Consider the following 57,671-nt stretch of genomic DNA (forward strand, 5'->3'; position numbering starts at 1 on the left):
AGTGAATGTTAAACTCAAGGACATTGATACTTGGGCTGCCAAGAACATGTCCACAAACTGGGTTACAGAACGAACCAAAATATTCAGAAAAACTATCTGAATTTGGAACCGTTAACTGGACACCCTATTTAACAAACAAAACAAGTCTTACAATATATATGGAGCATCTGATAAATGTCGGCGTGTGATAATGTTCATAAAACCGTTCCATCTTCATGGCATTGCCAAGCATATCAAAGGCAAAGCGATGATGGTTGTATTTGGCCGAATCAGAGTTATAGAGATTGCCGGTAGAACCAGACATACCATCTATTAATGGGACATGAAGAAATGGAACAAAAACAAATTTCTTACGCAATATAATGGTATCATATAAGAGATGCTCAAAAAAATATCCTTGAGTATCGTTGACGGAATTCTTTTTTGCAAGGAAATCGTTAATACAAAATAACTTCGGAAGAATGACAAGGCGACTGTCTATCATTTTGTCGTGAGGATAGAATGTCTGGATGGTATTGGTAATCATTCTTTGATTGTCCTTGATGAGTTGAGAGATGTTTTTTACTATCAATCGTCCCGTTATCTTCACTACGAAATCACATTGTCCAAGCAACTTGGAAAGACGAAAAGCCTCTTCCATAATGAGAGCCTCTCCATATCCCTTGCCCTTTGATTTGTCGAAATTATTGCCGTCGAAGGTTATGTATTCCAATCTTCCTGAGGCGATGTACTCTTTGTAGTCTTCGCTAAAATCACATAAAGTGTTTTCACAGAACACAATCGGCTGTGTTGTCTCACGAAGATAGAAATCAAGAGCCTCACGATACTGACGCAAGCGTTCGGATGTATTATTCAAGACAGTAAATGGCATACCACCAGGATTAACACATGCCGTGAGCAATATGACATATCTTCGCTTCATAACACTTACTTCATTATCTCATCAAACCCTATTAATCCGTTGTCGTTCAGATTCATTGCAGAACCAAAGCCCGACTGGAAGCCCTGTGTCTCAAGTACTGCACACTCTGGTGCCTTCAACTGATACTCTACCATAGGATGATGCATCATGAGGTCAACATGCAGATAGCCACGAGTGAGAATCTTTGGCAGTTCTATTGTCTTTCGGATAGTAAAATCTCCTGCCGGCAATTTCATCAGATTTCCATAATAATGCCCAGGGGCAAATGTGGCAAGCGGCATACCTTCCTTGTTATTGAAAACAAGCATCACGTCGGTTGTCAATGGCTCTGACGAACTACCCTTTATGCAGACTTCCATACTGCGCTGCTCTGACTGGATAACGCTCTCAGCCTTATCACTACCATTGATTGTGATGTCATCAATGCGCATCGTAGGTTTTACCCATTTCACACGGTCTATGATTTTCTTTTCCGTTGACTGGTTGTCGTTCTTGAGATAATGAGCTACGCTCGACTCTATATCTCCGGTATATTCAATACCGCCGTTCTTCATCACCACCCCCTTCTTGCAAAGACTCTTCACTGCTGCCATGTTATGACTCACGAATAGCACTGTCCTGCCCTCTCCGTTTGCCACATCGTGCATCTTGCCGATAGCCTTCTTCTGGAACTCTGCATCGCCTACTGCCAATACCTCATCCACAACGAGGATTTCGGGATCCAAGTGGGCGGCAATGGCAAAGCCAAGGCGGACAATCATTCCTGAAGAATAACGCTTCACGGGAGTGTCGAGATATTTTTCGACTCCAGCGAAATCAACAATCTCGTCGAGTTTGCGGGTTATTTCGGCCTTTGTCATGCCCATAATAGAGCCATTCATATAGATGTTTTCACGACCTGTCATTTCAGGATGAAAACCAGTGCCTACCTCAAGCAGAGAGGCAATGCGGCCTTTCACCTTTATTGAACCAACAGTAGGAGAGGTGACACGAGACAATATCTTCAATAGCGTGGATTTACCGGCACCATTCTTGCCGATGATTCCGACAACATCTCCTTGCTCGACACTGAAGCTTATATCTTTCAACGCCCATACAAAACGGCTGTCGCCCTTCTTTGTGCGGTCGTTCACCTCACCAATCTTCAGGTAAGGGTCTTCCTTGCCGCGGACACGTGCCCACCAGCGGTTGAGGTCCTGGCTCAGTGTACCAGTGCCAAACGTGCCAAGCACATACTGCTTGCCCACTCTATCGAATTCTATTACTTTTCTGCTCATAACTGTTCATTTTAATTACAAAAAATTCCAATCGTCTATCGTTCCTTTCTCCGACGAGAAGTTGATGCCGAGACAGATCACCTTGCGGCTATCGGTCATATAGGGTTTGGCATAGCCTTTGTCTTCTATCTGCTTCAAGGCGGATGACGCACTGCCGTTGAGCTTAAACTCAAGGATATATACGTAATCCGGACATTCAAGCACGCAATCTATTCTGCCCTCGCTCGTCTCCTTCTCAACTAAAGTGTTATATCTACCGAGCATCTGCATGATGAGATAGAACGTGTATTGGAAATAGCGCTCACACTCAAACGCATCTTGTTTGCGCTGGAAACGATAGGTGACAGAGAATAGCAAGGCCGTCATCTGCTTCATGAACATTTCAACATTGCCAGCCTCAAGGGCGTCTGTTACGTCCTCAAGCCATGTGGATGGTCGTGTGCGGCCTTCCTTGAAATAGTCACCGGCAAGAACGGATATAAATCCAGAACGTACCTCCTCGTTGGGAAAATCGAGCAGGTATGTCTGCCTACGTGAGTTGAAAGCCTTGATGGTGAGATAACCGCTTTGGTATATCATCGGAAGAGGTTGTTCAACGTCAGCCTTATAATCGATGAACATCTCTGCTGAATAATACTTGCCAATGAGTTCGTTGATGTTCTCATTGCTATGAGCGAGGAGGCGGACGAGGTAGCCGGGAGTGCCTGAGGCAAACCAATAATTGCTCATTTCGTTCTTGTAAAAGCAGTTAAGTATGCTGAACGGATTGAAAATGCCTGTCATCTTGATACTGAAATGATAGCCGTCGTATTTTTTCGTCAAATCAGACACCATCTCATCGTAATCCTTGCCATTGGCAGAAGCAAGAGAGCGGATTGGCTCGTCGAATACAGTCAGCAACTCGTCTTTTGTAATACCGCAAAGTGACTCATAATGAGCGTCCATACTGATGTCATTTGGTTGATTGAATCCGCTGAACACGCTTACTTGAGAGAACTTCGTCACTCCCGTGAGCATCACAAATTGCAAGTCCTCGTCGGCATCCTTGAAAACGCCATAGAATCCTTTGAGTATATCCCGATTGTGTGTCTCGTATGTAACCTTCTCACCGTTATCATTTTGATAATACAGTGTTTTGTTGTCCATCACGTCAAGCAATGGTTTGTCGTATTCGTCAACCAATACAACCGCTCTTTGTCCTCTCTTTTCATGTGCTGCCTTGATGACATGCTTGAATCTTATGGCACAATCGTCCGAATTTGTCGTTCTGCCATATACTTTTTCAAAGCTCTCAATATAATCGAGGATAACAGCCTCCAAAGTGCCGAGTTTTGTGAAGTTGGAAGTGCCGAAAGACAGATGGAATACAGGATATACATTCCACTCCTTCTCAAGCGAGTCAATCTTCAGGCCTCGGAACAGTTCCTTCTTACCAAGAAAATAGCTCTTCAGGGTGGAAATAAGCAAGCTCTTGCCAAACCGACGTGGACGGCTCAGGAAGAATATTTTCCCGCTATTAGCCAAGCTATATACCATATCCGTCTTATCGACATAGACGTATCCGTCCTGGATTATGTTGCTGAATGTCTGTATTCCTACTGGATATTTCATAATTCCAAATTATATTTGTTCAATATTTATTTTCTCGGCTGCCAATCGTCTATCGTTCCTTTCTCCGACGAGAAGTTGATGCCGAGGCAGATCACCTTGCGGCTGTCGGCCATATAGGGTTTGGCATAGCCCTTGTCTTCTATCTGCTTCAAAGCGGATGACGCACTGCCATTGAGTTTGAACTCAAGGATATACACGTAATCCGGACATTCAAGCACGCAATCTATTCTGCCCTCGCTCGTCTCCTTCTCAACTAAAGTGTTATATCTACCGAGCATCTGCATGATGAGATAGAACGTGTATTGGAAATATCGCTCACACTCAAACGCGTCTTGCTTGCGCTGGAAACGATAGGTGACAGAGGATAGCAAGGCGGTCATCTGCTTCATGAACATTTCGACATTGCCTGCCTGAAGGGCGTCTGTCACATCTTCAAGCCATATTGTCGGTTGAATTCTGCCCTCCTTGAAATAATCGCCGGCAAGCACGGATATAAAGCCTGAACGAACCTCCTCGTTGGGAAAATCGAGCAAGTAGGTCTGCCTACGAGGATTGCAAGCCTTGATGGTGAGATAGCCGCTCTGATATATCATCGGAAGTGGTTGCTCAACATCGGCCTTATAGTCAATAAACATCTCAGCGGGATAGTATTTGCCAACGAGTTCGTTGATATTCTCATTGCTGTGGGCAAGAAGGCGGACGAGATAGCCGGGAGTGCCCGAGGCAAACCAGTAGTTGCGCATGTCGTTCTTGCTAAAGCAATTGAGTATGCTAAAGGGATTGAAGATTCCTGTCATCTTGCTGCTGAAATGATAGCCGTCATATTTTTCAGTCAGCATTGCCACCATATCCTCATAATTCTTGTCTTTTGTAGATGCAAGCGAACGGATTGACTCGTCAAAAACAGCCAAGAGTTCCTCTTTAGTTATGCCACATAGTGATTCATATTGCGTGTCCATACTGATGTCGTTTGGTTGATTGAAACCGCTGAACACGCTCACCTGTGAGAACTTCGTGACTCCAGTAAGCAAAACAAATTGCAGATCTTCATCAGCATCCTTGAAGACACCGTAAAAACCCTTCAACACTTCTCGGTTGTAGTTCTCCAGTTTTCTTCTGTTTCCGCTTTCGTCTTCGACAAATATCTCCTGGTCCATCACGTCAAGCAATGGTTTGTCGTATTCATCGATAAGTACAACTGCTCTCCTTCCCGTTTTTTTGTGAGCAGCTTTTATCACTGTGGCAAAACGCTCGCTTATAGTAGTGGCTAGTTCGTCTTTGCCATACTCCCGTTCGGCCATTGCCACGAATGTCTCAAGATTCTTGTCAAGTTCGTAAGGCATTGAAAAAATCCCTTTGCCAAACGACAGATGGAATACAGGATATACATTCCACTCCTTCTCAAGAGCATCAATCTTCAAGCCCTTGAACAGTTCCTTCTGTCCGAGAAAATAGCTCTTCAGGGTGGATAACAGCAAACTCTTGCCAAACCGGCGAGGACGGCTCAGAAAAAATATTTTTCCGCTGTTTACCAGGCTATATACCAAATCCGTCTTATCGACATAGACGTATCCGTCCTGGATTATGTTGCTGAATGTCTGTATTCCTATTGGGTATTTCATAATTCAAATCATGTTGAAATTAAATATGAAACCAAATCAAAATCCGTTAGCCATAAAACTTAGGTTTTAATTTTTGCTGCAAAGATACGAATTAAAATTATTACGACCAAACTTTTCATAGATATTTTTTCAGTATATCTCGCAACATCACCATTTCGTATCGCATTGTTTAGCTCTTTTATTGTGATTTCAATGCCCCAATCCATTGTTTCAGGATGCTGTCAACCATGAAAAGAGATGACGTGCTAAGGGCATTGTGCGACATCTCGCCCCATTCGGCAGATGAAGCCATTCTGTTGAGTGCCATTGCCATATCATCGATGTCGCCACATTTGAAGAATGTTCCGCAATGATGCCCTTCGAGCAATTCCATTGCCACAGGCAAGTCGGATGAGACAATGGGCAACCCATGAGCCATAGCCTCAACAAGGACCAAAGGCTGACCTTCCCACCTGGAGCTCAACACATACACGCTTGCTCCTGCATAATGGCGCTGGATGTCGTTTGTAAACGGACATATCTTCACTCTCTGCTCAAGCCGATGCTCAGCGATCAACTGTCTGTAGATGATTTCTTCGTCGCCCTCGCCTACAATCTCGAGCGTCCAGTCGTTGTTAGTGTCTGCAAATTTGGCGAAAGCCTTAATAAGAAGGTCAAAACCTTTGTGCTTCGGTGAAAACCGACCTATAGCAAGAAATTTCTTATATTCTACAGATGCACGTCCGCTTGGAGTCAAGGTAAGAGGATTATATATAGTTACACTCTCCAAACCGAGGTTATCACGGAATAATCTTTCGTCCGACTTCGACAATACCACTATACCTTCAAGCCTCCTCATCTCGACAGCAAAGAAAGATTTTAGACCTGGAAGATAAGGATTTTCTTTGTCAAACAAAGCATTGTAACTATTATGCATCCAAGCAGTTACGTTGTTTACATTCAAGCGATTCCTTATAGATGCAAGATGAAGCGACAAGAAGGCATGCACACCTACTACAGTATCATAACAACCTCCATTAATTTTCGAGACAAGTTGTTTTTTATATGAAGGCCGAAAGAAACTATAGGAGTAAAGGCGGGCGGTAAACTTGTTTTTGGGTAATACTCTTTTATACAGATAGCTAATAGTCTTGCAAATGAAATATTCAACATTTTTCTTTCCGTTATATGCAATATAATCAAAGCTGATGCGCGACTGGTCATAACCATACATCGACAAGTTTTCGTCGGTATCTGTAGAAAGGATGGTCACGTCATTGTCATCAGAGAGAGCCTTGGCAATAACAGCCAGAACCCTCTGCACTCCACCAAATCCGAAAACCGTATCTGCATAGAAAAGTATTTTCATAATTATGATTATTTACAATATCCAAAAAAAAAAAAAAAAAAAAATTAAAAAAAACATTTAAAAAAAAAAAATTTTTTATTTAATTTATAAAAAATATTTTAATAAATAAGGTGTGAATGGATGATTTTTCGTAAATTTGCCCAAAATATGACAAAAAGATGAGAAAGATACTCTATCTTGTGTGTTCCATGCTTGTCATGATGGCATGTTCCAAAGAAAACAAGGATTTAAAGGTGGTGGTGTGCGTCCCCGTTTACGGCCAAAGCTTGGCTTTGGGTGAGGAGGCGGTACTGCTCACCGACATTTGGTGTCTGTATGATGACAGCAATGGCAGAATTTTGTCGGAGGGACTTGGGAGCAGCTTCGGATATTATGAAGACCAAGGCATTAAACAAATGGTGAAACGCTTGATAAAATACTCCAACCGACTTAACGAAAACTCATCATACGCCATGGCAAAAGCTCTAACAGAGCAGCTTGGCAAAGACACTGCAGTGTGCATCTTTGCCGGAGGACGTGGGGGAACGGATATTTCTCGATTAGTGAAAGGTTCTAATCCATACAACATATTTCTCGGAAACATCAGAAAGTCGTATGAAAAAGCACAGGAAAGAGGTATAAAGTTTTATGTGCCTGCCATCTGCTGGATGCAAGGCGAAAGCGACATGTTTGACTATACGCACGTGGACTACAAAAAACTGCTGAAACAGTTCGCCATTGACATTAACAATGACATAAAGGCCATTACAAGACAAAAAGAGGAAGTAAAAATAGTAACATACCAGTCATGCTGCCTCACAAGATGTTGGAAATTTGACCCGCTTCAATACAACTGCTATGAGGCGACAATACCTCAGGCTCAAATGGAACTGGCGAGAGAAAAGGGGCTGTTTGCCGCAGGAACACCTGTTTACCCCTTCTCGTTTGTTGACGAACGCATACATCTCGACGGCAAAAGCCAGCAGGAGACAGGCAGAAGACATGCCTTTGTGGTGCTCGACATAATACGCAAGGGAAACTCTTCGGCAGGCCTCTACCCTACTCACATTGCTGCACACGACAGCATCATTACAGTGAAGTTTAACAGGGGATTGCTTGCCATAGATACCACAACCGTCAATACAGCCAAAAACCTTGGCTTTTCTGTGATTACTCCCGACGGACGCGACATTACAAACAAAGTGTACGTCACTCCCGACTCCATCGTCATCACCTGCAACGCCCCGACAAAGGCATGCAGCATTCGCTACGGCATAAACGGCACAAAGCAAAAGACAGGAGGCAAAGCCGGACCGAGAGGTAACATAAAGGCTGCTGACGGCAAGCGCGACTACTGGTGCTTCATGTTTGCGGAAAAGGTGGAATAGAAGGACATAATTGAATACTATTAAACAACAAATTGACAATAAACAAATTACCTTATGAATAACAACAGACACGCATACCTCATAATGGCGCATAATGAATGGGAACTGCTCAACACGCTACTCTCACTCATCGACGACTCGCGCAACGACATCTTCCTGCATATCGACAAGAAGGTGAAGAAGATGCCGGAAATTTATCAACCCAAATACTCAAAACTGTATTTCACTCCAAAGCGATACGACGTGAGATGGGGAGACGTGGGACAGGTGCACTCGGAGATGCACCTCTTTAGGACTGCCTACGAGCATGGGCCATATCAATATTATCATAAGCTGTCTGGAGTGGATCTGCCAATCAAGACCCAGGACTATATCCACGACTTTTTCGACAAGCACGAGGGCAAGGAGTTTATCGGATTTTTCACTCTCACCGACTTTATCAAGGGCGACATCGAGCGTAAGAGAAGACGATATTATTTCCTTATGCGCTGGAACTACCGCACTCCTTTCGTACCGAAATGGAAGGTTACGCTTGCGAAGATTGTGCGCCATGCGGCACTGAAGATACAAGACATTCTGCATGTTGACAGAGGCAACGAACTCACCTTTAGGACAGGCCACAACTGGGTGTCGCTCACGGGAGATGCCGTGAAGTATCTGCTCGACCAAGAAGACTTCATCAACCGACGTTTCGCTCACACGACATGTGGCGACGAGATGTACAAGCACTCCATACTTATCTCCAATCCCGAAATCCGCGAGCGCATCTTCGACCTAGAGGATGGCATCCACAGCTGCATGCGATTCATCGATTTCAACCGTGCCTCAGCCGAGCAGAAGCGCAGAGGCGAGCCATATACCTGGCAGGACGGGGATGCCGAGGAACTCCTCAAGTCGGAATATCTCTTTGCAAGGAAGTTCTCAAGCAAGTATCCGGGTGTGATTAGGGAGATTACCGAACAGATAAGGAAACTGCAAGAAAATTAATACTTTCTTGAAGCCAAAAGATTTCTCACAATAATATACATTCTAGGGCAAAGTCTGAATAATTTAAGATTTCCTGGGATGTATGTTCTATCCACTTGTTGTAGAAGTTGCAGAAGAGCCTTGATAATCTCTTTTTTTCTATTGAAGATGCTGCGGTAATGGATGGTAAACCATAAGACGATATTTATATTTACACAGACATTATCAGAGAGCTTTTTCCTTACATCTCCAGATGTGTCTTTAGTAAGAATGGCTACGATATCTATCGCTTGGCACCCAAGCAACATTTTCTCTGTTGTGACATTAGCCATGCAAGATGAAGAGTTGCGCCTATAGAGATACAACAAGACATCAGCATTGACAAAAGTCCTGCTTTTGAGTATTGCTTGGGTTATGAAAGCCCAATCCTCCATAAATGCCACTTTTGGAGGAAATTTCAGATTATTATCTGTTATTAGTTTTCGGGAGATTAGATATCCCCAGCAATATCCCTCCTTCATGCGAGTGACATTTACGATAGCCTCTTCACCTGTCATCACCTGAATGGAACCGTTGTCATGATTACTTGAAAAATCCTCACACACAGCATCTTCAGGGACTTCTTTGTGTGCAGCCTTAACGATATCGGCCTTATTATCAACGGCAATCTTTATAAGTTTCCCAAGACTACCAAAGACCAACATATCGTCTGCATCAACAAACGTGACATAATCTCCTGTTGCTTTCTCCAAGGCATTATTTCGCGCACAAGCCACTCCCTGGTTTTCTTGTTTGACAACAAGGATATTTTGGTGTCTCTTGGCATATTCAGACGCCAATGAGTAGCCGTTGTCCTTGCTTCCGTCATCAATGACGATCACCTCAAATTCAGATTCATTCATTTCTTGTCTGAATATCGTGTCAAGGCATTGCTTGATATATTTCTCGCAGTTATATAGCGGAATTATTATTGAAAGAATAGGATGATTATTCATAATGCATTTATATTTCTGTTATAACTTTTTCCATTTGATATTTCCAAGAAAGATGCTCCACGGTCGTTCTGATTTCAGCTGGATTGAAGTCGTGACTATCTATATAGTTTATTATCTCTCCAACATTGATTGGCGATTCATCTGCCGGTGCCTTGATTATATATGGTTTATCATCAAAGTCACTATCATTTTCTGAATAAATGAATGATATTCCTCTTGCGGCATATTCACGATTTTTCAATGTTTTTATCTCAGTTATGCCGCTTCTGTGACGACCAAGACTGCCAATGGCAAACACGCATTGGTTGAACACCTCGTCGAGCTTATCGCCAAAAAGTTTTCCGTGATTTATGATATATTTCTCTATGCCATATTTTCTTGCCATCTGCTCGACCGTAAGATAACCATTACTTGTGGTTCCACGGTCGTCTTCCCAACCGACAACATGAAAATATACTTTTCTGCCATTCGGATTGCTCTTGTAATACTCTCCAAGGCCCGCAACAAGTCGGTCAAAGCCATGCCAATAATGAATTTCCGCTACGGCAATAAGGTGAATGTCCTGCTGCTTCTTGGGATTATGAAGAGGTATGCTGTCCAAGTCGATGCCATTACTTATGCAGATGGTGCGTTTGCCAAAAATACTCTCCTTATTTGAAAACGTCACGATAGCCTCCATCTTGGCGGATAGCGCCCTTCTGAACATCATATCGAAATAAAGTGGAATCTTGTATTTCAGAGGATAACCCTTAAACTCATGGTCGTAGGGATAAGTTGGAATCTCTGTGACGCATTTTATTCCGGTCTTTTTAAGTCTTGCGAAAAGCCTTACAAGCATGGGACTTGCATTCATAAAACTGCGGGCATAAACCATTTCGATACCGTTATCCACACAATATCCGCAGATGCACCCGAGGTCAATCCTTGAACGCAAGGCAGCCATTGCTCCCAAACCATAGTCGGCGATAACCTTGTCGTCAACATATCTGCAACGATGTCCGCGAGAGTCAAAGTCGTAGTAGCAGAGATGAACCTCATGTCCATTCTGCCTTAACCCCTTCACCTGATAGTGGATTTTCTTGCTTATGCCGCTCTCGTCGGAGAAGCCGTGATATACAAGGAATAGTATTATCATCTTGAAATAAAAGATATAACTTTATCAACTACTAAAGCCGGTTTCCAAAACAAAGCTACAAATACGTTGTAATGACGTCTATACAACTTCATAAACCGCAAATTTACCAAAGGATAGAACGAGAACAGAACCATCAGCGAAAGAAACAGTCTTTTCTTTCTTAGCAGAATATGCAGAAATTGTTTTCTTACAGACTTTAATTCTCTTTCAAAATGTGTGGTTCTATCCATATTATTTCTATTCTTTTCTACATAGTCTATTGTATTTATTAGCATATTGAAAGCCATTACACTTCTCCCGACAAGAGCTGGATAGTCGAGGTTTTTCATGAAGTTTTGAAGTATCGAAATATAGTCGTTACAGCATTTTTCCACTTTCTCTTTTCTTGCACACAGCATTATTCCTCCTTCATTCTTGCGATAGAAATATGTGACTTCCGATATGATGCTTACATTTGAGGCATTGGGCAGAAGATTGTAATTCCAAAGGTTGTCTTCGAAATAAATCCCTGGCATAAACCTTATACCAGTCCTGTCGATTAATTCTTTCTTAATCAAACTATTCCACGCTGTTATGACCCAAGTAGTTCCTAAAAACAAGTAATTCATATTGACAAAACATTCCATTCTGTCTAATTTGAATAGATTGTAATTATGTAATTCGTCAAATGCATTACCTATGATTATTTCAGCATTAGGATATTCTGTATGGACTTTCATAAGTGTCTCTATGGCATTATCATATAAATAGTCATCTGAATCAAGAAAAAAGATATATTCTCCTGATGAAATATCTAATCCCGTGTTTCTAGATGCCGACAACCCTTTGTTTTTCTCATGACGACAAAGTCTGATACTCATACTGCCTTTGTATTGCCCTATTATATCGTTAACTATGTCCATAGACTTATCGGGTGAGCAATCATCGACTATTATACACTCTATCTTCGAATGGTCATAGGTTTGGCTTATGACAGAGTTCAGACATTCCGCCACAAATTTCTCTACGTTGTAGATAGGTATTATAATCGATATTTCTTTCATATTTATATTTCAAAAATTGACTTGTCTGGCAATAGCGAATCCAATGCTTCATTTATACGAGGCTTAATCTCCATGAAGTCGGTATTCGAAAGCAAAGGATCGTCATTAATTGATATTATATCATATTTCTGCTGGATAATTGAGGTTATTATCTCATCACAGTTGCTTAATGAAGGAGAAAACATTTTTCGTTGTTTCATCTTATTATATGGAGCGAACTTGTTTTCTGCCAACTGCCAATAGCGTACAAGCCATTGGTTGACATCTGTGTTTTGTCTAAATTTGTTTTTACAATGTTCATGAAGATAATCGGGATAGTTTTGCCACACTGTATTGAAAGTGCTTTTGAGAAAAGACTGTGCAGAGTGAACAATATAGAACCCTGTAAAGAAGCGCTGGTTGGCTTTCATAATTGCTTGCATCATACCATGAATTCCTAAGTAAGGACCATACCATCGATACAGGTTTCCTCTTGTAACATTTCGTTTCCTGAAATGAGCATTAATAAGGCCTAACTGTGTAAAATCAATATATTGGATCGCTGTGTCATTAGGAACATAAATACTTAGAAGATTTTGCTGGAGCGAAGAATCACAAGGAAGGCCATGACGGAAAAAGTCTGTAGGCTTTAATGGACGAATAGGGAAAATGTCATCATTCAAATAAATGAAATGCTCGCCAAGTTCTTCTATCCTATGCAAATTGAGTTCTATTGTATTACTATTAAACGTAGGGAGGTATTCCTTGGGTATATAGTCGGAATGGTTGACAAGCCTTAGCTTTTCACAATTCACATTGAGCCATTGAGGCTTTTGTCCACAGGTGATGAGAAAAACACGATTCACCCAAGGCCAGAATTTCTCTATGCCACGGAAGAGGTATTGCAGGTTGTCCCAATCACGATAGCGTGAATCAGATTTGTCGGCAGACTTCACTTCACTATACTGGTCTTTCAACTTCTGCCATTCAGGGTCGTTGCCGTCAACCCAAGGTATTACTACATCTATTTTATAGTTATTCATAACTTCTGTCTTATAAGTTGTTTAAGTTTATCTCTCAAATCCACACTTGACATTTATTCGAAAAAACTCTCCCATCCCTCAATATACGTCTTGTTTTCCCAAGCCTTTTTCTTAATTTGTGGGATTAATGTATAGAAAATTCTCTTAAATACATGTTTTTGAATGGTAAAATGCCGCCACCCGGATGCTTTTTGATATTTCATAAAGAGTTTTTTGCCTGGAAGATAGCATCCCAATGACCACGGTTTTGTAGGACCTAAGTAATGGAATATTATAGGGTCGAGTCTTGACTCTTGTATCTCCCCTTGCATTTCTTTGGGATAGTTATCAAGATTTTTATGGTAATGATATGGCGTGACATTATACTTGACTGGTAATTGTCTTCGCTCATCTTGAAGGATTGCGTTCAGGGCATCCTGATCGTTATATATCAATTCATTTCCTAAGTCAACAATATACGATAACAGTCTATTCTGAACATCGTGTTTCCTCCAGTAATCAAGATTCATGACAATGACGCCAGAATTGAGATAATAATTGTTAATACCTAATCTGCTCAACGTCCCCTTATCTTGATACCATAGGTCAGGCACCATAGCCACCGCCACGTCGTTGACATCTGTTTCCCACAACGATTTCAAATCCTTGCATACTACAAGGTCACAGTCAAGATATATCACCTTGTCCAAATTGGGTAACATTGAGGGCAGAAGGATACGGGCGTACATCATAATATTGCCATAATGAATTTTGTCATCCACAGGACAATCTTTCAGTATTCCCAAGTCAATTTCCAAAAACCTTAATTCTACATGATATCTGTCGGCAATCTTTTTCAATCTCTTGACCGTGCTGTCTTTCAGGCCGTTATGCAATAAATACATCATAACATCATCGGAAGTGACGTTGATTCCGATGGATGTCACGACAACACCAAACATTGGTGCCAATTTCTCGTTTGAACAGCATGCAATGTGAATCATTGTATTGTCCTCAATTTAAATTTCCAATATTTTCTCCACTATCGGAGCCATGTCGTAATACTTGTATTCCGCAAGGCGGCCTCCGAAGATAACGTCTGGCTCTTGGTCTGCCAATGCCTTATAACTGGCATAGAGTTGCATGTTCTTATCGTCGTTCACAGGATAGTATGGCTCCAGTCCTTCATGCCATTCCTGTGGATATTCCTTTGTGACCACGGTCTTGGGGATGTCGTACACCTTGTCGCCAAACAATTCGAAATGCTTGTGTTCGATGGTGCGGGTGTAAGCCACTTCCTTGTCGGTATAGTTAACCACTGCATTGCCTTGGTAGTTAGGGCAGTCGAGTGTCTCGTGTTCGAAGCGTAAGCTGCGGTAGTCGAGTTGACCGTAGCGATAGTCGTAGAATTGGTCTATCTTTGCCGTAAAGACGAGTTGGTCGGCTATTTCTTTCCATCTGTGTATGTTTGCTTCAGGACAGAGGTCGTTAGTATTAAAGAAATCGATGTCGGTTAGTATGTCGCATTCTTTTAGCAGTCCGTCTATCAGTTTGTTATAACCACCTATGGGAATACCCTGATATGTGTCGTTGAAGTAATTGTTATCATATACGAATCTCACGGGGAGTCGTTTTATGATAAACGCAGGCAGTTCTGTGCAGGGTCGCCCCCATTGCTTCTCGGTATATTCTTTTATGAGTACTTCGTAGATATCCTTTCCCACGAGCATGAGAGCCTGCTCCTCAAGGTTTTGCGGTTGTCGACCGTTGAGTTTTGCCTTCATCTCCTGCTTTTGCTCCTCGATGATACATCGCGCCTCTTCTGGAGTTGTGATGTTCCACATTCTTGAGAAAGTGTTCATATTAAAGGGCAGATTGTATAGCCGCCCGTGGTATTTGGCGAGGGGTGAGTTAGTGTATCTGTTGAACGGCACTATGGAGTTGACGAAGTCCCACACCTTCTTGTTTGAGGTGTGGAATATATGTGCGCCATATTTATGAACGTTGATGCCTTCTGTGTTTTCGCAATAGATATTGCCGCCGGTATGCGACCTGCGGTCGATGACGAGGCATTTCTTGCCTTTATCATTCAATCGCCAAGCCATCATTGCTCCATAGAGTCCTGCTCCAACTATTAGGTAGTCATATCGTTTCTTCATATTTCGTTTATCAGTTAGGTGATTGCTTTATGAGATTGTCTTCCGAATCTTCGTATTTCTCCTTTTTGAAGAATATGCGTGTTATACCTTTTAATTGTACTCTTGCACGATATAAAAGGCTACTGAAAAGGGAACCTGTGCCAAGCGTGCCGTAGCCTGTGACGGGACGTGCCTTGCGGTTATAGACGAAAGCTATTCGGCCATATTTCTTCAGAGAGAGAGCGAGTGAGCCGTCTTCGCCACGACGGATGTCGGTACGTATTTTTTCCTTACGAGCATATTCGGCATTGAAAGCAAATGTCATTCCGCGGATACATAGTTCTGGACGCTTGAAATGCTGAATGTATAAGAAGGTGTCGCGGATAAACTCGAATATCCATAGGCCAAAGGCGGAATGGTTATTATCGGGATAGTAACTCCAAAAGCCTCCCACGCATGATATGCCTGGTTTTTCGAGCGTTTGCATCATGATGTCAACATAATGCGGTGGATAGAAAGTGTCGGCATCGATAAAGAAATGGTATTTCCCCCTTGAATGGTCCAATCCGCATTGACGTGCGAAACCAGGACTCTTCTTTGTCTCATTGAAATATCTCACTCCCAAGGCCTTATATACTTCTTCTGTATCATCCTTGGAATTATTGTTCACTCCCAAGATTTCTATTGGATATGATGTTTGCAGCTCACTTAGCGACCATAGGCAGGCGGCAAGTCTTTTGCCTTCATTATACGCAATGACTACTATCGACACAAGCGGATTGTCGCTCTGCATCGCCGCCAACCGCTCGCGAGTTGACCATATGACTTCGTCGGACACCTCACTGAAGGGCTTTTCGTATATCGAGAGATATTTACTGTACCACGCCATACATCACACCTTTTTTATAATATGTCAACATTCTGGATTTGTCTTATTTTTCGCAAAATTACATAAAAATTGGAAAACTGCAAAACTTTTGAGAGAAAAAAATTAATTATTATATCAAAATGTATGAATCAGGATAATCTGACATAATCAACAAAGTCGAAATCATGGCTGTGGCGCTCGTCGTGAGTATGGTGCTCGCGCCACTGCTCCTGCCATCCTTGGCTATAGTCGGGGAAGAAGCAGTCGGCAGCATCGGGGGTGTCAGCCACTTCGGTAAGGCAAAGGCGGTGGGCTATGGCGATGGCTTGGGTATAGACATGAGCTCCTCCAATGATAAACACTTCCTCGTCGGAAGAGCAATGAGCCAAGGCTTCTTCAAGCGAACTGAAGCACTCACATCCTGGCAGTTGGCTCACTGTACGGGAGAGCACAATATTCCGACGATTGGGCAAGGCTCCCTTGGGCAACGACTCGAAGGTGTTTCTGCCCATCACTATGGTATGGCCTGTAGTGAGAGACTTGAAGCGTTTCAAATCGTCGGGTAGCCAGTATATTAGTTTATTGTCGCGGCCTATGGCCCTATTAGCCGCAACAGCTGCAATTATTGATATTTTCATTTTTCAATTATTAAATAGTCTGATTTCCTTACACCGAAACTTCTGCCTTGATGTGCGGCCACGGGTCGTAGCCTTCAAGTTCGAAATCCTCAAACTTGAAGTCGAAGATTGACTTCACGTCTGGATTGATTTTCATTCGCGGAAGTGGACGTGGAGTGCGGGTGACCTGAAGGCGTGCCTGGTCGAGATGGTTGAGATAGAGATGGGTGTCGCCTGTGGTATGGATGAAATCGCCAGGCTCAAAACCTGTCACCTGTGCCATCATCTGAAGCAGCAAGGCATAGCTGGCAATGTTGAACGGAACTCCGAGAAACGTGTCGGCTGAACGCTGATAGAGCTGAAGACTAAGTCGACCGTTGGCCACGTAAAACTGAAACATGGTGTGACACGGAGGCAAGGCCATGGAATCTACCTCAGCCACGTTCCACGCACTCACTATCATGCGACGTGAGTCTGGATTGTGCTTCAGTTGGTCTACCACGTTTGCTATCTGGTCGATGGTGCCGCCCTTGTAGTCGGGCCATGAACGCCATTGGTGACCATACACAGGTCCGAGTTCACCATTTTCGTCAGCCCACTCGTTCCATATTCTCACTCCATGCTCCTGAAGATACCGAACATTGGTGTCGCCATTGAGAAACCAGAGCAGTTCGTAGATTATCGACTTCAGATGCAGCTTTTTAGTTGTCAACAGCGGGAAACCGTCGGCAAGGTTAAACCTCATCTGGTTACCAAATACACTTAGCGTGCCAGTGCCTGTACGATCGCCTTTCTGCACGCCCTCTGTGAGTATTCTATTGAGTAGTTCTATATATTGTTTCATATCTTGCTTGACTTTATTCTCCATTCCTGCGGATAGAGGTTGTTTGAACGATTGCCTATGTTTTTGACAAACCCGAGCGCATGGCCTTCGTGAGCAATGAGCACATAGCCCTTTGGCATCTCGACCGGCAGTTCTATGGCATCACGACGAAGATAAGCAAGTGCAGTGGCATGGTCGGCTTCGAAGACTGGGAAAAGGCTGGTATCGAGATTGTCGTAGAGGGCCAACTCTATGTCGGGCACAAGGTCGCGGCCCTTAACAGTGCCGAGAGCTACACCTGCCTTCAGCATGCGAACCCGTCCTTCCCTTAATATATTATAATAAGGTGTAAGGCTGCAAGGTAGAGCAAGCACCTTTTCCCCCACTTGTACATATTGGAAGCCATCGCCCAAGCCTTTCCATCCTTTCCATGGAAGGTCTATCTTGTCAGAGGCTTTTGTTTCCTTTCCACCTTTCCGCCGACGTCGTTCGCCTGAAGACAATGATGCACAGTCCGGCTTTCTCAACACTGCCATGAAAAGTCCCTCGCCTCTGGTGATGCCCGGAATGAAACGGTAGACTGGCGAGTCGAAGCCCTCGAGCAACGAGGCTGTGATGTTCCATTGCTGTGAGATTTTTATAGGAAGTATGTCGGCATCGTATTCTTCCGCAATCCATCTCACGTTCTCCTCGTTTTCGCGAAGATTAAAGGTACAGGTGCTGTAAACGAAAAGTCCTCCAGGCCTGAGTGTCTTCCACGCCTCAGCCACTATCTCGCGCTGAAGCCGCCAAAGCCTGTCAACCGTCTGCACGCTCCATTCCCCTATTGCCCCTTCGTCCTTGCGAAACATTCCCTCTCCAGAACAAGGCACATCGCAGAGCACTACGTCAAACAAGGCTCCCGTCCTTGCAATGTCAGAAGGATAGGCATTGGTGACTATGACGTTTGGGTTGCCCCATTTCGAAAGATTTTCAGCCAGCACGTTGGCACGAGTCTTCACTGGCTCGTTGCTCACAAGCAGACTTCCTTCTGCCAGAGTCTGAAGGGCTAATGTAGACTTACCTCCTGGAGCAGCACAGAGGTCGAGCATCGCCACCTTCCCGTCTACATGCTGACGTAACACTTCGGCAAGAAACATCGACGAGGCTTCCTGCACATAGTAGCAACCGGCATGAAACAACGGGTCGAGAGTGAACTGCGGTCTTTGCTTCAGATACACTCCCTCATCACACCAAGGCACACGCCCGTCATCCACGCCACCCATCGGCAACCTGCAGCCACGCTTCACCCTAACGCTCACTGAAGGCAGCTCGTCAAACGATGCCATGAATCGGTCAAACCGGCTCCCGCCCATCACCTTTTGGGTATACGACACAAAGTCGTCAGGCAATATTTTCATAATTTTCTTCCTTTTGGTGTGCAAAATTAAAAAAAAAATGATATATTTGCAACTTTATTGGCAAATGATTCGTCAAACAGACAAAGAAAGAATAAAAAAACGCATAAAGATATGAAAAAGAACATGTTTATTTGGGTTATTGCACTGTTATTGGCAGCTAACACCACAGCATCTGCAGCATCTGCAGCACAACAGCATCGCCACACTCCACGAACCACGGTAGTAGACGATAAAGGTAAACAACAGGCCTCAGCCGACTCGGCGGCGGCAGCAAAGGCAGCATCTCAAGGCGAAACCACAGTGGCTTATTCTGACACCACCTCGGCTACAGTAGACGAGGAATGGGAAGACGACAGTCAGCCATCGGCCTACAGCCAGTACTACCGCCACGAGCTCACCGACAATCAGGCTTTTGCCGAAAGAATGTTCGACAAGATTTCAGAAAGCGGAAAATATCTTGTCGCGATTATCTTCATCATCTTCATCGGAGCTCCGCTCATTCTGCTGCTGATGATTTTTTACTTCATCAACCGCAACCGCCAAGACAAAATCCGCTTGGCTGAAATGGCACTGAAACACGGACAACCCATACCAGGAACAGAACGTGTAGTATATCGCGATGCCCAACCCAAGGAAGAGACAAGAGCTCCACAAAGCAAAGCCTCTTTCTTGCAAAGGTCGGACAATTATACCTACGATGAAGACCTCCGCGCAAAGGGCATAAAACATATTGCCATCGGACTGGGACTCATGGTTTGCTGCCTTGCCTTCTGGAACAACGACTTCATTGGCGGCATTGGATTCCTCGTTGCATGCTTCGGCGGCGGACAATTGTTTATGGCAAAAAAAGAGAAACAGGCAGAAAGAGGTTGCTCGAAAGAGGGAAATGACGAGAATAAGGTATGTGATGAGACAATCCAGAAAGAAGACAACATTCAATAGAAGTCATAGAAATTGACATTTCCGAATAAGTAAAAGGCAATATAATGGAATTCATTAACGACATAACACTCGTGGCACGCGTGGCGATAGCCGGCAATAAAAGGGCATTCGACCAGCTCGTGAGAAAATACCAGTCGAGGGTGAGGAAGTTTTTCCTCGCCCAGACTTTGGGAGACTCACAGCTGAGCGACGACCTTGCGCAGGACACCTTCGTGAAAGCCTACACACACATAAGAGAATTCCATGGAACTTCGTCGTTCAGCACATGGCTAATGCGAATAGCCTACAACACCTATTACGACTACTGCCGTAAACTTCATCCCACAGTAGACCTCGACTCTGTAAACTGCCATCCTCAGTCTTCGGGCAGCGATACGATGATAAGAAAAGACATCTACGACGCACTGGCCCGACTGTCAGAAACCCAACGCACCTGCATCACAATGCAACTCATCGACGGAAGAGCCATCGACGAGATTTCAAAGATATCCGGCATGCCCATAGGCACTGTTAAGTCGCACCTGAAAAGAGGGAAAGACCTGATGGTTGACTTTCTGAAAAAGAATGGATATTGATATGGGGGAAGTTAAAGAAGTTAAGGAAGTTAAAGAAGTTAAGGAAGTTAAGGAAGTTAAAGAAGTTAAGGACAATACATGATAAAGACAATGAAGAAAATGAAAGACGAAAAAGACATAATGCTTGAGCACTTCTTCAAGGAAGCGGCAGAAGTTCAGATTTCCGACCATGGATTTACTGAACAAGTAATCAACGCCTTGCCCGAAGGCCGACGCGTTGAAAACAAGGCGATAAGAAAGCTGAGGAAATGGGCCACTACATGGAACATCATCTTCATCATAGCCACCATAGCACTCTTCTTCTTGATGAAAGGCTGGAACATAGCCTACGACCTGCTGGCTACACTAATAGCCACAGCCCATACCTTCGACTATACCTATCTGCTCTTCTGGTTGATGATACTGCCGTTGGCGGTGGTAGTTGGCACAGTGTATCTTTTCAGAACATCTTATAGGTTGTTCTGAGCACGCGGAATTCCGTGCGACGGTTAAGCTGGTTGCATATCTCCTGCTCCTCCGGTTTCAGTTGCCTGATAAACTCTTCAGAAAGCACATCGTCGGCTTTCAGGAACTCATAACGCTCGGCAACCTTCTTCTTTATTGTCTTTGGTTTTTCCTTACCATAGCCCACGGGAGTAAGTCTTTCGCGGGCTATTCCTTTTTCTATCAGATAGTTAACCACCGACTCTGCCCTTCGTTGCGACAACTGCTTGTTGTAGGCAGCCGAACCTTTATAGTCGCAATGGGCACTCAGTTCGATAGTGATGTTTGGATTCTCGTTAAGCAGTTTTACAAGCTCGTCGAGCGATGTCTTCGACTCTGGACGCAATGTGGCACGGTCAAAATCGTAGAAAATGTTGTCGATGAGAACTGGAGCCATGATCGAGGCCAACGGAAACTGCAGTACTGTGTCGCACGACTCGCTTGCAGGTTCCACTCTCAGCTGTTGCTGATGATTGAGGTATCCCTTGCATGTGCCGAGAAACACATAGTCCACGTTAGGCTTTATCTGCTGGGTAAACGAGCCGTCGCCCTTAACGTTGAGTTTGAGGTTGGTTCCGTCGTTGCCCACCATGTAAACCAAAGCTGCAGGCAGTTCATATCCATCTTTTTCGTATACCCATCCCGTCACGGTCTGCACTATTTCTGGATTATAGAAACTGAAGATGTGGTCCCATCCACGGGCATCGCCTCTGTTTGACGAGAAGAAGCCTTGGTTTTTCAGTCCTTCGAATGTCATTCCGAAGTCGTCGGCCTCTGAGTTGAGCGGATATCCTGGGTGTTCAATCACATATCCGTTGCCCATGGTGTCAGTCTTGGCAATGAAGATGTCGAGTCCTCCCATTCCTGGATGTCCGTTGGAAGAGAAGTATAGATCTCCATTTGGTCTGAATGTAGGAAACATCTCGTCGCCTTCAGTGTTAATCTTATTGCCGAGGTTTTCCACACCACCTACCACCCCGTCTTTCCCTAAGCGAATCTTCCAGATGTCGAGACCTCCATATCCACCAGGCATGTCAGAAGAGAAATAGAGCCACTGACCGTCGGGCGACACGGCCGGATGAGCAAAGCTTGAGAGTGTGTCTTTAGAAATGGTAAGTACCGTCGACTTTCCCCAAGAGGCGTCGTTGCGTTGTGAAGTGCAGATGGTGGCATAACGAGGGTAAGAAGGGTCGCTCTTGCATTGTGTGAGATACATGGTTCGTCCGTCGGGTGAAAACGAACATGCTCCCTCGTCGTAGTCGCTATTAAGTTCAGTGTCTATATTTTGCGGCTTGGTCCATTTCCCTTTTTCGTCTTTTTGCGAAAAGAAGATGTCGGCAGTCTTTGTTCCTGTTATGCCGCTAAGTTCGTCACCCTTGGTCGAAGGTCTTGTCGATGTGAAATACAGTCGGTCGTTGTCATCTCCTGCAAGCATTGGCGAATAGTCTGCCCTTCTTGATGCAAACACGTTTTCCCGTTTCACTGTATATGCCGAGCCTTCCTTTTTCCATTGTGTGGCATTTTTTGCAGATAGAAGTCCGTTTTTCACGATTTTTGATTGTGGCAGGCTGTCGGCAGCAATGGCGAAGGCCTTTTCAGCCTGTCGGTAGTTGCCAGTTTTCATGAGTTGCTGGGCGAGTCGCAAGTGTGTGAGCGAGTCAGCCTGGTTGTATCTTATCACGTTGTTGTAGGCGGCAATGGCTTTTTGTGAGAAGTTGATACGTCTGTAGCACTCAGCAAGTTTCTTCGCTCTTTGTCCTCTTGTTGTCCTTTCTTTTGTGGGAGTGTTGGTATAAGCTTTTTTATACTGTTCAGCCGCATCGAAGTATTCTCCGATGGCGAGGTACTGGTCGCCTTTCTTCATATAGGCGTCGGCTCCACACGATGCGAGAGTCCAAACAAGTACCCAAACAAGTATATACCCATAATAATTCTTCATCGACTTCGTCTATGCCTGACCTTTCTTTATTTTTTAATTTTTAATTTTTTAATTCTTTAATTTTTTAATTAAAAGCCTGTCTATACGTGCATCCTTCTTTCCATCTGCTGCATCCATAGGCGGTATTTCCCTTTATGAGATGACCTTTTCCGCAGAGAGGACAGGGTTTGCCCACAATCTCGTCTTTCACAGGTTGTTGCGGCTTTGGCGTTGGAGCGGTCTTTGGGGCCTGAGCCACCTTTGGAGCCATTTTTTTCTTCATGTCCTCGTCGGTGAGTGTTGTGACATGACGATTGCTATTGTCGGCCAGCACGTCGTGAACTATTTGTGTTATCTGTACTTTCAGTTCCTCAATAAACTGAGCTGGATCATACTTCTTGGCTTCTATGTCGCGAAGTTTTTTTTCCCAAATGCCAGTCAGCTCACAGCTTTTCAGCAGTTCTTCCTTTATGGTGTCGATAAGTTCAATGCCTGTAGGAGTGGCTATGAGGTTTTTCCTTTCACGCTTTATATACCTTCTTTTAAATAAGGTCTCGATGATAGAGGCACGCGAAGATGGTCTTCCGATTCCGTTTTCCTTCAGTGCAGCACGCAGTTGTTCGTCCTCCACAAACTTTCCCGCAGTCTCCATGGCCCTAAGAAGTGTTGCTTCGGTATAGAACTTTGGCGGTGTGGTCCATTTCTCGGTGAGCGAAGGTATGTGTTCTCCGCTCTCTCCCTTCACGAATGGAGGCAAGGTGCGCTCCTCGCTGTCTGGTTGTTCGGCGGTCTCGGTCTCAGCTGTCTTCTTGTATACCGCCCTCCATCCCTCGTCGAGAATGGTTTTTCCCGACACTTTGAAGTCGATGTCCTCCACACGTCCCATCACCGTGGTCGTGGCGAACTTGCAGTCTGGATAAAACACAGCAATGAATCGTCGGGCAATGAGGTCGTAGACGTGACGCTCCATGTCGGTAAGGTTTCTTGCCGGCACTCCTGTAGGAATGATGGCATGGTGGTCAGTCACCTTCGACGAGTCGAACACTCGCTTCGACTTCTTAAGCGTCTTTCCCTGAAGAGGCATGAGCAGCTGGCTATAGTTGCCCATTAGTCCCTGAAGAGTTTGCGGGCACTTTGGATAGATGTCGTCGCTGAGATACTGAGTGTCCACACGCGGATAGGTGGTAAGTTTCTTCTCGTAAAGCCCTTGTATGGTATTGAGCGTCATTTCGGCACTCATTGAGTATTTCTTGTTGCAGTCCACCTGAAGCGAGGTGAGGTCGTAGAGCTGGGGCGGTTGTTCCACTCCATTCTTCTTCTGTATATCGGTGACAGTGAACGGCTTACCACTGATTGTCTCAAGAAATTTCTCGCCATCCTCCTTTTTCGTGAACTTTCCTTTCGTTGACTGGAACACAGTGTCGCGATATGTAGTCGAGAGAATCCAATAGGCCTCAGGCTTAAACTGCTCAATCTCCTTCTGGCGGTTTACGATGAGTGCAAGAGTCGGAGTCTGCACACGACCGATGCTTAGCACCTGGTGGTTCTGGGCATATTTCAAGGTGTATAGCCTTGTGGCGTTCATACCGAGCAGCCAGTCGCCAATGGCTCGGCTCACTCCTGCAAGATACAACGACTGGTACTCGTCTTGGTCTTTCAGTTGCTGGAATCCCTCAGCAATGGCCTCATCTGTCATCGACGAAATCCAAAGTCTCTTCACCGGACATTTTGCTCCCGTCTTCTGCATCACCCATCGCTGAATGAGTTCACCCTCTTGTCCAGCGTCGCCACAGTTGATTATGGAGTCAGCCTTCAGCATGAGTTGTTGCACCACGGCAAACTGCTTTTCAATATGTTCAGCATGTATGAGTTTTATGCCGAATCGTTGTGGAATCATGGGCAGTCGGCTGAGGCTCCACGTCTTCCATGCTTCGGTATAGTCATGCGGTTCCTTCAACGTACAGAGGTGACCGTAAGTCCATGTCACCTGGTATCCGTTGCCTTCCATATATCCGTTTTTGGCAGCTGTGGCTCCAATGATGCGTGCTATTTCCCTTGCCACGCTCGGTTTCTCAGCAATGCAAACAATCATCAGTAGCCGAGATTTTCACCCACTATCACCACTTGGTGTTTCCCGCGAGGCGAGTTTCTTAGTATGTGGATGTAGTTGCAGATGCAGTCGGCAGAGTTGCAGTTATGGCATACTCCGTCTATTTTGCAAGGAGTCTCAATGTCAAATCGGGCAGTGTTGATAGGTCCAGCTGTTGATCGAGCTCGTTTCAGAGCCGAGTCCACGTCTTGTGTCACCTTGTTCACACCAACTACGAAAATCACGTTTTTCGGTCCGAATGTGATGGCAGCCACTCGGTTGCCAGTACCATCGACGTTAACTATCTGTCCGTCTTCGCTCAGGGCGTTGATGCTTGAGAGGTAATAGTCTGACGAGAAGGCCTTGAGGTATATCTGCTGAGCTTCCTCGCGGTCGGCAGCAAGGTCGCGGTCATAAACGGTGAGCGACTGTCTTGCGTGGAGAGCGGCAGGAATGCCCATGTCGCGAATGGTCATAGATCCTCCCCATGTTACAGAGCTTCCGTCTTCAATGAGGTTTGACACGAGTTCTACAGCCTCTTTTGCCGTTGGACAGTAATATCCCTTGATATGTCTTCGCTCAAGATTCTTTATTATCTTGGCTGCAAGTTTTTCGTTTCTTATTTCTGTTGGTGTCATTGTTTTTTCACTCCTACGATTTTAGTTGGTTCCATTTCTCTGTTACGTTTGTTCACTACGGTCACCACAGCCTGAGCGAGGTTAATGAAAGCCTGCGCCATGGGCGACTCGATGTCGAGAGCTGCAGGTGTCCCGTTGTCACCACTGTCACAAATGCCTTGCACGAGAGGAATCTGGGCGAGTAGTGGTGTGTGCATTTCCTCAGCCAGTTTCTTGCAGCCTTCTTTTCCGAAGATGTAGTATTTGTTTTCGGGTAGTTCTGCGGGAGTAAACCATGCCATGTTTTCCACGAGTCCGAGAATAGGCACGTTGACCTTTTCGTTTCTGTACATGTCAATACCCTTTCTTGCGTCAGCCAGAGCCACTTGCTGAGGTGTGCTTACTATCACGGCTCCTGTAATGGCAAGTGTCTGAAGCAGAGTGAGATGTATATCGCTTGTGCCAGGAGGAGTGTCGAGCACGAAGTAGTCGAGTTCGCCCCAGTCGGCGTCGGCAATAAGCTGCTTCAGTGCGTTGGTAGCCATTCCGCCTCGCCATAGTGTGGCAGTGTCGGGATTGACGAAAAATCCTATGCTGAGCAGTTTCACACCATATTGTTCCACGGGTTCGATGAGTTTTCGTCCGTCTTTCTCCACTGCATAAGGTCTTGCGTCTTCCACGTTAAACATCTTTGGCATGGAAGGTCCGAAGATGTCGGTGTCGAGCAGTCCTACCTTGTAGCCGAGTCTTGCGAGCGAGATGGCGAGGTTGGCAGCCACGGTGCTCTTCCCCACTCCACCTTTGCCAGAGCTCACGGCAATGATGTTTTTCACCTCGGGTAGCATTTTTCCTACTTCGGGTCGTGGTTTCGACTTAAATTCTGTCGTTATCTCCACTTCCACATCTTTCGAGACATGGTAGTGTATGGCTGCCTCGGCTGCCTTTACCGTGGATTTGAGGAATGGGTCGGTATCGCGTGGAAACTCCAACACCACTTTCACCTTCATTCCGTTGATACTCGGAGTGTCGGCTATCATGCCACTCTCCACGAGATTCTTCTTTGTGCCTGGATAAGTCACTGTTGCCAGTGCATCCATTATGAGTTTTGGATATATTGTCATCCCCTTTAATCCTTTAATTTTTTAATCCTTTAATTTTTTAATTCTTTAATTTTTCTTAAAACGTCATTCTCACCATAAATCGTATTCCATCCTTGTGTACTCCAGGATAGTCGTTATAGTTGAGTCGGCGTACGTATTCCACATGTATGAGCTTGAAGATGTTGTGGATGCCGAGAGAGAGCTCGTAGTATGGCTCCTTCGGGTCCATCACACGGCATCCGTTGGGGAACATCATAAGGATGTCGCTTTGGGCGTTCTGCTCGAGGAACGGGTTGTTCTTGTCTGTCAGTTCTCCCCACAGGCAACGGAAGCCAATGTACTCGCGCCACTTGAGTTTCTTCAGCAATGGTATTCGGTTGAATATCTTGCCGTTGAAGTCCCACGACACGTAGAGCGAGGCAAAGCGGTCGTTGAGGAACTCCATATTGTCGATGAGTTCGAAGGTCTCGTCCTGAATGATGTAGCTGAGGTTGGTCTCTGGCATGATGAGCAGAGGGTAAGGCACTTGGTTCCACTGTATTCCTCCCTTGAGGTAGCAGTCTATCTTTCCCCATGAGTTCATCCAGAAGCGCTTGTAGATGGAGGCTTCAGTGAAGTTGTAGCGATAGTCGCCGCCGAGGAAGCCTTTCACTCCGAGTGTATGACCAATGGTAAACACTGGTGCGTCGAGATTTATCTTCAGTCGTCGCTGCTTGGTGTTGATGAATGTCTCGCCTGGTGCGAAGCGCAATTCCACATGGAACTGCGAAGTGCGGAACTTTGCCGACAGTCCTCTCATTGCTTCCGGTGTCAGTCCTTCTGGAGCAGCATCGGTGGCATGGGTTTGCGGAGGTACGTTCTGTGCGGCAGTATATTGGCGCATCGGAATGAAGTATAGGTCGCTGGCACCTTCATTCTCCTCTGTCTTGAAGCCGATGGTGGTCTTGAATCCCCAGTCTTCCTCGCGTTCGAAGGTTATCTCCTGTCGGTTGTAGAACATCATCTTGTCTACCTTGCTCCACTTGAACGAGGTGAAGACGTTGTCCTTGTCGGTTTTCATGAACTTGTCGGAAGGAGCCATAATGTCGTATGTAGATGACACTGTGAGCGTGCGCTTGGGGAACTCGCGCGGCAGATACTCCTTCTTGTTGAAGGAATATGTAAGGTCTGCCTTATAGTAATTTTTCTTGCTGTCCCATCCACGTGCGAAATATCCTGACGCAAACCAGTTTGGGTTCAGCTTCGCCGTTGTCTGGGCAGAAATACGAGTGCGAAGTCCGTCAACGGGATTGCTTGTAAGCATGGTGTTGATAGGTCCGATGTCCACTTTGCTTGGATTGCCCGTTTCCACAAAGTTTTCTATCAAGGCCTTAAGACCGAATATGATGTATTTAAAACCCTTTATCTGTTCAAGATTATGCACGAAAGCGTCCATGCTGCTTTCACTCTTGGTGAGCGATACTTGTCGATACTGGTTCCAGAAGGCCTCGTCGCGCATCATGGCGTCAGCCTCCTTCACGTCCTTAGCCTTTCCCTTGAAGAGCTGCTTGGGCAGCTCGTCGAAGGCATAGTCGGTGAGTCGTGTGTTTCTTATTATCACACACTTTTGTATCCAGTTGGCGAGTTTTATCTCGGCTATCATGTCGTCCACTGAAAGCACCCAAGAGCTGTCGGGCAGCATGGTAAACTCCTGTTTCACCTGTAGGTTTTCCACGAAGTTCACGTCGCTTCTTTTCGGTATGGTGAGCTCACAGCGCTTCACCTGATACGACGAGTCGGCAAGTATGTATATGTCGCCACGGAATCCGAAGTCCTGCTGGTTGTTTGGCATGAAATGTAGATGGATGCACTTGTCTCGGTCTACATAGAGCGTGTCCATGATGTAGTATCTGTAGAATCCTATCGCATCCTTTCCTATTGGAGAGGTGAAAGGATACTGTAGTAGCCTTACCTGGTCGTCGTAGATGTTGACGTCGGTGAAGACGTCTTTCAGTGTCGTGGAGAGGATGTCACCGGTTTGGAATAGTTCGTTCACCCCGCTTGAGTTTTGCCCCTTAACGATGTTTTTCTCGCTATGTGGGGTTTTTCTGTAAATTTTCTGCGTAACGGTTTCGTCCACCGATACTGGCAGAATAAGCTTGTTGGTATATTCGCATTTCTCGACTTGGTCAGTAAACCATTTTTTGTTTTTCAGGTTACCTTCCTGAAGTCTTTCGGGGGTAATTTCGTTGAGTGCTAATGTAAGTTTTTGGTATTTGTTATATTGATAAAAGTCACGATTGTCGAGGTCAGTTTGCTTTTTTGCTGCAATGACCTTTTTCATGAGTTCCACGGCAGGATTGTTTTTCCTGCTGTATCTTGTTTTTTTAGATTTGATGGTAACTTCCTTAAGAGTTTTGGTGTCAGGTTTAAGTTTTACGTTGAAGTTGTTTTTTGTATTAGAATTAATGGTTATAGATTTTGACACATAACCTATTGCGCTGAATGTGAGCACCCAGCCGTTGTGTCTTGCTATGCGGAACTGTCCGTTGATATTAGAAGCCACGGCAACTCCATGTCCACGATAGATGGCGCTTGCATAAGGTATAGAGTCGCCGTTCTGTTCGTCGATTATATATCCAGTCAACTGCTGCGCCTTTGTCTGTAGAGCGTTAAACAGGAGAATGATGGCAAAAAATGTTATTCTGAATGTATTCATTTATTTAAGCGAAGAATGTTTTTAAATGAAGAATGAAGAATGAAGAATGGCTGCGCAAACCGAAGCAGAATCAAGTTCACTTGAGTTATGCTGAGATGTAGCCAGCAATAAAAGAAGTCAATGAATGCGTAATCCGCGTTTATCTTATTCTTCACTCTTCACTCTTCATTCTTCATTTTAAAGATTCTTCATTTATTTTAGTCAATCTCTTCGTCAGCCTCGTAGCCACCCATTTCGCGGATAGCGTTTTTCAGCATGGTGTACTGCTGGTAGAGGTGGTTGACAGCCTCTTCGCCCTGTGTGTAGTCGTGCATTGGGGCTTTGAGGAAGAAGCTGAGGAAGCGCTGGATGCCGTAGCGTCCGGCACGTGCGGCAAGGTCGCTCAGCAAGCAGAGGTCGAGACAGAGCGGAGCGGCGAGGATAGAGTCGCGGCAGAGGAAGTTGATCTTTATCTGCATCGGGTAGCCCATCCAGCCGAAGATGTCGATGTTGTCCCATCCTTCCTTGTTGTCGTTGCGTGGAGGATAGTAGTTAATGCGCACCTTGTGGTAGTACTGTGTGTCCTCGTCGTTGCCGTGGCCGTAGAGGTCGGGCTGCACGTCGGGCTTGAGGATTGTCTCCAGTGTTGAGAGCTTGCTCACCTCCTTGGTGTGGAAGTTGGCTGGCTCGTCGAGCACGAGTCCGTCGCGGTTGCCAAGGATGTTTGTTGAGAACCATCCAGAGAGACCGAGGCAGCGGGTGCCGATGATTGGCGAGAAACCGCTCTTCACCAGTGTCTGACCTGTCTTGAAGTCCTTGCCTGCGATAGGCAGCTTTGTCTTCTCGGCGAGTTCCCACATTGCAGGGATATCGACAGTGGTGTTAGGAGCTCCCATGATGAATGGTGCGCCTTCGGTGAGGGCAGCGTAGGCGTAGCACATTGAAGGAGCCACGTGCTCGCGGTCGTCAGCCTTCATGGCAGCCTCGAGGTCGGCGAGGTGGTAGTGAACCTTCTCGTCAACAGGCACGTAGATTTCGGTACTTGCAGCCCAGAGCACAACGATGCGTGAGCAGCCGTTGGCAGCCTTGAAGTCGCGGATGTCCTGGCGCAGGGCTTCCACCATTTCCCATCGTGTCTTGCAGTCCTTCACGTTGTCGCCGTCGAGACGCTTTGCGTAGTTCTTGTCGAAGGCAGCCTTCATTGGCTTGATAGCCTCCAGCTCGTCCTTCACTGGGTTGATGTCCTTCTCCTTGAGCACCTCGGCATACATGGCAGCCTGGTAGGCGTTCTGTGGATAAACGTCCCATGAGCCAAAGACGATGTCGTCGAGTTTTGCCATTGGCACGATGTCGCTGTAGTGGAGATATTTCTTGTCTTCTCCACGTCCGATACGGATTTTGTCGTACTGAGTCATTGAACCTACAGGTTTTGCCAAGCCACGACGAGCCATGAACACACCTGTCATAAATGTTGTAGCCACTGCTCCGCAGCCTACAACCATAATTCCTAATTTGCCATCTGCTGGCTTAACATTAGATTGCTTCATTACGTCAATTATTTTTTTTGTATAAATACTTTTCTCTTATTTCTTTGGGGAGTTATGATGGGGAGTTAACTCCTAATCTTAACTCCTTATTAGTTCACTCCAGTTCCCTTAGCGATGTTATCACCACGTCGGCCTCGTCGCCGTCTGGCAGGCCGTCGTTCCATCCTTCTCCCACAAACCACACGGTGTGGCATCCGGCGGCTTTTGCCGGCAGTATGTCTTTGTCGTAGCTGTCGCCTACCACCACCACCTCTTCAGGTTTCAGTTCGAGTGCTTCCACTCCGAGCGTGAAGATGCGTGGGTCGGGTTTTCTCACTCCCACCACAGCCGACTCTATGACCTGCTTGAAGATATGGTCGAGGTTCATTTCCTTCAGCACTGTAGCCACATTGCCGTAGAAGTTGCTCACCAGCACCATTGGCATTTTCTGTGCCAGCAGTTCGAGCACCTCTCTGCTCCGTCGAGTGTGGCTGAGGGTTTCGGCATAGAGATCGTCCACTATTGGTTTCAGCCACTGCTTGGCGCAAAATCCCTCTACTCGTTCCTCTATATATTTTAGTTCTATGTCAACCTTTGTCTCCAGCGTTTTGCGGAAGGTGAAGTCTGGTTTTATTATTGGGTTTTTCCCGAGGGTGCGTTCGGCATGTACGTAAGCCTCGCGGAAGAGCTGTTCGTCCACAGGCACCTGTTGCCTCTGGTAAGCGTGCCAAAGTTGCTTTCCCCAGTGAGTGCCTCCGGTGTCGAGCGTGCCACCATAATCAAATATGATTGCGCGCACGCCTGCGTGAGAGCCGAGCGGCAGCAGTGGCATTTTTCCTTTCTGCTTTATTCGTCTCACAACGGCGAGCGCCATTGCCCTTGCAGCCTCTTCCCTGCATCTCGAAAAGCTTGGCCAGTCGTTGAAGTCTATCACAGTGGCCTTCCCTTGCTTGTCTATCACCACGTCGCCTCCATAGAAGTCGAGGCCTATCTGCCTTGCGGCAGCGTCAATGTTTCTCTGCAAGGCGTCTTTGTCGAACGGGAAGTGCTGCGGTCTCCCGTTCACTTTTTCTTGTGCAAACTTATACTGATGGTCGTCGCCTGGGTAGAACGTGCGGAAGAAGTCGGTGCCAGCCACGCCGTAGAATTTCACGAGGTCGCCCACCACATGCGGGGTCACGGTCACGTCTGTTATCCCCCTTTTCTTCAATTGCTCCACGGCCATGATTCTCTCTTCGTCGTTGCGTGCGTAGCTCACGTCGTTTTCCTGTTCAGAGTATCCTCGGTTTTTCTTTATCCAGTATCCGTTGGCGGCAGTTTCGTTGTCGTCACATTCCTCGGCCACGCAAAGTCCGGCCAGCTTCAGCCTTTCCATCAGCAGCCTTCTGTTTTTGCAGAGCACGACGGCATGTGGGTCGTTCATCACAATTGCGCCACGCTCAGAGGCGAGGTTGAGCAAGTCGAGTGCCTCGTCGGTTCTGGCCATTGATATATATACACGTTTTTTTGCATTGAGCCGCAGACTCGTTTCGTCTGTCGAATCAATGTCGTAACCGTAGTGCATCAGTTCTTTGCACAAGCAGTTGAGTATCGCGGCATCTTTAGCCACGCAGTTTGGCGAATATTTCATCGCCCTGCTTATAGCAAGTATCATATATCGTAATACTACTTTCTTTTTTTAGCACCGCAAAGGTATGAAATATATCTGAAACTGAAAAACTTTTTAACCAATTTTATTTTTCAATAAGTATATTAAGACAATAAATATGCATATTTTTACTATCGTATGGCAAAAAGGAACACAAAGGCTCACATTCTCACCGCATAAAGCAGCAAGGGAGGACACATTGGTCCGCCCCTACATTCGGGTCTCGTTATGCTTTCACGAGGGCTTATCGGGTAAAATTACCAAAAATGGTCTTCCGCCATTCACTTCGTCGAGCATTTCCTCCTCGAGAGCCTTCTTTTTCTTTTCTTCTTTCTTTTCCATAATTGTAGATGTTTTTATTTCGTGTAGTTAAGTGGATTATTTTTCACCCAAAATTCTTCATCAGGCGGCAACCTGTGCCCACCGTTAGCCTCTTCGAGCTGCTGCTCTTGCTCAATTTTTTTCTTTTCTTCTTCCATAATTGTAATCGTTTAAATCAATGTTTATTTTTCTCCAAATCTTCTCTTTGTGCGCACTACTCCATATTTGCTATTTGTGTATATTATTGGACCTGTGCCACCGTTAGCCTCTTCGAGCTGCTGCTCTTGCTCAATTTTTTTCTTTTCTTCTTCCATATTCGTAAAGTTTTAAATTGTTTATAAATGTTTATTTGTTGTTTTATGCCGCAAATTTACGACTTTTTTCTGAAACCCAAGAGACAAAACGGGAAAAATGTTGGTCAAATCGTGAAAAACAACCTTTTTCCCCTTTTTGGCTGAATGGATAGGGAAAAAAGGCTGTCACGCTGTCACGCTGTCACGCTTGTCACATTCTGATGTTTCCCAAGTTTATTATCCATCGGCAACGGCTAAGCGGCGCTGCGCTTCGTCTTCACATACGCGTTGGCAATCTCGTCGAACTCCACTTGACGGCGTTGTTTCCACTTCCTCAGAGTGGCATTCCCGTCCGACGTCTTCCCCAGCGTCATTCTCACCCTTTGGTATTCCTCCAAGGTGAAGGTGTCGGGCAAGAGGTCGTAGAGGTTCACCATGCCGCTGTTCAGTGCCTGTTTTTCGTTGTCGAGCTCTTCCTCCAACATTTCCCCGAAATGTTTCATCTTGCACCACATGTCGTAGCGCAGCGACCAGTCCACATAGTCGGCAATCTCCCTCGACCATCGCTTCCCGTTGAGAATGTATAGCACCATTCCCTTTGAGAAGGCGATGACACAGGCACGTCGGGAAAGAATCTCATATCCTTCGGAATCGTACTGCACCGCCTTGTCCTTGCAATCCATCACCAGCCCTTCTATCAGCCTGTTGAGCTGCTTGCACTCGTAGTAACCATTGGCACGGTTCAGCGTGTCGATGAAGGGTTTCAGGTCGGCGTCGAACTTGTCGTCGTAGATGCCATACTTGGGTATCATTCCGTCAGTCTGCTCTTTTTCTATGGAGGAGACAGAGAGTCGCGAGAGGGTTCCGTCTATCAAGGCGCTTTTGAGCAATTTCCTGGCTACCGATGGTGTTGTGGAGGTGTGGAAGTTGAAGCGCAGAGGCGCCTTTCCTGTAATGGAGTCCGTTCCGACGCGTTCCTGTCCGTGCTCAGCATTGTCGAATGCGTTTCTTATCAATAGCGACAGCTGCTGCATGTTGCCCCTCGATGTGACCCTCAGCATCGAGTTGAGCTCGTCGGTCTTGAGGAAGAGGTAGCGGTGTCCGTTGCGTTCAGCGTCGAACACACGCTGGTTGAAGCAGGCGTCGGTGAGGTTGTCGCTCAAGTTCTGTATGCAGATTTCCTTTGGGCGAGGGTCTCGTGGACTGCTTTTCGAGGATGGATTTTTCTGTTTCCACTCGTTATCCATTTCCATGCTGATTTTGTCTCGCTCGTCGATGTCAGCCATAATTCTCTTTATAGGCATGTTGACGCTGCTTTTTCCTGTCGCCATCTGGGCTATGAGCAGACACATGATGGCAGCCTCGCGCTCTGAATTGTCGATGTAGCGGAACTTCACTCCGTGGAGGTGAGCTGCGAGAGCGGGAAAGACGCCTTCTGCCACGCAGGGCTTGTAAGGCTGCGGCACCTTGCCCGTGAGCAGTTTCAGCACCGGAGGGAGCTTCTTTGGCATGTCGGGCGGGAGTAGCGGCGAGCCACCGAGAAGGTTTTTCAGCGCCTCGTCCTTCAGTGCCTGCAGCACTTGTCGGGTGCGGCGCGGCATGGTTTTCCAGCGGTGCTGGGCTGCGCTGGCCAGTGTCGTGCGCCATTCCTGCTCGGGCAGGGAGTCGTATCGGGGGACGATGGCGAGGAGGCTGTCGAGGTTGTAGTCCACCAGCGGGCTCAGTGCCTGTGCCAGCTCGAAGGTGAGCGTGTTTCGGTTTCCGGCCTTGGGCTCCTTGCCGTTATTAAAGAGGTCGAAATACTTGGCTATGATTTGCTGCCATGTGAAGCCAAGGTAGCCTTCGCCGGCTTGAGGCTGGGAGAGGGAACAGGGGGAGACAGCGGGTTTAACCCCGCTGCACGGGGGCTGGGAAGGAAAGGAGGCGGAGGGAACGGAGGAAGCGGAAGGAGCGGAAGCGGCTGCGGCAGCGGCGGGAGCGGGGGTGGAGAGGGCGGCGTCGGGGGAGAGCAGGTCCTCTTCGCTTGCAGTAGTAGTATAGAACACGCGAGTGATGTCCTTTGCGCGATCGTCATAATCCACTCCGATGAGCTTGCTTGCCCACTTAAGGTTCTCTACCTGGCTCATGTTGTAGTTTCGCCTGAACACTACGTGGAATCCCTTTGTGACGGAACGCTCGAGCATCAAGAGGCCGAGCTCGTCCTTTAGGGCGATCACCTTCTTTGGCAGTTCTTCCATCAGCTGTTTGTATTCGGCACTATTGGGATCGAGCTTGAAGTCGATGTCCATTCCCACCGAGTTCGACTGCTCCTTAGCTCCCTTGAGCAGTCCTCCCTCTGCGGGCAGACAGGAGTAGTTCATCTGCTCAAGTTTGCTCTTGGCGTCACTGTTGCCCTTTCTGGCTTCTGCCACTAAGGCAATCTGCTTGCTACTATTTCTCAGGCGAATGTATTCTTCGCGGCTCTTAACAAGGTGCATCGTCTTGTGACCTTGCGAAAATTTAATGTTAAATGCTGACATAAATTTAATTTTTATAAATTACCGAGCGAACTATTCGCTGGTTTCTGCCGCAAAGTTACTATCTTTTTTCTGCTTTTCCTCGTATGCTTTTATGCTAATAATATGCTTTTATATGCTATTAAAATATGCTGAAAATATGCTGTTTTTAGTGTAGGGACTGGGGGTGTGGCGGCGGGAATCATGCAGCTCTTTAATAATCGTCTTTTATAGGACTTATACCATTTGAAATAGATTTTAGTTCCAATCCAATGTCCTCCTTCTTAATGTTCAATGCCTCCATTATGAATGGCACTACCTCAGTTGCATAATACTTGCCCTTCTGCTGGCAATCGTTGTTGATATACTTTAAGGCTGCAATAACAAGCGGGTTTTCTTTAACGCAATCGAGAACATACTCTATCTTCTCCTTGTCAACCTTCTCCTTAAATTTACTTTTCAATTCCGCTTTCTGCTCCTCGCTCATGCCCTTGAAAAGGGATTTCTTATGAGTGTTTCTTTTCTTTTTCTTCCTCACATTCTTCTTCTTCTCCTCCAATTTCTTCACCAAGGCAATGACCGCCATCACGCTATATATATCGGTACGCGCAATGGCGAGATACCTTATTTGTTTTGCCAGGTCCTCCATGTTGTTGTTTTCAAGCGGTGTGAGGAGGTCGTAGAGGGTAGTCATCTTTTTCAGCCAGTCTTTCAGCTCGGCTACACATTTCTTCTTTTGCGCGGCTTTCATTTCCGCGATTGTGCATCCCACTGCTCTCTCATACCTTGCGAGCATTGCCGTGTCGTTGAGTGCACTGTCGAGCATAGTGTTGAAAATGGCTTCGCCAGTGTCGCGTGTGGAGTCGGCAGACTTCCGCTCGGCTTTATGCGCGAGCTGCTCCAGTTTCTCACCGCCCCACTCTTTCGACTCCGGGTCTGCCACAAGCATCATCAGCGACGTGGCTACAAAACTCATGGTGAACTCCGACTCGCGCGACAGCGAGAAACCCAAACTGTCCACCATGCGCTCGGCACAACTCAGGAAATCCTCACGAAGTTTGGTAACCTCCGTGCAATCTAGGTTACCACTTCTCACTTCTGCAATCAGTCTGCGGAACTCGCTCTCCTCGGCAGCGATGCGCCTTTCGTGGAGAGGCATGGATGTTACGATTTTGTCGCTCAGCGGACAGTTGTCCATTGAGTAGAGCTTTTCCCACTGCAGCTCCAAAGGCCCATCGACCTCAATCTCCACAAAGTATGTGACATGGCTGCCGCACAAATACCTCGCCTCCACCTGCTCATCTTTCATCAGCATGCGCACGATGTTTTTCATCGCCGCCTTTACCCTTCCGTAGAAGTTGCCCTTCATGTATGAAATCACAGCCAGCGCGTCGTGCTGGTTGTCGTTCTCAGCCATCAGCACCACACGCTCTCCCTTCGAGATGCCTTCGAGAAGCCTTTCCGACTTCTCGGTCGCCTCGTCCTTGGTCAAGCCCTTAAACACAGCGCTATAGCGCATGCCCACAATAGGTATAATTATTCTCTCACTCATAGCTTTAAGTTCTTTTTTTCTTCTTTGCTGCAAAGGTAAGAAATAAAATCGGAATAGCCAAGGAAAAACAGGGAAAGCGTGACAGCGTGACAAGCGTGACAAGCATTTCCCTCGCCTCCCTGTTGTCTATGAAATAGGTCTATTATTATATATATATTTATATATATATAATAATAGAATAATTTTAGTAATAAAATTTCAAACTCGTGGGTATGCCGTAAAATCGTTGTCACGCTTGTCACGCTGTCACGTTTCAGCCTCCGGCAACGGCCGCCCAACTGAGGAAATTTTGCGCGTCAATTGGCGCGCAATTGTTCCCCTACTGGCACTTTACATCCGCAGCCCACCGCCCTTTCGGCGGCAAACCGCGGATGTAAAACAAGTTCATAATCCTTCATGCTTTCGGGATTGTCTATACCCCGAAAACTACAATCAGGATTGATGGCTTTTACTTGGGGAATGACTATCTTTTTCTTGTCCTAAACGGATCGTTTGGACGGGGAGGAGGCATAAGTCCGCCGTTCACTTCTTCCTCTTGCTGCTCGTCGAGCACCTGTTTTTTCTGTTCTTTTTCTTCCATAATTATAAATGTTTTAATTCGTTTAAAATTTCTGCAAAGTTACAGATTTATTCTTTTGGTACTGTGCTCATTTTACATCCGCAGCCCCACCGCCCTTTCGGCGGCAAACCGCAGATGTAAACAAGTTCATAATCCTTCGTGTCGTCGGGATTGCCTAAGCCCCCGAAACCCACAATCTGGACTGATGGCTTTTACAGGGGATTACTTGAGGCCAGAATCACTGTGTACAGAACCTCTTCCACCAAAAATAGTTGTACCATGTGCGTAATAACTATCACCAGTGAAATCCCCACATTCATTAGGTATTAGGCCTGCACCACCACCAGCAACCTCGTCCATCAGCTCATCGTCGAGCAACTGTTTCTTCTGTTCTTTTTCCATAATTAATTTAATTTTTAAAGTTCAACAATATATTATTATTTATTCATCTTTCGCATGTGCTCAACTTATGGAGTTAGAAGGAGTTAAGAGAAGTTATCTACCTTTTACTACTTGCGAAAGTTGAATTATTTATTTGTTCAGGCGTGAATTTCCACGTCTGGACCCTCGACAAATATGCCTCGAAGTTTTTTTAGTATTCCACCGTTCACTTCTTCCTCTTGCTGCTCGTCGAGCACCTGTTTTTTCTGTTCTTTTTCTTCCATAATTATAAATGTTTTAATTCGTTTAAAAAATTCTGCTGCAAAGAAAATGCAGCTTTTCTTCTGCAAAGTTACGGATTAAAATTGAAACCGTCGAGCCAAAACGGGAAAAATGTCGGCCAAGACGGGAAAAGTTACCAAATTACAATTCTTTTTTCCGGAGCGACATACAGTTTGTCTGTTGGCTTCACACCGAAAAGCTCGTACCAGTCGTCGGTGTTCATCACGATGCCATTGACACGCTCGCGTTCCATAGCATGCACATCCTGATGAGGTCCGACGGTGAATAACAGGGCGAAGTCTACCGAATAACTGCTTCGCCACAGATTGGCGTAAGCCTGATAGAAGAGGCGTTTCTGCCTGACAAGTTCCTCGCCTCGGAATCCGTTGTTTTTCAGATAGTTCTTGTATGCGTCGTAAGCCACCATGAATCCGCCGAGGTCGGCAATGTTCTCAGAGAGGGTAAATTTACCGTCGCAGCAGACTCCAGGCAGTTCCCCGTTGGGCATTACCTCGAGTGCGTTGAAGCAGTCAACCAGCTGCTGTGTCCTGTTCTGGTATTCCTTTTTGTCGTCCTCGTTGGCGAATATCTCCCTATGGTTGCCGTATTTGTCATAAAGAGAACAATTTGAGTCGAAGGCGTGTATTATCTCATGTGCGAAAAGATATGACGTAGCGTAGTTTGCAGCCTGGTTGTATGTAGGGCTGGAGAACGGTTCCATCATGTTTGCGGGCAATACAACCACTTCGTTAAAGTCAGGAAAGTAGATGTTTGTTGGAGTCATTATGTTCTCTAATAGCAACACAAAATTAAAACAAACCTGATGTGTATCCTTTCCAAATAATTGTTTATAAAGCCCCACTTTTGCGCTGCGGAGCGCAACGATGTCGTCGAGGAAGGAAGGTTGTGTGGTGAGTTCCTTCCAGTCGAGCCATTGGTCTGGATATCCCACGCTGAACCCAATATCGTTGATTTTGTCCATCATTCTTTCCTTCGACGCGTCGCTAATCCATGTGTTATCTCCAATGCGCTTGATGAAGGCCTGGCGCAGTTCCTCGCATCTTGCGAGGACAGTGGCTTTCATTTCCGGCGTGACGTACGCATCGGCGTAGTGGCGCGCTTGCTCATATAAAAGGTACCTCGAATTGATTTTGTTTATCATATAAATTTTTTCACTCTCGCCATATCCTTTGCCGAGCAAGGATTCGAAAGCATCCGGCGAGGCGAGGAAGGCGTCGTTTTCCACCTTATCCTTCATCATCTTTACCAAGTCGTCCAAGGGTGCGTTTTGAAGTTCCTTCAGTTTCTCAAAATTGTAGGTAGAATCATCATCTTTTTCTATGTCAGGCATGTCGGCGATGCCATAGAGATTGTCGGGCGACACGCCAAGTCCCTCGCAGAATTTGATGTACATCTGATATTCCTTCGTGGCCACGGCTCTTGTGTGGGCCTTCACGGGTTGCATGGCGGCAACGAGTCCTGGATTGTCCAGGAGTCCCATGTACACGTCGGCTTGTCGCCTCATCGGCATGTCGACATTCATGTCGGCCTTGGCCTTTGAGTTTTCTTTAGCATACCATTCAAAGTCTTCATCCAAGTATAAGGCGAAAGCCATTTTGCCATCTTTCGAGAAAATTTCCAAGTCTACAGGAGTCTGGAATCCTTCCGCCATGAGTTGTCCCATCAGCTTCCATGCCTCCTCTTGCGTGGTGACGGCTGAAATTCGGTCGAGCGCGCCTTGTATGGTTTTCCCTGCCTCTGACTGAGTATCTGCGATGCGGTCGATGTCGGTTTTGATTTTTTCAAACGACGGCAGCGTGAGGGCACTCATCCTGTTATACGCGTCAATTCTCGCCTCCTGGTTAATTCCATAATATTCGTATCCGACGGCAGGATTGTTTCTCCAGAATCCTCCGTTGCAATACATGAAGAAGTCGTTGCCGGGGTTGACGCTTGTGTCCATATAGCTTTCGTCGATGGCCCATTGGCCTTCATCGACTGCCGACACGGGGATGTCGCTGACTGTACATGACGTAAGCACCATTGTCAGTGCGAGTGCAATAATTGATAATGTAGATTTCATATTGATTGATGTTTATTTGTTTCCTAAACCCGTTCAAAATCACGTTTATTCTTATAAACTCGCTGCAAAGATAAGTTTATTTTCTTTTCTCTCCAAACATAATTGGGAAAAAATTTCGGGAGGGTGGAAAAAAAGCTGCCACGCTTGCGTTTTTAGGAACGGAAGCGTGACAGCGTGACAGGCGTGACAGCGTTTTTTCGAGTTTACCTGTTTTTTCCGTAGAAGCGGTTGGCGGCGCGAAGCTGGTGGCGCATGATGCTCAGGAACTCCTGACTCTCCTGAAGAATGTTGAGATATACGAGGGAAATCTTCAGGTTGTTGTTGTCGAAATCGCGCTGCATACGGTCGAAATGACGCTTGCGCACTACAGAGAGTTCGTCTTTGAGTCGGTCGGCATCGGCCAGCACTTCGTCGTAGGCTGTGAAACGTCCACTGCACAGCATGGCTTCAGTGCGCTTCATGAGCTCCTCTATCTGATGACGCAACGGCGTGAACTCTTCAGAATAAATGCGTGGTATGGGGTTGAAATTGTTTTCTACATGCTCTTTTACCGGTTCGAGGAGTCGCTTGAGACAGTAGATGAACTGCTGGTCGCTATTTGCGCCTAAGTGGAACCATGTGTTGCGTTCCAATGCCACGTCTGCCGGCACTCGTTTTAGGGCGAGCATCTCCTTGCGTCGGTATTTCTTCAGCTGGGCGTGCTCGTTGTCGAGATCGCGCTTGCAGCGGCGGAGCAAATGGCGGTTTTCGGCGGTGAGTCCGTCGAGTATGAGGTTGAAGTGCTCAAGGGCAAATCGGCTGACGAAGCTCTGAGTGCGCGAGACATGCTTTTCGAGAAGGTCGAGCACAATCTCGGGGTCTTTGGTGCGCATCATAAGTACAAACACGCTGTCTTTCTTCTCTTCGCGCGACTTGCGTGCGTAAGCTATCTGGCTCTTCACTACAAGGAATATGGCCAACGCCATGAACAGGAACATTACGAGGAATCCTCCGAGATACATCGACATGCATACTATGGCACACACTGCAAACGCCACGCCTGCTGTGATGAACCATCCACCGATGACAGACAAGACACCCGTGACGCGGAACACAGCGCTCTCGCGGCTCCATGCGCGGTCGGCAAGCGACGAACCCATGGCCACCATGAAGGTGACGTAGGTGGTGGAGAGTGGCAGCTTATATGTTGTGCCCACTACGATGAGCACCGAAGCCAGCACGAGGTTGACGGCGGCTCTCACCATGTCGAACGCAGCCCCATCTTCAAGTATCACTTCTTCTTTATGGAAGCGTGAGTCAATCCATCGTGCCACGCTTGCCGGCATGTATCTGTTGACGAAGCTGCCCATGTCTTGAGTGGCGCGGACTATACTGCGTGCGGCCTTCGACGAGCCGAACATTTCGTTGCCCTCGTCCTGTCGTGCCAGGTCTACACTGGTCTTCACCACGTTTTGCGCCTTCTTTGAGGTGGTCATGGCTATAATCATGATTGCTCCGGCTCCGAGCAGATAGAGGAACGGGGTCTTGGCTGAGGTCATGAGCGAGGTCATCATAAAGGAGTCGTCGTCGCCACTGCCATTGGCCACGAAGTCTTGGTAAGAGTCGAGACCTGCCATAGGAACGCCGATGAAGTTGACAAGGTCGTTGCCGGCGAATGCCATGGCGAGGGCGAAGGTGCCCATGAGCACAATGATCTTGAACACGTTGAAGCGCAGCCAGTGGAGCGACTGCATGAGCAGAGTGCCGAAGATGAAGATGGCGAGCATGAGCAATCCTGTGTTGGCCATAATCCAATCTTTCACGTCGGGACTGATGAATGGCGACTTTGATACACCTTTTATAAATATAAAGTATGAGAGTACTGCGAATGCCACGCCGCCAAACACTCCCACGGTGTATCGCAGCTGCTTCTTATAGTTGAAGGTGAAGATAAGTCTTGAAATCCACATCACCAGGACTCCGGTGAAGAAGGCGATGGCCACACTGACGAAGATGGCTATGATGACGCTCAGTGCCTTGTCGCTGTTCAGCAGGTCGTCGAAGGTGAGATTGCCGTCGGCGTTCATTTTCAGCAGGGCGAGGATGAATGTACCTCCGAGGAGTTCAAACACGAGCGAGACGGTGGTTGAGGTTGGCAGGCCGAGAGTGTTGAACATGTCGAGAATGATCACGTCGGTCACCATCACCGCAAGGAAGATGGTCATCACCTCGTGGAACGAATAGTTGGCGGGATGCATGATGCCATGTCGTGCCACGTCCATCATTCCGGCACTCATCACGGCTCCCACTACCACACCCATGGAGGCTATGAGCATAATGGTTTTGAACTTTGCCACCTTTGCTCCGATGGCAGAATTGAGGAAATTCACCGCGTCGTTGCTGACGCCTACGAAGAGGTCGAACACTGCCAACACAAGCAGGAAGACCACAATGGAGAGATAAAAAAATTCCATAAATGTCACTACTTTTGATTTCTGCGTGCAAAAGTAGTGACTCTATGTTACATGGTATTTAAACAGATGTTACATTTCTGTTAAGATTGTCAATTTGCCTTGGTTACGTCGTTTGGAATCTCAAGCCAGAAGGAGCTGCCCTTGCCTGGCTCTGACTCAAAATCTACGTCGCCGCCAAGGCTGAGGGCGAAGCTGCGGCATACGGCGAGCCCGAGTCCTGCTCCCTGCACAAAGGAGTCGACCTTATAGAATCGCTCGAAGATGAGGTCGTGATGCTCTTTGTCGATGCCTATGCCTGTATCGGTGACCCAGAGGCGCAAGCGGTTGCTGGAGGTGACGGAGAGTCCTGCCGTGATGCTTCCTTGCGTTGTGAACTTCATGGCGTTTTCCACGAAGTGGCGCACGATGTATTCCACGCGTTCCCGGTCGGTATTGACTTCCACCGACGTTTCCTTTGATATAAACTCTATATCAATGTTTGGATTGGTATTATTGTTTGAGCATTTGGCCACACACTGCTCCATGAGGGCGACGAGGTTAAACTTCTCGATGTTAAGTTTCTGATTTTCGTCTTTGGCTTCAATTTTCGAAATGTTCATCATGTCTTCAAAAATTCTCAGCAGCTTGGAGTTGTTTTCTTTCACTATCGACATGAGGTTTGCCCGCTCCTGCTCGTCGGTCACCATGGGCATAATGTCGGTAAAGCCGATGATGGCGTTGAGCGGTGTACGCACTTCGTGGCTGATGTTGCTGATGAAGGCCGACTTCAGGCGGTCGCTCTCCTCTGCGTGCTTTCTTGCGTTGATGAGTTCGCGTTCTTTCTTCTTTCTGTCTTCTATACACATCGACGTGCCCACGATGACAGCGGGCTTTCCCTCGTCGTCACGTTCAGCCACGGTGCAGTAGATTTCTTCCCAATAGTATTTGTCGTTTGTCTGCATCATGCGAAACTGGGCGTTCACAAGGTCTGTTCTTCCTTCGATTAGGTCTTTTATCTGTGTCTTGATTGTTTCTCGGTCGTCGGGGTGAACGATTTCATACACCTGCATCATTCTCGTGTCAGGCTTCGGCGAGAAAAGTCCTTGCTCCTCACGATAGTCGTTGTCGAACACAATCTCCATCGTTTCAAGGTCAATATGCCATGTGGCGAGCTTCATGGCTTGTATGATGAGTTCGTACTCGACGTCCTTTCCCTCTATGGAAGCCAGATGAGCAAGCTCGCGCTCCATGATCTCGCGTGTTTTCTTCTGTTGTATGATAAACCCCACGAGGATGAAGATCACTACCAATCCTGCCATCAACAACACGAAATAGGTAAAGTTGCCATGAAGGAATGTATTAGTCGTTGCGTCGCAAAAAATATTCATACTACTTCAATATTATACTTTTCTCTTTTGGACTACAAAGTTAGGAATATTTTCCTATGATAGCAAGGAAAAGAGGAAAAAAAATGTTGGTTTACTCATTTTTCACCTATATCTAATGAAAAAAGAGGGGATTTTTTACGAAAAAAACGCCAATCGCTTTGCAGAATCGTTTTTTTAAAGTAACTTTGTACCGAAAAAATATTGTTACAGAAAGCATGGGCAGTTCTACATACACAGAGATACTGACGAGAGCAGTCGACCAATTGTCCGACCCTGCATCTCTGAAAGGACTCTTCCATCAGCATCAGGATGGCAATCCGCTACCTTCGGGCAAAGTGCTCGAAGAAATTATCGATTTGTCAAGAGCCATTATCTTCCCTGGATATTATGGCAAGTCAAAAATCAACAAGCACACTATTAGATACCACATCGGAATGGCAGTGGAACGACTGTCGAAACTGCTTGAAGAGCAAATCTTGGCCGGACTGTGCTTCTGCTGCCCGAACGCAGGGAAAGGGGAAAACACCCCATGCAAGCTGAAGGCCAAGGAGATGGCCATGCAACTCATAGCCGACCTGCCGGAAATAAGGAAGACTCTCGCCACCGACGTGGAAGCTGCTTTCAACGGCGACCCCGCGGCAGAAAGCTTCGGGGAAATCATTTCCTGCTATCCGGTGATAAAAGCACTCACAAACTACCGCATAGCCCACAGGCTGCACACCATCGGAGTGCCGCTCATACCAAGAATAATTTCGGAAATGGCTCACTCGGAAACGGGCATCGACATTCATCCCGCAGCCACCATCGGACACCACTTCACCATCGACCACGGTACAGGAGTGGTGATAGGAGCTACATGTATCATAGGTAACTACGTGAAACTATACCAAGGAGTGACCCTCGGGGCTAAAAGCTTCCCCCTCGACGATAATGGCAACCCGATAAAGGGAATAGCACGACACCCGATACTGGAAGACAACGTAATAGTCTATTCCAACGCCACCATACTCGGAAGAATCACCATCGGACAAGGATCTGTAGTGGGCGCAAACATCTGGGTGACAGAAAGCATGGAGCCATATTCAAAGAAATACAAGAAGGAGTAATCATAACTCCCCATCATAACTCCCCAAAAAAAATAAAAAAAGTAAACATAACAATACATTAATGGAACAAGAATTTGAAATGATTGCCAAGACTTTCATGGGTCTTGAACCCGTCTTGGCAAAGGAACTCACACATCTGGGTGCCAACAACGTGGAAATTGGACGGAGAATGGTCTCGTTTACCGGTAACAAGGAAATGCTTTACCGAGCCAACTTCCAACTGCACACCGCTATCAGAATACTCAAGCCTATCGCTCGTTTCAAGGCTCTCACTCCCGACGAAGTTTACGAAGGAGTGAAAAAGGTGGACTGGACTCAGTTCCTCAGCAACGACAAAACGTTTGCCGTGGACTCTGTGGTATTCTCCGAAGAGTTCAGACACTCCAAATTCGTGGCTTACAAAGTGAAAGACGCCATAGTAGACCAATTCCGCGAAACCACCGGAACCAGACCGAACATCAGCGTGGCAAACCCCGACATAAGGCTGAACATCCATATAGCAGAGGATAAATGCACACTCTCGCTCGACTCAAGCGGTGAAAGCCTACACAGACGCGGATACAGACAGGAAAGCGTGGAGGCTCCACTCAACGAAGTGCTCGCTGCAGGAATCATACTCTTGACAGGATGGAAAGGCGACACCGACTTCATCGACCCTATGTGCGGTTCGGGCACAATAGCCATAGAGGCTGCACTGATAGCAAAAAACATGGCTCCAGGACTGTTCAGAAAAGAGTTCGCATTCGAAAAATGGCCTGACTTCGATCGCGACCTCTTCGACGCCATCTACAACGACGACTCGGAGGAAAGGGATTACAAATTCCATATCTATGGTTACGACATTGACATGAAAGCTGTAAACACCGCAAGGCTTAACGTCAAAGCTGCGGGACTCTCCGACTGCATCACCATAGAATGTGCCGACTTCAAGGACTTCAAGCAGCCTAAGGAGAAGAGCATCATGGTGACCAACCCGCCATACGGGGAACGCATCTCCACGCCCGACCTGCTCGGAACATACCGCATGATAGGAGAAAGACTGAAACACCAGTTCCTCGACAACGACGCTTGGGTGCTCAGCTACCGCTCGGAATGCTTCGACCAGATAGGACTGAAGCCTTCGATAAAGATTCCTCTCTACAACGGATCGCTCGAGTGCGAACTCAGAAAATACCAGATTTTTGACGGAAAACTTAGGGAATTCCGAGAGGAAGGCGGTATTGTGAAAACCGACGACGAAAAAAAGGCAATGGGAGAGAAACACAGGTTTAAGAAAAACAGGGAGTTCAAAAAACGTCTTGACGAAACGGAAGAAAACGAAGAAGGCGACATACGCTCGTTCAAATTCCATAAATATGACCTCTCTCGATTCGACAACAAAAAACGCAGAGACGACACCAGTGACGACTCCTTCGCCGACAAGAGAGACAGAAGGGGCGACCGAAAGAACGACAGAAAAAACGACCGAAAGGGCGACAGGAGAAACGACTGGAAGGGCGACAGGAGAAACGACTGGAAGAACGACCGAAAGGGCGGAAAGAACTTTGGTAATGGAGGACGAAAATTCGATAGATATGAAGACGAGGATTAAAACACTTGCACTGGCTATTATGGCTACAATAGGCTTTACGGCAAATGCCCAACAACTGAAGCAGTTCACACTCGAAGACCTAAACTTCGGTGGCAAAAACTACAGGAACATGACACCGAAAAACATGTTCCTCTCCTGGTGGGGCGACAAACTCATCATTCACGACGTGGAATACCTTGAAGCCATGGACATGAAGACTGCAAAGCGCGACACCTTATTTAATATAGAGGACGTGAACTCACTGCTCAAGGACGACAAGGTCTATTCTCTGCTATATGCCAACTGCCCCTACGCCGACAAGACAGAGGTGCTGCTGATGTCGAAAAAGTCGATACTGATCTACGACTTCAGCATGAAGAAAGTGGTGTGGAAAATCGACAAGCACAACGGTTCTGCAACAAAGTTTTGCAATGAGTCGAAGGCACATGCCTACATAGAAAACAACCAGCTCCACGTGACCGACGCCAACAACGTGGACACACAGCTGACCACCGACGGCAGCCGCGAGATAGTGTATGGACAAGCCGTACACCGCAACGAGTTCGGCATTGAGGAAGGTCTCTTCTGGAGTCCCGACGGAAAGCGGCTCGCTTTCTACCGCATGGACCAGTCGATGGTGACCGACTATCCGCAGGTGAACACCTTCGAGCGCGAGGCGACTCTCGAACCCGACAAATATCCTATGGCGGGAATGACGAGCCACAAGGTGACCGTTGGAGTGTATGACCTCGACACGAAGAAGACCGTCTATCTAAGCGCAGGCGACCCTACCGACCGCTATTTCACCAACATCTCGTGGAGCCCCGACGCAACAACCATATACATGTTTGAGCTCAACCGCGACCAAAACGACTGCCGCCTAGTGAGCTACGACGCTGCAACTGGCGAGAAAAAAGAAGAGCTCTACCGCGAGACACACGAGAAATACGTGGAGCCGCTCAACCCGCTGACCTTCCTGCCATGGGACGCGACAAAGTTTCTGATGCAGAGTCAGAAGGATGGCTACAACCATCTCTACCTCTACGACCTGAAGAAGAAGGCAATGAGACAGGTGACCAAAGGCAACTTCGTGATAGAGAGCCTCTTGGGCTTCAACAAGAAGACAAAGACAGCAGTGGTGCTTGCCAATGCCGACAGCCCAATACAGAGAAACATCTACACCGTTGACCTGAAAAGCGGGAAGATGCATCGCATAGACAACGGAGAAGGCATGCACCAGGCACAACTCTCCGAGTCGGGAGCTTTCGTGGCAGACAAATATTCCGCTCCCGACACTCCGCGCAACATCGACCTCATAAACACCGCAACGGGCAAGGCGTCGCGACTGCTCACTGCCGAGAACCCATGGAAGGGCTACAACATTCCCGATTACTCTTGCGGCACACTGAAGGCAGCCGACGGAGAGACCGACCTCTACTACAGAATGGTGAAACCCATTGGCTTCGACCCGCAGAAGAAATATCCTACTGTGATCTATGTCTATGGTGGACCTCACGCCCACAACGTGGATGCCTCATGGCACTACGGAAGCCGCTCTTGGGAAACCTACATGGCGCAGAAGGGCTACCTGCTCTTCATTCTCGACAACCGCGGAAGCGAGCGACGCGGACGCGACTTCGAACAGGCTACATTCAGACAGCTCGGACAAGTGGAGATGGCTGACCAGATGAAAGGCGTGGATTTCCTAAAGTCGCTGCCTTACGTTGACCAAGACCGCATCGGCGTCCACGGATGGAGCTTCGGCGGATTTATGACCACCACACTGATGTGCAACCATCCAGAAGTGTTCAAGGTGGGCGTGGCAGGAGGACCTGTCATCGACTGGAAATGGTATGAGGTGATGTATGGCGAGCGCTATATGGACACACCTGAGCAGAACGCTGAAGGCTACGAGAAGACAAGCCTTCTTAACCAGGCAAAGAACCTGAAGGGTAAGTTGCAGATAATCATAGGTATGAACGACCCGACGGTTGTTCCTCAGCATGCCCTGCAGTTCCTCAACGCCTGCGTGGAAGCTGGCACACAGCCCGACTTCTTCGTCTATCCTGGCGAGGGACACAACATGGCTGGTCATGCCAGTGTTCATCTTCACGAGAGAATTACACAGTATTTTGAGGATTATTTGAAGTAAAAGGAAGTGAAAAAGGGACAAAACATATCGATTTATGAAAATATTACTTTTAGGAAGCGGCGGACGCGAACATGCTCTCGCCTGGAAAATAGCTCAAAGCGAAAAATGTGAGAAACTTTACATCGCACCAGGAAACGCTGGTACTGGAAATTGCGGTGAAAACGTGAATATCGGAGTTAACGAATTCGACAAAATCAAAGACTTCGTATATATAAATAAGGTGGACATGGTGGTCGTGGGGCCGGAAGACCCACTGGTGAAAGGCATCTACGACGAGTTTGCCAACGACCCGTTGACATGCAATGTGCCAGTGATAGGACCTTCAAAGGCTGGAGCAGTGCTCGAAGGCTCAAAGGACTTCGCAAAGGCATTCATGCAGCGACACAACATCCCAACAGCAAAATACAAGACTTTCGACGGAACGACCGTTGAAGAAGGCTTGAAATTCCTCGAGACACTCAAGGCGCCATACGTTCTGAAGGCCGACGGACTATGCGCAGGAAAGGGAGTGCTCATCCTGCCTACTCTCGAAGAGGCAAAGAAGGAACTGAAGGAAATGCTCGGCGGTATGTTCGGAAACGCATCGGCACAAGTGGTCATCGAGGAGTTCCTCAGCGGCATAGAGTGCTCGGTGTTCGTGCTCACCGACGGGAAGAACTATAAGATTCTGCCTGAGGCTAAAGACTACAAACGCATTGGAGAGGGCGACACCGGACTGAACACTGGCGGTATGGGAAGCGTCTCGCCTGTACCTTTCGCCACAAAGGAATGGATGAAGAAGGTAGAAGACAGAATCATAAAGCCTACTGTCGATGGGCTTGCCGAAGAGGGCATACTCTACAAGGGATTCATCTTCTTCGGTCTCATCAATGTTGAGGGAGAGCCAATGGTGATAGAATACAACTGCCGAATGGGAGACCCTGAGACTGAGAGCGTTATGCTAAGATTGAAAAGCGACATCGTCGACCTGTTTGAGGGTGTGGCTGAAGGAAACCTCGACCAAAAAGACATTGAGTTCGACGAGCGCGCTGCGGTTTGTGTCATGCTCGTCAGCGGCGGCTATCCTCAAGCGTACAAGAAAGGTTATCCCATCAGCGGCATAGAGAATGTGGAAGGTAGCATAGTCTTCCACGCCGGAACGGCATTGAAAGACGGGGAAGTGGTAACCAGCGGCGGCCGTGTGATTGCTGTCAGCTCTTACGGCGCAAACAAGGAAGAAGCTCTGCAAAAGTCATTTGAGGAAGCTCAGAAAATATGCTTCACCGACAAGTACTTCCGCCGCGACATCGGTAAAGACTTGAAATAAGTTACTCTACTTCTTTAACTTTCAAGAGTTGAATATTAAAGACACTTGAGTTATAAATAAAGAAAGTGAAGCGTTTACAAAACAAGATAGCGCGAAGCAGATTATCACTGCCTCTCACCGCACTCATTGCCTTAGTGGTATGGGGCTTCAGCAGTGCAATAGAACATCGGCTTTGGATGCAGTTCACATGCTTTGTGTTCAGTTCTTACCTGATGGTGGAACTGAACACTACTTTCGTGTTGCTCAGAACTTACAGCCGAATGGTGTCGTGTGCTTTCCTCGCCCAGACCTGTGCAGCCAATTTCCTCTTCTCCGACGCTGCGGGAGGAATAGTCTCACTATGTATTGTAGCGGGACTGATGTCGCTCTTCAAGACATATCAAGACAGACTGTCTACGGGGTGGACCTTCTATGCTTTCGTGCCTTTGGGTGTGGCAAGTCTTCTGTGGGTGCAGGCTCTGTTCTTCCTGCCTTTGTCTTGGATTGTCATGTGGCTTTGCCTCAGGTCGATGTCAATGCGCACTTTCGGAGCTTCCGTATTCGGAGTGATAGTGCCTTACTGGTTTGCCGGACTTTATTTCGTCTTCACCGAAGACATAGCCACTCCGTTGGCTCACTTCGAAAGTATCTTAGAGTTCGGACCCATATTCGGCGGTGTGTTCAACAAAGGCATAGAAGCCATCTACCCGACAATAGGACTCGACCGATGGCTCTCGCTACTGTTTACAGTGATATTGGCCACGACAGGCATCGTACACTACTTGAGAAGAAAAAACGAAGACAAGGTGAACACTCGCATGTACTACGACACGTTTATCACCTTCACCATAGCCTCAGTGGTGTACCTGCTGCTACAGCCTCAGCACTTCGACATGGCATACAGAATGCTGGTAATTAACACCAGTCCGCTCATTGCACACTACATAACCCACACACGCACCATGGTCACCAACCTGTCGTTCATAGCCATGCTATGCGGCATTGTGGCGCTCACAGTGGTAAATATCATAATATAATATGATGGAAGCAATAATGACTTTTCTCGTGAGCTATGGCTACATGGGAATGCTTATAGCCGCATTCCTGGCAGCGAGCATTCTGCCTTTCAGCAGCGAGGCAGTGATGGTTGGACTGCAGGCTGCGGGGCTTGACCCTGTGGCTCTCATTGCCTACGGCACCATAGGAAACGTGCTCGGAAGCATGTTCAACTACACAATAGGAAGGCTCGGCAAGATGGAATGGATAGAGAAGTACCTGCACGTGAAAAAGGAAGACCTCGACAAGGCTCACAAGTTTATGGCGGGGAAAGGCGCATGGATGGGACTGCTCTCGGTAATTCCTGTCATTGGCGACGTCATCACAGTTGCTCTCGGACTCATGAGGGCCAATGTGGTGATAGTGGTGATAAGCGTCACCATCAGCAAACTCGCCAGATACATGCTACTTGTCTACGGGGCAAGCTTGATATTGTAAAAGGAGTTAAGTAATATAAAAAATGAAAATATTAAGATACATAGCACTCTTCACTCTCGCATTCATTCTTGCGGCATGCGAAGAAACAAAAAGAGAGAAAACTGTGGTCACAGTGACCATAGAGCCTCTAAGATACTTTGTCGAACAGATTGCCGGCGACAGGGTATCTGTCACTACGCTCGTGCCAAAAGGCAGTAGCCCGGAAACATATGAACCTACTGCACAACAGATGGTGAACATGAGCAAAAGCGTAATGTTTGTAAAAGTGGGAAACCTCGGATTCGAACGCACATGGATGGAAAAACTCAATACGCTCACAAGTCATATCACCATTGTCGACACATCTGAAGGAATAGAATACGTAAGCACATCAAAAAGAGGTGTAACAGACGAACATACTTGGATGTCGACAAAAAACGCTCTCGTCATTGCACACAATATTTATCTTGCACTGACAAAGGTTGACAATAGCTCGTCGGTGTATTACAAGGAAAGATACGACTCGCTCGTCGCTTCAATAAATAGGCTCAACAGCTCTATTACTCAGAAACTTAAAAACATCGACAACCGCTCGTTTATCATCTATCATCCAGCCCTCACCTATTTCGCACAGGAATACTCACTTACTCAGCTCGCACTCGAGGAAGACGGAAGAGAACCTTCGGCAGCCTCGCTCGCAAAACTAATAACAAACGCAAAGAAACTGGACACAAAAATCATGTTTGTGCAAAAAGAGTTCGACAATAGAAACAAGGAAATAATCACCATAGAAACCGGGGTGAAAACCATTGACATCAACCCGCTCGACTACAATTGGGACAAACAGATGACTCTCGTGGCAGACGCACTCGCTGACTCCACGAAATTGGAACAACAATGACTACTGAACGACAGAAAATGAACAATATCATCACCATAGAACATCTCACGGCAGGATATGACAACAGGCCGCAAGTGATAGACGTGAACCTCAGCGTAAAAGAATGCGACTTCATTGGGATCGTTGGTCCTAATGGAGGAGGAAAAACTACACTGCTGAAAGCCATGCTCAAACTAATACAACCAATGGAAGGTTCGGTGAAATACTGGAGCAAGGGAGTGGAAACTGACTATATCTCTATCGGATACTTGCCTCAATACAACAACATCGACCGCGAATTCCCCATCCTCGTTGAAGATGTGGTGATACAGGGTCTGAACAGCCAAAAGGGACTGTTCGGACGATTCGGTAAAACACACTACCAAAAAGTATACGACGCTCTCGACAAACTGCACATTGCCGACCTCGCCAAACGACACATAAAGGCTCTCAGCGGAGGTCAACTGCAAAGAGTGCTGCTCGCAAGAGCCATCGTAAGCAATCCAGACGTGCTGGTGCTCGACGAACCTAACACTTACATCGACCGACATTCGGAAGACTTGATGGTGGAAATGGTGACTGACATGGCTAAAACAAGGGCAGTCATTATGGTTAACCACAACGTGGCAGAACTCCAACAAATTGCTAACACTATAGTGGAAGTGGACGAAATGGTGACTGTTAGACCCGCAAATGCTTGACAAATATTATTTATTGCAGTTCTGTTATACAAAAAATACAAAAAAATCAACCTATTATTCTTTATTTCAAGCGATTTTAGGTAACTTTGCACGGTCAAATAGCAGAATTAATAAAAAATAGTATAAAGAATGAAACAGTTTAAGCTGGTGGACAATTGTTTAGGATGGCTCGCTTTTGTCATTGCGGCCTTTGTTTATTGCTCCACTATTGAACCGACAGCCAGTTTCTGGGACTGTCCTGAATTTATCTCTACAGGGTACAAGTTGGAAATCGGACACCCGCCTGGTGCACCTTTCTTCATGCTCACCGCCAACTTGTTTACGCAGTTTGTTAACGACCCGTCTAAAGTAGCCCTCATGGTCAACATCATGAGCGCACTGCTGTCGGCGGCTACCATCATGTTCCTCTTCTGGAGCATCTCACACCTCACGAGAAAACTTCTCATCGACAGCTGGAACGAACTGACTCCTGCAAAAGCCGTTGCCATTGAGGCGTCGGGACTCGTAGGCGCCCTCATATATACTTTCAGCGACACCTTCTGGTTCAGTGCAGTAGAAGGCGAGGTCTATGCTTACTCTTCAGCATTCACCGCCGTGGTGTTCTGGCTTATACTGAAATGGGAAGACCATGCCGACGAACCGCACAGCGACCGCTGGCTCATTCTCATTATGTATATGACAGGACTTTCCATCGGTGTTCACCTGCTCAACCTGCTATGTGTACCTGCCATCGTACTCGTATACTACTACCGCAAATTCCCCAAGCCACAAGGCAAGGGCGACCTGAAAGGCTCTCTCATCGCACTCGGCATATCGGTCATCATCCTTGCGGCTGTGCTCTATGGAGTGGTGCCTGGAATCGTAAGGGTTGGAGGATGGTTTGAACTGTTCTTCGTCAACACACTCGGATGCCCGTTCAACACAGGCGAGATAATCTACATCTTCGCACTCATCGCATGCATCATCTGGGCAATACGCGAAACATACAACGACAAGAACGAGAAACGACAGAACGCCTCTTATCTCGCTTCAATAGCCATGCTTGGAATTCCTTTCTACGGCTATGGTTGGAGCTCTGTGGTGATAGGCATCGTAGTGCTCGCCATTCTTTGGTTTGTACTAAAGTATAAGAACAAGAAAGGTGTGGCTCTCGTCTCGGCACGCATCAAGAACACCTCGCTGCTCTGCATGCTCATGCTCATGATTGGCTACTCAAGCTATGCGCTCATCGTGATTCGCTCGTCTGCCAACCCGCCGATGGACCAGAACTCACCTGAGGACATCTTCACACTCGGCGAGTATCTCAGCCGCGAGCAATACGGCTCACGCCCTCTGCTCTACGGCCAGGCTTACACCTCACAGATGGCACTCGACAAGAACGGCGACATGTGCAGGCCTGTGGTAAAGAAAGGCGCACCGGTTTACCAAAGAAAGGAGAAGGCTTCGAAAGACGAAAAAGACTCTTACTTCGTGGTTCGTACAAAAGACGACTACCAGTATGCACAAAACATGCTCTTCCCCCGCATGTACAGTTCAGCCCACACCTCTTCATACGAGAGTTGGATGGGCGGAGTGGAAGGATATGACGTGCCTTACGACCGATGCGGAGAAATGATCAGCGTAAAGATGCCTACTCAATTGGAAAACATCAGGTTCTTCCTGTCATATCAGTGTAACTTCATGTACTGGAGATACTTCATGTGGAACTTTGCCGGAAGACAAAACGACATTCAAGGCAACGGAGAACTGGAACACGGAAACTGGATAACAGGATTCGACTGGTTTGACAACTTAAGACTCGGCGACCAGTCAAAACTGCCCGACGAACTCAAGGAGAACAAAGGACACAACGTGTTCTACTGCCTGCCGCTGCTGCTCGGCATCATCGGCCTCATTTGGCAGTCGCTCATAAAAGGACAAAAGGGCATACGACAGTTCTGGGTAGTGTCATTCCTCTTCGTCATGACAGGACTCGCCATCGTGGTTTACCTCAACCAAACACCCGTTCAGCCCCGCGAGCGCGACTATGCTTACGCAGGCTCGTTCTATGCCTTCGCCATTTGGTGCGGCATGGGTGTGGCAGCCATCATCGAAATGCTTACGGCAAAACTCAAGCGACAGCATCTCGCAACTGCCGTAGTGATTTCCATCATCGCACTGTTAGTGCCTGTACAGATGGCATCGCAAACATGGGACGACCACGACCGCAGCGGCCGATACACCTGCCGCGACTTCGGACAAAACTATCTCATGTCGCTTCAGGAAACAGGCAACCCAATCATCTTCACCAACGGCGACAACGACACCTTCCCGCTTTGGTACAACCAAGATGTCGAGGGATTCCGCACCGATGCCCGCGTCTGCAACCTCAGCTACCTGCAGACCGACTGGTATATCGACCAGATGTGTCGTCCGGCATACGACTCGCCTAAGGTGCCGATAACATGGAGCCGACTGCAATACTGCGCCGGAACAAACGAATATGTTATGGTGGACCCAACGGTGAAGGAATACATCAAACAATGGTATGCCGAAGACCCTGAAACGGCAAAGGCCGCCTTCGGCGACAACCCGTTTGAGCTGAAAAACGTGCTCAAGGACTGGGTGCGCAACGAAGTAAGCGCCGAAAAGCGCGAGGTGATGAAGATTCTCACCGGAGACGAGGGAAACATACACGTCATTCCTACCGACACGCTCTATGTCACCATCGACAAGGAGGCAGTGAAGAAAAGCGGAATGATGATGGCTGCCGACTCTATACCCGACAAGATGGTCATCTCACTCAAGGGAAAGAACGCTCTATACAAAGGCGACCTCATGATGCTCGAAATGATTGCCCAATGCAACTGGACACGCCCCATCTACGTGGCAATGACAGTGAGCGAGGAAAACTACATGAACCTCGGCGACAACTTCGTTCAGGAAGGTCTTGTCAACCGCATCACACCATTCACCACCAACGCTCCCGGAGCTAAGAACTTCGACACCAAGCGTACATACGAAAACCTTATGAAGAAGTTCAAGTTCGGTGGCATCGACAAGCCTGGCATCTATCTCGACGAGACAGTAATGCGCATGTGCTATACCCACCGACGCATCTTCGTCCAACTCGCCTCCAACCTGCTGGCCGAAGGCGAGACTAAAAAGGCGAAAGAAGTGCTCGAATATCTCGACAAAAATATTCCAAGCTATAACGTGCCATTGAACTACATGTCAGGATCGCTCGACGAAGCCAGAATCTACACGGCACTGGGAGAAAAGAAAAAGGCAATGAATCTCTTCAATACCCTTTGGAAAAACTCGGAGCAATACCTTCTCTGGTACTGCAGCCTCGACGGTATAAGATTCTTCAGCTCTCAACGTGAATGTATGACACATTTATACATTATGCAGCAAATAGTGCTGAACGCTGAAGAGGCTGACGCAAAATGGAGCGAAGCTAAGGCGAAACGCCTTAACAGCCTGGTGGAACTATATCACGGTAAAGGCGGACAATTCGGATCTGAAGAGGAATAGCACTCTCTTTCTGATAACATAAAAAAGGAAAACTTATGATTATCGAGCAACCGGCATTATGGCTACGATGGCTCTACCCAAGAGCCACATGGAGAATGGACAAACACGTAAAGGCGGTCTATCTCACCTTCGACGACGGACCTATACCCGAAGCAACGCCGTTCATTCTCAAAACCCTAGCTGAACACGGGGTGAAGGCCACTTTCTTCATGGTTGGCGACAACGTAAGAAAATATCCTGATATATATAATAAGGTGGTGGCTGCCGGTCATCGTATCGGCAACCACACCTTCAACCACATTGGCGGATTCCGTCACACCATAAAGACATACAGCGACAACGCCCAAAAGGCCAACGAACTGCTGCACACCGACCTCTTCCGACCACCACACGGATGGATGAGGCTCGACCAGTACTTCTGGCTCGGAAGGTCGTACAGAATAGTAATGTGGGACCTCGTCACACGCGACTATTCAAAATGGATGACTGCCGAA

At 46.9% G+C, this 57,671-nt stretch carries 46 protein-coding genes (1 of these 46 running past the window's edge); 15 read left to right on the top strand and 31 right to left on the bottom strand.

The annotated features are described in order from the left end of the window. Positions 1–124: 124 nt before the first annotated feature. The 5 genes from CIK98_RS08465 to CIK98_RS08485 form a co-directional block, all read right to left on the bottom strand. Entirely contained in the window at positions 125–922 is a 798-nt protein-coding gene (locus CIK98_RS08465; RefSeq protein WP_141210477.1) for a hypothetical protein, read from the bottom strand. A 5-nt stretch (positions 923–927) separates the two neighbouring features. Further along, positions 928–2,199, bottom strand: coding sequence for an ABC transporter ATP-binding protein (locus tag CIK98_RS08470; protein ID WP_094383807.1), 1,272 nt, complete (start codon positions 2,197–2,199; stop codon positions 928–930). A gap of 15 nt (positions 2,200–2,214) precedes the next feature. Continuing rightward, positions 2,215–3,810, bottom strand: coding sequence for an ATP-binding protein (locus tag CIK98_RS08475; RefSeq protein WP_094383808.1), 1,596 nt, complete (start codon positions 3,808–3,810; stop codon positions 2,215–2,217). A gap of 26 nt (positions 3,811–3,836) precedes the next feature. Continuing rightward, the gene (locus tag CIK98_RS08480) at positions 3,837–5,432 is read right to left on the bottom strand and encodes an ATP-binding protein (RefSeq protein WP_094383809.1); all 1,596 of its coding nucleotides are present in this window, start codon (positions 5,430–5,432) and stop codon (positions 3,837–3,839) included. 178 nt (positions 5,433–5,610) lie between these two features. Then, positions 5,611–6,780: a glycosyltransferase gene (locus tag CIK98_RS08485; protein WP_094383810.1), complete on the bottom strand. Its 1,170-nt coding sequence runs from the start codon at positions 6,778–6,780 to the stop codon at positions 5,611–5,613. A gap of 158 nt (positions 6,781–6,938) precedes the next feature. Between CIK98_RS08485 and CIK98_RS08490 the strand changes: the two genes are divergently transcribed. After that, the gene (locus tag CIK98_RS08490; RefSeq protein WP_094383811.1) at positions 6,939–8,147 is read left to right on the top strand and encodes a sialate O-acetylesterase; all 1,209 of its coding nucleotides are present in this window, start codon (positions 6,939–6,941) and stop codon (positions 8,145–8,147) included. Between the two features lie 54 nt (positions 8,148–8,201). Then, positions 8,202–9,134 (top strand): beta-1,6-N-acetylglucosaminyltransferase, encoded by a 933-nt coding sequence (locus CIK98_RS08495; RefSeq protein ID WP_094383812.1) that lies wholly within the window; start codon positions 8,202–8,204, stop codon positions 9,132–9,134. On the opposite strand, the gene CIK98_RS08500 is transcribed toward CIK98_RS08495, so the two are convergent. The 10 genes from CIK98_RS08500 to CIK98_RS08545 all read right to left on the bottom strand — a co-directional run bounded on the left by CIK98_RS08500 (position 9,131) and on the right by CIK98_RS08545 (position 19,133). Next, positions 9,131–10,108, bottom strand: coding sequence for a glycosyltransferase (locus tag CIK98_RS08500; protein ID WP_094383813.1), 978 nt, complete (start codon positions 10,106–10,108; stop codon positions 9,131–9,133). The two genes, CIK98_RS08495 and CIK98_RS08500, sit on opposite strands and share 4 nt — an antisense overlap. Before the next feature lie 7 nt (positions 10,109–10,115). Then, positions 10,116–11,243: a glycosyltransferase family 4 protein gene (locus tag CIK98_RS08505; protein ID WP_094383814.1), complete on the bottom strand. Its 1,128-nt coding sequence runs from the start codon at positions 11,241–11,243 to the stop codon at positions 10,116–10,118. Next, positions 11,240–12,286 carry a glycosyltransferase family A protein gene (locus CIK98_RS08510; RefSeq protein ID WP_094383815.1) on the bottom strand — a complete coding sequence of 349 codons (1,047 nt, stop codon included), beginning with the start codon at positions 12,284–12,286 and terminating at the stop codon, positions 11,240–11,242. The genes CIK98_RS08505 and CIK98_RS08510 overlap by 4 nt, the downstream gene beginning before the upstream one ends. Positions 12,287–12,288: 2 nt before the next feature. Then, positions 12,289–13,308 (bottom strand): stealth family protein, encoded by a 1,020-nt coding sequence (locus tag CIK98_RS08515; RefSeq protein ID WP_094383816.1) that lies wholly within the window; start codon positions 13,306–13,308, stop codon positions 12,289–12,291. A gap of 53 nt (positions 13,309–13,361) precedes the next feature. After that, positions 13,362–14,291 (bottom strand): glycosyltransferase family 8 protein, encoded by a 930-nt coding sequence (locus tag CIK98_RS08520; protein WP_094383817.1) that lies wholly within the window; start codon positions 14,289–14,291, stop codon positions 13,362–13,364. 15 nt (positions 14,292–14,306) lie between these two features. Beyond that, positions 14,307–15,446 carry a UDP-galactopyranose mutase gene (gene glf, locus CIK98_RS08525; protein WP_094383818.1) on the bottom strand — a complete coding sequence of 380 codons (1,140 nt, stop codon included), beginning with the start codon at positions 15,444–15,446 and terminating at the stop codon, positions 14,307–14,309. A gap of 10 nt (positions 15,447–15,456) precedes the next feature. Further along, complete coding sequence (locus CIK98_RS08530; RefSeq protein WP_094383819.1) at positions 15,457–16,314, bottom strand: glycosyltransferase family 2 protein; 858 nt, start codon at positions 16,312–16,314, stop codon at positions 15,457–15,459. Positions 16,315–16,442: 128 nt separating this feature from the next. Beyond that, positions 16,443–16,931, bottom strand: coding sequence for a dihydrofolate reductase (locus tag CIK98_RS08535; RefSeq protein WP_094383820.1), 489 nt, complete (start codon positions 16,929–16,931; stop codon positions 16,443–16,445). A gap of 28 nt (positions 16,932–16,959) precedes the next feature. Further along, positions 16,960–17,754 (bottom strand): thymidylate synthase, encoded by a 795-nt coding sequence (locus CIK98_RS08540; protein ID WP_094383860.1) that lies wholly within the window; start codon positions 17,752–17,754, stop codon positions 16,960–16,962. Next, on the bottom strand, positions 17,751–19,133 hold the full coding sequence (locus CIK98_RS08545) for a hypothetical protein (RefSeq protein ID WP_094383821.1): 1,383 nt from the start codon (positions 19,131–19,133) through the stop codon (positions 17,751–17,753). Before CIK98_RS08545 ends, CIK98_RS08540 begins: the two co-directional genes overlap by 4 nt. A 111-nt stretch (positions 19,134–19,244) precedes the next feature. Between CIK98_RS08545 and CIK98_RS08550 the strand changes: the two genes are divergently transcribed. The 3 genes from CIK98_RS08550 to CIK98_RS08560 all read left to right on the top strand — a co-directional run bounded on the left by CIK98_RS08550 (position 19,245) and on the right by CIK98_RS08560 (position 21,115). Further along, complete coding sequence (locus CIK98_RS08550; protein ID WP_141210478.1) at positions 19,245–20,075, top strand: DUF6249 domain-containing protein; 831 nt, start codon at positions 19,245–19,247, stop codon at positions 20,073–20,075. Positions 20,076–20,119: 44 nt separating this feature from the next. Next, a complete protein-coding gene (locus CIK98_RS08555) occupies positions 20,120–20,650 on the top strand; it encodes an RNA polymerase sigma factor (RefSeq protein WP_094383823.1) in 531 nt (176 codons plus the stop codon). Between the two features lie 90 nt (positions 20,651–20,740). Then, positions 20,741–21,115, top strand: a complete 375-nt coding sequence (locus tag CIK98_RS08560) for a DUF5056 domain-containing protein (RefSeq protein WP_172409876.1) — start codon at positions 20,741–20,743, stop codon at positions 21,113–21,115. Here the strand turns inward: CIK98_RS08560 and CIK98_RS08565 are convergent. From CIK98_RS08565 to CIK98_RS08630, 16 genes are all read right to left on the bottom strand, one after another. Beyond that, the gene (locus tag CIK98_RS08565) at positions 21,090–23,072 is read right to left on the bottom strand and encodes an OmpA family protein (protein WP_094383825.1); all 1,983 of its coding nucleotides are present in this window, start codon (positions 23,070–23,072) and stop codon (positions 21,090–21,092) included. The two genes, CIK98_RS08560 and CIK98_RS08565, sit on opposite strands and share 26 nt — an antisense overlap. Positions 23,073–23,136: 64 nt before the next feature. After that, a complete protein-coding gene (locus CIK98_RS08570; RefSeq protein ID WP_094383826.1) occupies positions 23,137–25,143 on the bottom strand; it encodes a DNA topoisomerase 3 in 2,007 nt (668 codons plus the stop codon). Beyond that, complete coding sequence (locus CIK98_RS08575; protein ID WP_094383827.1) at positions 25,143–25,778, bottom strand: lactate utilization protein; 636 nt, start codon at positions 25,776–25,778, stop codon at positions 25,143–25,145. Before CIK98_RS08575 ends, CIK98_RS08570 begins: the two co-directional genes overlap by 1 nt. Next, a complete protein-coding gene (locus tag CIK98_RS08580) occupies positions 25,775–26,878 on the bottom strand; it encodes an Mrp/NBP35 family ATP-binding protein (RefSeq protein WP_094383828.1) in 1,104 nt (367 codons plus the stop codon). The genes CIK98_RS08575 and CIK98_RS08580 overlap by 4 nt, the downstream gene beginning before the upstream one ends. Before the next feature lie 55 nt (positions 26,879–26,933). Further along, positions 26,934–29,555, bottom strand: coding sequence for a DUF5686 and carboxypeptidase-like regulatory domain-containing protein (locus tag CIK98_RS08585; RefSeq protein WP_094383829.1), 2,622 nt, complete (start codon positions 29,553–29,555; stop codon positions 26,934–26,936). 197 nt (positions 29,556–29,752) lie between these two features. Then, the gene (locus CIK98_RS08590) at positions 29,753–31,081 is read right to left on the bottom strand and encodes an inositol-3-phosphate synthase (protein WP_094383830.1); all 1,329 of its coding nucleotides are present in this window, start codon (positions 31,079–31,081) and stop codon (positions 29,753–29,755) included. A gap of 94 nt (positions 31,082–31,175) precedes the next feature. Beyond that, positions 31,176–31,892 carry an HAD family hydrolase gene (locus CIK98_RS08595; RefSeq protein ID WP_094383861.1) on the bottom strand — a complete coding sequence of 239 codons (717 nt, stop codon included), beginning with the start codon at positions 31,890–31,892 and terminating at the stop codon, positions 31,176–31,178. Positions 31,893–33,064: 1,172 nt separating this feature from the next. Continuing rightward, positions 33,065–33,187 carry a hypothetical protein gene (locus tag CIK98_RS18925; RefSeq protein WP_256387764.1) on the bottom strand — a complete coding sequence of 41 codons (123 nt, stop codon included), beginning with the start codon at positions 33,185–33,187 and terminating at the stop codon, positions 33,065–33,067. A 24-nt stretch (positions 33,188–33,211) separates the two neighbouring features. Continuing rightward, positions 33,212–33,343: a hypothetical protein gene (locus CIK98_RS18930; protein ID WP_256387765.1), complete on the bottom strand. Its 132-nt coding sequence runs from the start codon at positions 33,341–33,343 to the stop codon at positions 33,212–33,214. A 233-nt stretch (positions 33,344–33,576) separates the two neighbouring features. Then, positions 33,577–35,841, bottom strand: coding sequence for a hypothetical protein (locus CIK98_RS18120; protein WP_172409877.1), 2,265 nt, complete (start codon positions 35,839–35,841; stop codon positions 33,577–33,579). Positions 35,842–36,031: 190 nt separating this feature from the next. Beyond that, on the bottom strand, positions 36,032–37,369 hold the full coding sequence (locus tag CIK98_RS08610) for a hypothetical protein (protein ID WP_094383833.1): 1,338 nt from the start codon (positions 37,367–37,369) through the stop codon (positions 36,032–36,034). A 781-nt stretch (positions 37,370–38,150) separates the two neighbouring features. Beyond that, on the bottom strand, positions 38,151–38,330 hold the full coding sequence (locus CIK98_RS08615; protein WP_094383834.1) for a hypothetical protein: 180 nt from the start codon (positions 38,328–38,330) through the stop codon (positions 38,151–38,153). Positions 38,331–38,467: 137 nt separating this feature from the next. Beyond that, positions 38,468–38,593, bottom strand: a complete 126-nt coding sequence (locus CIK98_RS18935; RefSeq protein WP_256387766.1) for a hypothetical protein — start codon at positions 38,591–38,593, stop codon at positions 38,468–38,470. Positions 38,594–38,724: 131 nt separating this feature from the next. Beyond that, positions 38,725–40,674 carry a M13-type metalloendopeptidase gene (locus CIK98_RS08620; protein WP_094383835.1) on the bottom strand — a complete coding sequence of 650 codons (1,950 nt, stop codon included), beginning with the start codon at positions 40,672–40,674 and terminating at the stop codon, positions 38,725–38,727. A gap of 203 nt (positions 40,675–40,877) precedes the next feature. Beyond that, positions 40,878–43,127 (bottom strand): inorganic phosphate transporter, encoded by a 2,250-nt coding sequence (locus tag CIK98_RS08625; RefSeq protein WP_094383836.1) that lies wholly within the window; start codon positions 43,125–43,127, stop codon positions 40,878–40,880. Positions 43,128–43,216: 89 nt separating this feature from the next. Then, a complete protein-coding gene (locus tag CIK98_RS08630; RefSeq protein WP_094383837.1) occupies positions 43,217–44,494 on the bottom strand; it encodes a PAS domain-containing sensor histidine kinase in 1,278 nt (425 codons plus the stop codon). Positions 44,495–44,709: 215 nt separating this feature from the next. On the opposite strand from CIK98_RS08630, the gene CIK98_RS08635 reads away from it, so the two are divergent. The 10 genes from CIK98_RS08635 to CIK98_RS08675 all read left to right on the top strand — a co-directional run. After that, the gene (locus CIK98_RS08635; protein WP_094383838.1) at positions 44,710–45,600 is read left to right on the top strand and encodes a serine O-acetyltransferase; all 891 of its coding nucleotides are present in this window, start codon (positions 44,710–44,712) and stop codon (positions 45,598–45,600) included. Positions 45,601–45,661: 61 nt separating this feature from the next. Continuing rightward, a complete protein-coding gene (locus CIK98_RS08640) occupies positions 45,662–47,191 on the top strand; it encodes a class I SAM-dependent RNA methyltransferase (RefSeq protein ID WP_094383839.1) in 1,530 nt (509 codons plus the stop codon). Then, complete coding sequence (locus CIK98_RS08645; RefSeq protein ID WP_371683257.1) at positions 47,151–49,322, top strand: DPP IV N-terminal domain-containing protein; 2,172 nt, start codon at positions 47,151–47,153, stop codon at positions 49,320–49,322. Before CIK98_RS08640 ends, CIK98_RS08645 begins: the two co-directional genes overlap by 41 nt. Positions 49,323–49,356: 34 nt before the next feature. Continuing rightward, positions 49,357–50,628, top strand: a complete 1,272-nt coding sequence (purD, locus tag CIK98_RS08650; protein WP_094383840.1) for a phosphoribosylamine--glycine ligase — start codon at positions 49,357–49,359, stop codon at positions 50,626–50,628. A gap of 65 nt (positions 50,629–50,693) precedes the next feature. Continuing rightward, positions 50,694–51,644, top strand: a complete 951-nt coding sequence (locus CIK98_RS08655) for a hypothetical protein (protein ID WP_141210479.1) — start codon at positions 50,694–50,696, stop codon at positions 51,642–51,644. Positions 51,645–51,648: 4 nt separating this feature from the next. Beyond that, positions 51,649–52,101, top strand: a complete 453-nt coding sequence (locus CIK98_RS17665; protein ID WP_141210482.1) for a YqaA family protein — start codon at positions 51,649–51,651, stop codon at positions 52,099–52,101. Between the two features lie 22 nt (positions 52,102–52,123). Next, positions 52,124–52,981, top strand: a complete 858-nt coding sequence (locus tag CIK98_RS17670) for a metal ABC transporter solute-binding protein, Zn/Mn family (RefSeq protein WP_141210480.1) — start codon at positions 52,124–52,126, stop codon at positions 52,979–52,981. Beyond that, entirely contained in the window at positions 52,978–53,661 is a 684-nt protein-coding gene (locus tag CIK98_RS08665; protein ID WP_094383842.1) for a metal ABC transporter ATP-binding protein, read from the top strand. Before CIK98_RS17670 ends, CIK98_RS08665 begins: the two co-directional genes overlap by 4 nt. Positions 53,662–53,790: 129 nt before the next feature. Then, positions 53,791–57,177, top strand: a complete 3,387-nt coding sequence (locus tag CIK98_RS08670) for a DUF2723 domain-containing protein (protein ID WP_094383843.1) — start codon at positions 53,791–53,793, stop codon at positions 57,175–57,177. A gap of 35 nt (positions 57,178–57,212) precedes the next feature. Next, positions 57,213–57,671 carry the 5' portion of a polysaccharide deacetylase family protein gene (locus CIK98_RS08675; RefSeq protein WP_094383844.1) on the top strand. The gene runs 153 nt beyond the window's last position, so 459 of the gene's 612 nt are visible here — the first part of the coding sequence; it begins with the start codon at positions 57,213–57,215; its stop codon lies beyond the right edge, outside the window.

The sequence above is a fragment of the Prevotella sp. P2-180 genome, assembly GCF_002251435.1.
In the GTDB taxonomy this organism is placed as follows: Bacteria; Bacteroidota; Bacteroidia; order Bacteroidales; family Bacteroidaceae; genus Prevotella.

Coding starts and splice junctions, on each gene's coding strand:
- CIK98_RS08545 (WP_094383821.1), bottom strand. CDS start 19,133: ATGAAAATATTGCCTGACGACTTTGTGTCGTATACCCAAAAGGTGATG.
- CIK98_RS18935 (WP_256387766.1), bottom strand. CDS start 38,593: ATGGAAGAAAAAGAACAGAAAAAACAGGTGCTCGACGAGCAGCAAGAG.
- CIK98_RS17670 (WP_141210480.1), top strand. CDS start 52,124: ATGAAAATATTAAGATACATAGCACTCTTCACTCTCGCATTCATTCTT.
- CIK98_RS08645 (WP_371683257.1), top strand. CDS start 47,151: ATGGAGGACGAAAATTCGATAGATATGAAGACGAGGATTAAAACACTT.
- CIK98_RS08465 (WP_141210477.1), bottom strand. CDS start 922: ATGAAGCGAAGATATGTCATATTGCTCACGGCATGTGTTAATCCTGGT.
- CIK98_RS08530 (WP_094383819.1), bottom strand. CDS start 16,314: ATGGCGTGGTACAGTAAATATCTCTCGATATACGAAAAGCCCTTCAGT.
- CIK98_RS08620 (WP_094383835.1), bottom strand. CDS start 40,674: ATGAAATCTACATTATCAATTATTGCACTCGCACTGACAATGGTGCTT.
- CIK98_RS08470 (WP_094383807.1), bottom strand. CDS start 2,199: ATGAGCAGAAAAGTAATAGAATTCGATAGAGTGGGCAAGCAGTATGTG.
- CIK98_RS08610 (WP_094383833.1), bottom strand. CDS start 37,369: ATGAGTGAGAGAATAATTATACCTATTGTGGGCATGCGCTATAGCGCT.
- CIK98_RS08590 (WP_094383830.1), bottom strand. CDS start 31,081: ATGAAGCAATCTAATGTTAAGCCAGCAGATGGCAAATTAGGAATTATG.
- CIK98_RS08570 (WP_094383826.1), bottom strand. CDS start 25,143: ATGATTGTTTGCATTGCTGAGAAACCGAGCGTGGCAAGGGAAATAGCA.
- CIK98_RS08665 (WP_094383842.1), top strand. CDS start 52,978: ATGACTACTGAACGACAGAAAATGAACAATATCATCACCATAGAACAT.
- CIK98_RS08575 (WP_094383827.1), bottom strand. CDS start 25,778: ATGACACCAACAGAAATAAGAAACGAAAAACTTGCAGCCAAGATAATA.
- CIK98_RS08625 (WP_094383836.1), bottom strand. CDS start 43,127: ATGGAATTTTTTTATCTCTCCATTGTGGTCTTCCTGCTTGTGTTGGCA.
- CIK98_RS18120 (WP_172409877.1), bottom strand. CDS start 35,841: ATGTCAGCATTTAACATTAAATTTTCGCAAGGTCACAAGACGATGCAC.
- CIK98_RS08485 (WP_094383810.1), bottom strand. CDS start 6,780: ATGAAAATACTTTTCTATGCAGATACGGTTTTCGGATTTGGTGGAGTG.
- CIK98_RS18930 (WP_256387765.1), bottom strand. CDS start 33,343: ATGGAAGAAGAAAAGAAAAAAATTGAGCAAGAGCAGCAGCTCGAAGAG.
- CIK98_RS08640 (WP_094383839.1), top strand. CDS start 45,662: ATGGAACAAGAATTTGAAATGATTGCCAAGACTTTCATGGGTCTTGAA.
- CIK98_RS08475 (WP_094383808.1), bottom strand. CDS start 3,810: ATGAAATATCCAGTAGGAATACAGACATTCAGCAACATAATCCAGGAC.
- CIK98_RS08510 (WP_094383815.1), bottom strand. CDS start 12,286: ATGAAAGAAATATCGATTATAATACCTATCTACAACGTAGAGAAATTT.
- CIK98_RS08595 (WP_094383861.1), bottom strand. CDS start 31,892: ATGCCACTGCTGCCGCTCGGCTCTCACGCAGGCGTGCGCGCAATCATA.
- CIK98_RS08615 (WP_094383834.1), bottom strand. CDS start 38,330: ATGGAAAAAGAACAGAAGAAACAGTTGCTCGACGATGAGCTGATGGAC.
- CIK98_RS08580 (WP_094383828.1), bottom strand. CDS start 26,878: ATGACAATATATCCAAAACTCATAATGGATGCACTGGCAACAGTGACT.
- CIK98_RS08535 (WP_094383820.1), bottom strand. CDS start 16,931: ATGAAAATATCAATAATTGCAGCTGTTGCGGCTAATAGGGCCATAGGC.
- CIK98_RS08490 (WP_094383811.1), top strand. CDS start 6,939: ATGAGAAAGATACTCTATCTTGTGTGTTCCATGCTTGTCATGATGGCA.
- CIK98_RS08585 (WP_094383829.1), bottom strand. CDS start 29,555: ATGAATACATTCAGAATAACATTTTTTGCCATCATTCTCCTGTTTAAC.
- CIK98_RS08550 (WP_141210478.1), top strand. CDS start 19,245: ATGAAAAAGAACATGTTTATTTGGGTTATTGCACTGTTATTGGCAGCT.
- CIK98_RS08565 (WP_094383825.1), bottom strand. CDS start 23,072: ATGAAGAATTATTATGGGTATATACTTGTTTGGGTACTTGTTTGGACT.
- CIK98_RS08635 (WP_094383838.1), top strand. CDS start 44,710: ATGGGCAGTTCTACATACACAGAGATACTGACGAGAGCAGTCGACCAA.
- purD (WP_094383840.1), top strand. CDS start 49,357: ATGAAAATATTACTTTTAGGAAGCGGCGGACGCGAACATGCTCTCGCC.
- CIK98_RS08500 (WP_094383813.1), bottom strand. CDS start 10,108: ATGAATAATCATCCTATTCTTTCAATAATAATTCCGCTATATAACTGC.
- CIK98_RS18925 (WP_256387764.1), bottom strand. CDS start 33,187: ATGGAAGAAGAAAAGAAAAAAATTGAGCAAGAGCAGCAGCTCGAAGAG.
- CIK98_RS08670 (WP_094383843.1), top strand. CDS start 53,791: ATGAAACAGTTTAAGCTGGTGGACAATTGTTTAGGATGGCTCGCTTTT.
- glf (WP_094383818.1), bottom strand. CDS start 15,446: ATGAAGAAACGATATGACTACCTAATAGTTGGAGCAGGACTCTATGGA.
- CIK98_RS08515 (WP_094383816.1), bottom strand. CDS start 13,308: ATGAATAACTATAAAATAGATGTAGTAATACCTTGGGTTGACGGCAAC.
- CIK98_RS08540 (WP_094383860.1), bottom strand. CDS start 17,754: ATGAAACAATATATAGAACTACTCAATAGAATACTCACAGAGGGCGTG.
- CIK98_RS08560 (WP_172409876.1), top strand. CDS start 20,741: ATGAAGAAAATGAAAGACGAAAAAGACATAATGCTTGAGCACTTCTTC.
- CIK98_RS17665 (WP_141210482.1), top strand. CDS start 51,649: ATGGAAGCAATAATGACTTTTCTCGTGAGCTATGGCTACATGGGAATG.
- CIK98_RS08495 (WP_094383812.1), top strand. CDS start 8,202: ATGAATAACAACAGACACGCATACCTCATAATGGCGCATAATGAATGG.
- CIK98_RS08630 (WP_094383837.1), bottom strand. CDS start 44,494: ATGAATATTTTTTGCGACGCAACGACTAATACATTCCTTCATGGCAAC.
- CIK98_RS08555 (WP_094383823.1), top strand. CDS start 20,120: ATGGAATTCATTAACGACATAACACTCGTGGCACGCGTGGCGATAGCC.
- CIK98_RS08505 (WP_094383814.1), bottom strand. CDS start 11,243: ATGATAATACTATTCCTTGTATATCACGGCTTCTCCGACGAGAGCGGC.
- CIK98_RS08480 (WP_094383809.1), bottom strand. CDS start 5,432: ATGAAATACCCAATAGGAATACAGACATTCAGCAACATAATCCAGGAC.
- CIK98_RS08520 (WP_094383817.1), bottom strand. CDS start 14,291: ATGATTCACATTGCATGCTGTTCAAACGAGAAATTGGCACCAATGTTT.